General features: G+C 67.5%; 44 protein-coding genes and 2 pseudogenes (1 of these 46 running past the window's edge). 32 read left to right on the top strand and 14 right to left on the bottom strand.

Translation table 11 applies throughout. The annotated features are described in order from the left end of the window. The 10 genes from L6Q96_04160 to L6Q96_04115 all read left to right on the top strand — a co-directional run. Window positions 1–559: cytochrome c (locus L6Q96_04160; GenBank protein ID MCK6553767.1), on the top strand; the 559-nt coding region annotated here is incomplete at its 5' end. 124 nt (window positions 560–683) lie between these two features. After that, window positions 684–1,028, top strand: coding sequence for a cytochrome c (locus tag L6Q96_04155; protein MCK6553766.1), 345 nt, complete (start codon window positions 684–686; stop codon window positions 1,026–1,028). A 177-nt stretch (window positions 1,029–1,205) separates the two neighbouring features. After that, on the top strand, window positions 1,206–3,170 hold the full coding sequence (locus L6Q96_04150; GenBank protein MCK6553765.1) for a nitrous-oxide reductase: 1,965 nt from the start codon (window positions 1,206–1,208) through the stop codon (window positions 3,168–3,170). A gap of 74 nt (window positions 3,171–3,244) precedes the next feature. Then, a complete protein-coding gene (locus tag L6Q96_04145; protein ID MCK6553764.1) occupies window positions 3,245–5,482 on the top strand; it encodes a 4Fe-4S binding protein in 2,238 nt (745 codons plus the stop codon). Window positions 5,483–5,728: 246 nt separating this feature from the next. Further along, the gene (nosD, locus tag L6Q96_04140) at window positions 5,729–7,036 is read left to right on the top strand and encodes a nitrous oxide reductase family maturation protein NosD (GenBank protein MCK6553763.1); all 1,308 of its coding nucleotides are present in this window, start codon (window positions 5,729–5,731) and stop codon (window positions 7,034–7,036) included. Next, window positions 7,033–7,953, top strand: coding sequence for an ABC transporter ATP-binding protein (locus tag L6Q96_04135; protein MCK6553762.1), 921 nt, complete (start codon window positions 7,033–7,035; stop codon window positions 7,951–7,953). The genes nosD and L6Q96_04135 overlap by 4 nt, the downstream gene beginning before the upstream one ends. 1 nt (window position 7,954) lies before the next feature. Continuing rightward, complete coding sequence (locus tag L6Q96_04130; GenBank protein MCK6553761.1) at window positions 7,955–8,749, top strand: ABC transporter permease; 795 nt, start codon at window positions 7,955–7,957, stop codon at window positions 8,747–8,749. Continuing rightward, window positions 8,749–9,279, top strand: coding sequence for a nitrous oxide reductase accessory protein NosL (locus L6Q96_04125; GenBank protein ID MCK6553760.1), 531 nt, complete (start codon window positions 8,749–8,751; stop codon window positions 9,277–9,279). The genes L6Q96_04130 and L6Q96_04125 overlap by 1 nt, the downstream gene beginning before the upstream one ends. Before the next feature lie 111 nt (window positions 9,280–9,390). Continuing rightward, a complete protein-coding gene (locus tag L6Q96_04120; protein MCK6553759.1) occupies window positions 9,391–9,594 on the top strand; it encodes a type II toxin-antitoxin system VapB family antitoxin in 204 nt (67 codons plus the stop codon). Continuing rightward, window positions 9,591–9,947: a PIN domain-containing protein gene (locus tag L6Q96_04115; protein MCK6553758.1), complete on the top strand. Its 357-nt coding sequence runs from the start codon at window positions 9,591–9,593 to the stop codon at window positions 9,945–9,947. The genes L6Q96_04120 and L6Q96_04115 overlap by 4 nt, the downstream gene beginning before the upstream one ends. A gap of 265 nt (window positions 9,948–10,212) precedes the next feature. On the opposite strand, the gene L6Q96_04110 is transcribed toward L6Q96_04115, so the two are convergent. Beyond that, complete coding sequence (locus L6Q96_04110; protein MCK6553757.1) at window positions 10,213–10,365, bottom strand: hypothetical protein; 153 nt, start codon at window positions 10,363–10,365, stop codon at window positions 10,213–10,215. Next, entirely contained in the window at window positions 10,362–10,595 is a 234-nt protein-coding gene (locus L6Q96_04105; protein MCK6553756.1) for a ribbon-helix-helix protein, CopG family, read from the bottom strand. The genes L6Q96_04110 and L6Q96_04105 overlap by 4 nt, the downstream gene beginning before the upstream one ends. 338 nt (window positions 10,596–10,933) lie before the next feature. Between L6Q96_04105 and L6Q96_04100 the strand changes: the two genes are divergently transcribed. Next, window positions 10,934–11,383, top strand: a complete 450-nt coding sequence (locus tag L6Q96_04100) for a hypothetical protein (GenBank protein MCK6553755.1) — start codon at window positions 10,934–10,936, stop codon at window positions 11,381–11,383. Between the two features lie 111 nt (window positions 11,384–11,494). Here L6Q96_04100 and L6Q96_04095 read toward each other — a convergent pair whose 3' ends face one another. The 4 genes from L6Q96_04095 to lsrF all read right to left on the bottom strand — a co-directional run bounded on the left by L6Q96_04095 (window position 11,495) and on the right by lsrF (window position 17,396). Further along, entirely contained in the window at window positions 11,495–13,324 is a 1,830-nt protein-coding gene (locus L6Q96_04095; protein ID MCK6553754.1) for a glycoside hydrolase, read from the bottom strand. A 227-nt stretch (window positions 13,325–13,551) separates the two neighbouring features. Further along, window positions 13,552–15,657 carry a bifunctional aldolase/short-chain dehydrogenase gene (locus L6Q96_04090; protein MCK6553753.1) on the bottom strand — a complete coding sequence of 702 codons (2,106 nt, stop codon included), beginning with the start codon at window positions 15,655–15,657 and terminating at the stop codon, window positions 13,552–13,554. Between the two features lie 70 nt (window positions 15,658–15,727). Beyond that, window positions 15,728–16,447, bottom strand: coding sequence for a ribulose-phosphate 3-epimerase (locus tag L6Q96_04085; protein MCK6553752.1), 720 nt, complete (start codon window positions 16,445–16,447; stop codon window positions 15,728–15,730). Window positions 16,448–16,490: 43 nt separating this feature from the next. After that, complete coding sequence (lsrF, locus tag L6Q96_04080; protein ID MCK6553751.1) at window positions 16,491–17,396, bottom strand: 3-hydroxy-5-phosphonooxypentane-2,4-dione thiolase; 906 nt, start codon at window positions 17,394–17,396, stop codon at window positions 16,491–16,493. Between the two features lie 195 nt (window positions 17,397–17,591). Between lsrF and L6Q96_04075 the strand changes: the two genes are divergently transcribed. From L6Q96_04075 to L6Q96_04050, 6 genes are all read left to right on the top strand, one after another. Then, on the top strand, window positions 17,592–18,875 hold the full coding sequence (locus tag L6Q96_04075) for an ATP-binding protein (protein ID MCK6553750.1): 1,284 nt from the start codon (window positions 17,592–17,594) through the stop codon (window positions 18,873–18,875). 89 nt (window positions 18,876–18,964) lie between these two features. Next, window positions 18,965–19,600, top strand: coding sequence for a bifunctional 4-hydroxy-2-oxoglutarate aldolase/2-dehydro-3-deoxy-phosphogluconate aldolase (locus L6Q96_04070; protein MCK6553749.1), 636 nt, complete (start codon window positions 18,965–18,967; stop codon window positions 19,598–19,600). Between the two features lie 134 nt (window positions 19,601–19,734). Further along, on the top strand, window positions 19,735–20,730 hold the full coding sequence (locus L6Q96_04065) for an aldolase catalytic domain-containing protein (protein MCK6553748.1): 996 nt from the start codon (window positions 19,735–19,737) through the stop codon (window positions 20,728–20,730). A gap of 148 nt (window positions 20,731–20,878) precedes the next feature. Beyond that, a complete protein-coding gene (locus L6Q96_04060; GenBank protein MCK6553747.1) occupies window positions 20,879–22,264 on the top strand; it encodes an RtcB family protein in 1,386 nt (461 codons plus the stop codon). A 7-nt stretch (window positions 22,265–22,271) separates the two neighbouring features. Beyond that, window positions 22,272–22,706, top strand: a complete 435-nt coding sequence (locus L6Q96_04055; protein ID MCK6553746.1) for an archease — start codon at window positions 22,272–22,274, stop codon at window positions 22,704–22,706. 14 nt (window positions 22,707–22,720) lie between these two features. Continuing rightward, window positions 22,721–23,512 carry a c-type cytochrome gene (locus L6Q96_04050; GenBank protein ID MCK6553745.1) on the top strand — a complete coding sequence of 264 codons (792 nt, stop codon included), beginning with the start codon at window positions 22,721–22,723 and terminating at the stop codon, window positions 23,510–23,512. A gap of 9 nt (window positions 23,513–23,521) precedes the next feature. Here L6Q96_04050 and L6Q96_04045 read toward each other — a convergent pair whose 3' ends face one another. Further along, entirely contained in the window at window positions 23,522–23,713 is a 192-nt protein-coding gene (locus L6Q96_04045) for a twin-arginine translocase TatA/TatE family subunit (GenBank protein MCK6553744.1), read from the bottom strand. Window positions 23,714–23,782: 69 nt separating this feature from the next. Next, complete coding sequence (locus tag L6Q96_04040; protein MCK6553743.1) at window positions 23,783–24,334, bottom strand: hypothetical protein; 552 nt, start codon at window positions 24,332–24,334, stop codon at window positions 23,783–23,785. 192 nt (window positions 24,335–24,526) lie between these two features. Between L6Q96_04040 and uvrC the strand changes: the two genes are divergently transcribed. From uvrC to L6Q96_04020, 4 genes are all read left to right on the top strand, one after another. After that, window positions 24,527–26,479: an excinuclease ABC subunit UvrC gene (gene uvrC / locus L6Q96_04035; protein ID MCK6553742.1), complete on the top strand. Its 1,953-nt coding sequence runs from the start codon at window positions 24,527–24,529 to the stop codon at window positions 26,477–26,479. 61 nt (window positions 26,480–26,540) lie between these two features. After that, on the top strand, window positions 26,541–29,159 hold the full coding sequence (locus L6Q96_04030) for a DNA internalization-related competence protein ComEC/Rec2 (protein ID MCK6553741.1): 2,619 nt from the start codon (window positions 26,541–26,543) through the stop codon (window positions 29,157–29,159). Window positions 29,160–29,343: 184 nt separating this feature from the next. Continuing rightward, window positions 29,344–30,519 carry a Coenzyme F420 hydrogenase/dehydrogenase, beta subunit C-terminal domain gene (locus L6Q96_04025; GenBank protein ID MCK6553740.1) on the top strand — a complete coding sequence of 392 codons (1,176 nt, stop codon included), beginning with the start codon at window positions 29,344–29,346 and terminating at the stop codon, window positions 30,517–30,519. A 20-nt stretch (window positions 30,520–30,539) separates the two neighbouring features. Beyond that, window positions 30,540–31,661, top strand: coding sequence for a response regulator (locus L6Q96_04020; GenBank protein ID MCK6553739.1), 1,122 nt, complete (start codon window positions 30,540–30,542; stop codon window positions 31,659–31,661). Here L6Q96_04020 and L6Q96_04015 read toward each other — a convergent pair. After that, window positions 31,600–32,067: a hypothetical protein gene (locus tag L6Q96_04015; protein MCK6553738.1), complete on the bottom strand. Its 468-nt coding sequence runs from the start codon at window positions 32,065–32,067 to the stop codon at window positions 31,600–31,602. The genes L6Q96_04020 and L6Q96_04015 overlap by 62 nt on opposite strands. Before the next feature lie 84 nt (window positions 32,068–32,151). Between L6Q96_04015 and L6Q96_04010 the strand changes: the two genes are divergently transcribed. The 3 genes and pseudogenes from L6Q96_04010 (at window position 32,152) to L6Q96_04000 (ending at window position 33,646) form a co-directional block, all read left to right on the top strand. Continuing rightward, window positions 32,152–32,625, top strand: a complete 474-nt coding sequence (locus L6Q96_04010) for a VanZ family protein (GenBank protein ID MCK6553737.1) — start codon at window positions 32,152–32,154, stop codon at window positions 32,623–32,625. 92 nt (window positions 32,626–32,717) lie between these two features. Further along, window positions 32,718–33,374: a ribonuclease HII gene (locus tag L6Q96_04005; GenBank protein ID MCK6553736.1), complete on the top strand. Its 657-nt coding sequence runs from the start codon at window positions 32,718–32,720 to the stop codon at window positions 33,372–33,374. A 149-nt stretch (window positions 33,375–33,523) separates the two neighbouring features. After that, window positions 33,524–33,646, top strand: a pseudogene (locus L6Q96_04000) (lipoyl domain-containing protein). A 212-nt stretch (window positions 33,647–33,858) separates the two neighbouring features. On the opposite strand, the pseudogene L6Q96_03995 reads toward L6Q96_04000, so the two are convergent. Then, window positions 33,859–33,951, bottom strand: a pseudogene (locus tag L6Q96_03995) (collagen-like protein). 46 nt (window positions 33,952–33,997) lie between these two features. Between L6Q96_03995 and L6Q96_03990 the strand changes: the two are divergent. The 3 genes from L6Q96_03990 (at window position 33,998) to L6Q96_03980 (ending at window position 36,689) form a co-directional block, all read left to right on the top strand. Further along, window positions 33,998–34,639: a 2-oxo acid dehydrogenase subunit E2 gene (locus L6Q96_03990; protein MCK6553735.1), complete on the top strand. Its 642-nt coding sequence runs from the start codon at window positions 33,998–34,000 to the stop codon at window positions 34,637–34,639. Between the two features lie 89 nt (window positions 34,640–34,728). After that, the gene (locus L6Q96_03985; GenBank protein MCK6553734.1) at window positions 34,729–35,397 is read left to right on the top strand and encodes a DedA family protein; all 669 of its coding nucleotides are present in this window, start codon (window positions 34,729–34,731) and stop codon (window positions 35,395–35,397) included. Window positions 35,398–35,534: 137 nt separating this feature from the next. Then, window positions 35,535–36,689, top strand: coding sequence for an ATP-binding protein (locus L6Q96_03980; GenBank protein MCK6553733.1), 1,155 nt, complete (start codon window positions 35,535–35,537; stop codon window positions 36,687–36,689). 107 nt (window positions 36,690–36,796) lie between these two features. Here L6Q96_03980 and L6Q96_03975 read toward each other — a convergent pair whose 3' ends face one another. Next, on the bottom strand, window positions 36,797–38,047 hold the full coding sequence (locus tag L6Q96_03975) for an ammonium transporter (GenBank protein MCK6553732.1): 1,251 nt from the start codon (window positions 38,045–38,047) through the stop codon (window positions 36,797–36,799). A gap of 192 nt (window positions 38,048–38,239) precedes the next feature. On the opposite strand from L6Q96_03975, the gene L6Q96_03970 reads away from it, so the two are divergent. The 3 genes from L6Q96_03970 to L6Q96_03960 all read left to right on the top strand — a co-directional run bounded on the left by L6Q96_03970 (window position 38,240) and on the right by L6Q96_03960 (window position 40,361). Further along, a complete protein-coding gene (locus L6Q96_03970) occupies window positions 38,240–38,470 on the top strand; it encodes a hypothetical protein (protein MCK6553731.1) in 231 nt (76 codons plus the stop codon). A 1,202-nt stretch (window positions 38,471–39,672) separates the two neighbouring features. Further along, on the top strand, window positions 39,673–39,927 hold the full coding sequence (locus L6Q96_03965) for a type II toxin-antitoxin system prevent-host-death family antitoxin (protein MCK6553730.1): 255 nt from the start codon (window positions 39,673–39,675) through the stop codon (window positions 39,925–39,927). Window positions 39,928–39,929: 2 nt separating this feature from the next. Continuing rightward, on the top strand, window positions 39,930–40,361 hold the full coding sequence (locus L6Q96_03960; GenBank protein MCK6553729.1) for a type II toxin-antitoxin system VapC family toxin: 432 nt from the start codon (window positions 39,930–39,932) through the stop codon (window positions 40,359–40,361). Window positions 40,362–40,438: 77 nt separating this feature from the next. Here L6Q96_03960 and L6Q96_03955 read toward each other — a convergent pair whose 3' ends face one another. From L6Q96_03955 to L6Q96_03945, 3 genes are all read right to left on the bottom strand, one after another. Beyond that, window positions 40,439–40,681 carry a hypothetical protein gene (locus L6Q96_03955; GenBank protein ID MCK6553728.1) on the bottom strand — a complete coding sequence of 81 codons (243 nt, stop codon included), beginning with the start codon at window positions 40,679–40,681 and terminating at the stop codon, window positions 40,439–40,441. A gap of 28 nt (window positions 40,682–40,709) precedes the next feature. Next, window positions 40,710–41,177, bottom strand: coding sequence for a putative toxin-antitoxin system toxin component, PIN family (locus L6Q96_03950; protein ID MCK6553727.1), 468 nt, complete (start codon window positions 41,175–41,177; stop codon window positions 40,710–40,712). A gap of 973 nt (window positions 41,178–42,150) precedes the next feature. Further along, window positions 42,151–42,999 carry a hypothetical protein gene (locus L6Q96_03945; protein MCK6553726.1) on the bottom strand — a complete coding sequence of 283 codons (849 nt, stop codon included), beginning with the start codon at window positions 42,997–42,999 and terminating at the stop codon, window positions 42,151–42,153. 313 nt (window positions 43,000–43,312) lie between these two features. Between L6Q96_03945 and L6Q96_03940 the strand changes: the two genes are divergently transcribed. Both L6Q96_03940 and L6Q96_03935 read left to right on the top strand, forming a co-directional pair. Beyond that, window positions 43,313–44,578, top strand: a complete 1,266-nt coding sequence (locus L6Q96_03940; GenBank protein MCK6553725.1) for a DNA repair exonuclease — start codon at window positions 43,313–43,315, stop codon at window positions 44,576–44,578. Further along, on the top strand, window positions 44,575–47,700 hold the 5' portion of the coding sequence (locus L6Q96_03935; GenBank protein ID MCK6553724.1) for an AAA family ATPase. Its footprint extends 411 nt past the window's final position; 3,126 of the gene's 3,537 nt are visible here — the first part of the coding sequence; it begins with the start codon at window positions 44,575–44,577; the stop codon falls past the right edge of the window. Before L6Q96_03940 ends, L6Q96_03935 begins: the two co-directional genes overlap by 4 nt.

The following is a 47,700-nucleotide window of genomic DNA, read 5'->3' as shown; positions in this document are numbered from 1 at the left end:
GCCCTCCGCGCCGGCCGCGGCCGCGCCCGCAGCCGGCGCCGGCGACGCAGCGGCGGGCCTGCCTGCGGTCCATCCGGCGCAGGGCCCACCGGGCAGAGCCGCCACGATCGTCGGGAGTGCCGATCACGGCGCGACGCTTTTCGCGATCTACTGCGCCACGTGCCACGGTGACGAGGGCCGCGGCGGCGTTCCGGACCCCGGCTCGGCGTCCGGACAGGTTCCGGCCCTGAACCCGATCGCGGTGACCATCCGCAGCTCCAATCCCGGGGACTTCGCCGAGAACCTCGACCGCTTCCTGCAGCACGGTGCCGTTCCGGGGCAGGACGGCGGTGCCCTGAGAATGCCCGCCTTCGGCCAGACGGCGACCCTGACCCAGGCGGAGATCGCCGACATCGAAGCCTACGTCATGCAGCAGAACGGGGTGGACCGCGCCGCGATCTTGAGCCCCGGAATCGCGCCACGCCGATACTTCTGGCTGACCGCAGGTGCGAGTGCAGCCCTGGCGCTGCTCCTGGCCGCGGGTTGGGCGCTGGCGCGCGGCCGAGCGGCAACGCGATGAGATGCGGGAGGTGGCCGGGCACTACTGCAGGCAATCGTGTCGTAACGGAATGGCAACTCGCGAACGACAGCGGCGGCGACTCGGCTGCCGTGGCGCCCGCGACCGGGACGGAGGAGGAGAAAGAATGCTGAAGACAACGGGATCGATTGTGGCCGGGCTGGCCGTCGCTCTGGCAGTGCTGACGGCGGCGACCGCGATGGCCGACGGGGACGCGGCGAGAGGGAAGGCCATCTTTGCGGAGAAGTGCACGTCCTGTCACGGTACGGACGGCAAGGGAGACGGGCCCATGGCCGTCGCAATGAGCCCGCCGCCGGCCAACTTCACCGACCCGGCGTTCTGGAAGACCAGGACCGACGCCACGATAGCGAACGCGATCATGAAGGGTCACCTCGACATGCCCCCGATGGACAGCAAACCACAGGACGTGGCGGACCTGGTTGCGTACTTGACGCAGACCTTCAAGAAGTAGGGTCTCTTGCACCCGGGCACATGCGCGCGCTTTGCGACCCCCCCTCGCCCACATGCGCGGCGCCGCAAGGTCGCGAACCCGACCTGCCGCTTCGGTCCTCCTGAACTCCTGCGATAACCGCCCGCTTCGATTGCCAGTGAGCCAACTCGACCGGGCACAGACTGGAAGGAGAGAGAGATGGACGAGAACGAGAAGAAAGAAAAGAAGGAGAATAAAGAGGCAGAACAGGATACCGGCGTGGGCACCCGGCGCGATTTCCTCCTCGCGGGAGCGGCGATCGGCACGGGTCTGCTCGGTGCGGGCACGCTCGCCGGCTGTGAGAAGACGGGCGGCCTCGCGGCACCGGTCAGCGCGCAACAGATGCAGCCGCCGGCCGCGTTGCTGAAGGCCGACCCCTCGCTCAGGACCAATGTGCCGCCCGGGCAGCTCGACCCCTACTACGGAATCTGGAGCGGAGGGCAGAGCGGCGAGATGCGGGTGCTCGGCATTCCGTCCTGTCGCGAGCTCAAGCGCATTCCCGTGTTCAATCGCGACTCGGCGACAGGCTGGGGCATTACCGACTTCTCCAAACAGCTCCTCGGAGGCACGCAGGCCGGCGACACCCACCACGGCCACCTGTCCTACAAGAACGGGACCTACGACGGGCGTTACGCCTTCATCAACTGCAAGCTCTCGGGACGGCTGGCGCGAGTTCGCCTGGATACGTTCGAAACGGACAGGATCGTTCAGCTCCCCAACTCGCAAGGCACGCACGGCATCTTTCCCCAGCGCAAGGATTGCCGCCTCGTGCTCTGCAACTCCGAGTTCCGGACGCCCTTGCCCAACGATGGCCGCGACCTCGACGATCCAAAGAAGTATGCGGCCCTGCACACTGCGGTCGACGTCGAGACCATGGAGGTCAAGTGGCAGGTGATGATCGAGGGCAACCTGGACCTCTGCGCCACGGACTACGAGGACAAATGGTCCTTCGCCAATTGCTATAACCTCGAAGAGGCCACGGCGCTTCCCGGGTTCCTCGAGCTTCCGAAGGACTGCTGTTACGTCTTCAACCTGCGGGAGATCGAGAAGGCCGTCGCGGCGGGCCAGACGATCACCCTCGGCGACAGCAAGGTGCCGGTCATCGACGCCCGCGGGCCGAATGGCAAGTTCGTCCTGCGCATCCCGGTTCCGAAAAACCCGCACGGCGTCAACGTCGACCCCACGGGCAAGTATGCCGTGTGCTCGGGCAAGCTCGCCCCGGTCTGCACGGTAATCCAGATCGACAGGCTCCAGGACGCCTTCGACGGCAAGATCAAGCCGGAGGACTGCATCGTCGCCCAGCCCGAGGTCGGCCTCGGACCGCTGCACACGGCATTCGACAACCGGGGCAACGCCTACACCTCGATCTTCATCGATTCCGTCATCACGAAGTGGAACATCGCCGACGCGATCAAGGCCTACGCGATCGAAAACGCCAAGGAGAAGTCCTCGGAGACGCCGCCGAACCCGATTCGACAGAAGCTCGACGTCAACTTCCAGCCCGGCCATGTCAACGCCTCGCTCAGCGAGACTAACCAGGCGGACGGCAAGTGGCTGGTCTCGCTCAACAAGTTCTCCAAGGACCGCTTCCTCAAGGTTGGCCCGCTGCATCCGGACAACGATCAGCTCATCGACATCTCCGGCGAGCAGATGGTGCTCGTCCACGATGGCCCCCAGTACCCGGAACCTCATGATGCCATCATCCTTCCGGCGTACATGCTCAGGCCGACGGAGATCAGCCCGCGCACCGGCGGCAAGTACGACATGATCAACGCCTGGGCCAAGGAGGATGGCGTCAACCCGCTTCAGGACAACAAGGTCATTCGCAAGGGCAACTTCGTCCGGGTATGGATGACTTCGGTCGCGCCCGAGTACGGAATCAAGCAATTTACCGTGAAGACCGGCGACACCGTCCAGGTGATCCAGACGAACCTCGACAACGTCGAGGACCTCTGCCACGGTTTCTCCCTTTCGATGCACGACATCAACATGCTGGTGAACCCCCAGGGCTCGGAGAGCGTTACGTTCCAGGCCGGCAAGCCGGGAGTGTACTGGTACTACTGTCCCTGGTTCTGCCATGCGCTGCACCTGGAAATGCGCGGGCGGATGATCGTCGAGGCATGACCGGCGGCGCACCGGGCGCAGACGAGGGCAGGCGGCGCGCTGTGTCTCGCGGGCGGGTGACCGGGGGACACCGGATGACGAAGGGGTGGGGGCGAGGTGCGGGGCGTGTCGCCGCCGCTTTAGCTGTCATGCTCGGGCTCTGCGCCTCGGCCGGCGTCGCCCGCGCGGAAACCTCGGCCGACCCTTCCGGCGCGCCAGCGGGCGCGCCCTCGGCCGACTCCGCAGCCGATGAGATCCTGGAGAACCGTCAGGAATACATGGCGCTCGGCAAGAGCTACTACACGCTCGACTGCGCGAAGTTCGACTGCAAGGGCGTGCTGCCCGGCGCCGTCCGCTTCGCGCCCGTGACCAAGCCGTTCTCCTATGCCATCGGCTACGATTCGGCGAACCAGGTCGTCGGCTGGGTCGCGCTCTCGACCGACGTCGTCGACATCGATGGCTACTCGGGTAAGCCACTGGTTACCCTGGTCGGGCTCAACCCGAAGGGCGTGATCGTCGGGACCGACTTGATCCACTACGACGAGCCGATCCTGCTCGCTGGCATTCCTGCCGCCAGGCTCTTCGACCTCGTCGGTTGGTACGTGGGCAAGTCGGTGATGAGCCATTTCGTGGTCGGCGACGACCCCGCACCGGGTACCCTCGATGTTCATGTGATCTCGGGAGCGACGGTGACCACGATCTCCCAGAACGCGACGATCCTTGAGACCGCGCGTCGACTTGGCGAGACGGTCGGTATCATCGGGACCGCGGCCTCCGTCGCCGGCCACTTCGTCAACCTGCCGAATGTGGTTTGGGATTGGCCAGATCTCGTCTCGAAACAGGCGCTCGGCCACCTCGTTGTCACCAATCAGCAAATGGGGCAACCTGCCAGCGACCAGCCCTTCGTGGACCTCTACTTCGCGATTGCCGATCCTCCCCAGGTGGGCCGCAGCCTGCTCGGCGACGGTCAGTACAACGCCTACATGAGCCAGCTCCAGCCCGGAGAGCACATGCTGGTCGTGTTCAACAGCGGCAGTCAGTCGTTTACCGGCTCGGCGTTCGTCCGCGGCGGAACGCTCGACCGGGTTCACCTGGAGCAGAGCTTCAAGTCGATCACCTTCACGGATCAGGACTACGACAACCTCTCCGGAACGCAGCCGCTCGGCGGACCCTACTTCAACGAGGCCGGGTTGCTGATCGTGCGCAAGGGACTGCTCGATCTCGGCCTGCCTTTCGACTTCGTTTTCCTGGGCAGCGTGTTCACCAACGTCGGGTATCAGCGGGACTACAAGTCCTTTCGTACGACCTTCCGCCTGCCGCCGGCGGAATACGTGGTGGTTGGCGGCGGCAGAGACCGTGCCCCGGAGAGCGAGCCTCTCTGGAAGGTTGCCTGGGGTATTGCGCCGTACAAGACCGCGATCGCCGTGGCCTACCTCCTGCTCGTGATGAGTCTCTTTGCTGGGCGGCGCTGGTTGACGCGCAGCATGAAGTGGCTGCGGCGCATCCACACCGCATTCCTCGTCGCGAGCTTCGTTGGCCTCGGGCTCTGGCTCGAGGATCAGCCCAGTGTCACCCAGATCCTGACGCTGGTCGGAACGGTCCAGACCGGCTGGCGCGGGGAGCTTTTCCTCAGCGAGCCGTTGCTCTTCGTCACCTGGATCTTCATCGCGATCGTAATCGTCGTGTGGGGACGTGGGGTTTTCTGCGGTTGGGTCTGCCCCTATGGCGCGGCGACCGAGCTTCTGCACCGTGTCGGCAAACGGCTAAAGCTCAAGCAGGTCGAGCTTCCGGATCGAGTGCATCGTCGTGCGAGGTGGTTTCGCTACGGGGTGCTCGTCGTCCTGATTGCCGTCTATTTCGTCTCGCCAGTCGTCGCGGAATTGCTCACCGTTGTCGAGCCCTTCAAGATGACCTTCCTGGTGAATCCCTGGTCGCAGCCCGCGCCGAGCATCGCGTGGTGGCTCTTGCTCTTCGCCGCCGCGATGTTCGTCTTCAGACCGTTCTGCCGCTACCTCTGTCCCCTGGGCGCCGGCCTCGCCGTGCTGAGCCGTTTGCGGCTGGCCGGTCCGTACCGGCGGAATTTCTGTGCGCATTGCCAGATCTGTGCGCGTGGATGCGAGCCCCAGGCCATTCGCGAAAACGGTACCATCGACTCGATGGAGTGCCTCAACTGCATGGAGTGCGAGACGAACTACCAGGATCGCAAGGTCTGCCCACCCCTCGTTGGGCTCGATCGACTGGCAGGCCAGAATCTACCTCCGGCCGAGGCCGCGGAGCACCTGGAGAAGTTGCGCCGCGACCGCGAGCGCTGGCGCGCGGCGGAGCGCGCTTAGGGCGGATTATTCATGGTCCTGACGCGACCCCTCGATACGGGCCCTGAAATGATGGGCCCTACTCGGGGCGAACGGGAATGTTTCCGGACGAGATACCGTTTCCGTTCCTGCCGAGTAGCGCCATCGGAACAATCCGACCACCCTGAGCAGCCGATGTCTTCTCGATCGGCGTGTCGAATGATTCAGGCGCGTATCGAGGCACGGCGGAGTTGACGAACTATGAGCGCTCAGGGGAGGAGTGGCACCATGGCGAGGGGCGTGCGGCAGTCAGTCAGCCGCAAACCGCGCAAAGCCGTCGATGCCCATCGCTCCGGCGTGCGTCGGTGGCTCGCCGGCGCCGGAGCCCTGGCGCTGATGGTCGCCGCCGCGCTCGGCGCGAACGCGGCAACGCTTCGCCCCGCCGTTGATGGCCCCGCGCTCGCCGCGCTCGTTGCCGAGGCCAGGCCGGGAGATGTCGTCGAGGTGCCACCGGGCACCTGGAGCGGTCCGCTCGTCGTGGGCGAGGGAGTGACGCTTGCCGGCAGAGGCGGAGTGATCGACGGCGGCGGCAAAGGCCGGGCGGTCACGCTCGCCGGACCGCGGGCGGCTCTCGACGGCGTCGAGGTGACCAACAGCGGTAAGGAGACCGGGACCATGGACGCCTGTGTCTTCATCGAGCGAGGAGCCACGGGGGCCCGCGTCCGCGGAACGCGACTTTCGGAGTGCGGCTACGGCATCTGGGTTTCCCAGGCCAGCGGCGTGCAGATCGTCGACAACCGGATCTTCGGCTCGACGACGGGCAGCCGCGTCGAGCGCGGCAACGGGATCCATCTGTACGCGACCCGGGAAACGCTGGTCAGCGGGAACTTGGTCCGTAACGGCGCGGATGGCATCTACATCTTCATGAGCGGGGCCGTGCTCATCCGCGAGAATCGCCTGATCGATACGCGCTATGGCGTCCATTACATGTACGCTCACGACAACGCACTGATCGGCAACGTCGTCACCGGAGCGCTGACCGGCTACGCGCTCATGCAGAGCCGCGGGCTCACGGTGAAGCAGAACGTCGCGACTCGCAACAGCGAGAAGGGAATCCTCTTCCGCGACGTTCAGCACTGCGACATTTCGGCGAACCTGCTCGAAGACAACGCCGAGGGGATGTTCTTCTACTCGAGCACCTCGAACACGATCGCCGGCAACCGACTCGTGCGCAATCGCGTTGGGATGAAGATTTGGGCGGGAACCGTGGACAACCGGATCTCCGGCAACGCGTTCGTCGGGAACGCAACGCAGGTGCTCTACAGTGGAACTTCGGATCTCGCCATTGCCGCGGACGGGCGGGGCAACTACTGGAGCGACTATGTCGGTTGGGACCAGGATGGAGATGGAGTCGGAGATCGGCCCTATCGGGTCGACAGCTTCACGACACGGGTCATCCACCAGTACCCGGCTGCGGCGCTACTCTTGAGAAGCCCGGCACTCGAGCTCCTGAGTCACATGGAGGAGGCTCTGCCCATCTTCCGAACGCCCACGGTCATCGACCGGCACCCGGCCGTGAGACCGGACCAGACATGAGATCGCTTGCGCTGCGCGATGTTTCCGTGAGCTTTGGCGCCGTGAAAGCGCTCCGCGGCGCGAGCTTCGCGCTGCGCGGAGGCGAGGCGTTGATCCTCGCGGGGCCAAATGGCGCCGGCAAGAGCACGCTCATCGGCGTGCTTCTCGGGCTCGTGCGCGCCGATCGGGGAACGCTCTGCGTCGATGGGACGGATCAGCCCGGCGTGACTGCTGCCTTCAAAGAGCGGCTCGGCTACCTGCCGGAGGCTGTCGCCTTCGCCGAGGCGCTGACCGGGCGACAGGTGCTTCTCTTCTTCGCCCGGGCCCGCGGTGTGCCGCGAGCGCGGGTGGACGAGGTTCTCGCAAGGGTGGGACTGGGCGACGCTGCAAGGCGCGCCGTACGCGGTTACTCTCGGGGCATGCGGCAGAGGCTCGGGTTGGCCGTGGCGATTCTCTCGATTCCGGAGCTGCTGATCCTCGACGAGCCGACCGGCGGCCTCGATCAGGAGGGTCTCGCGGTGTTCGGGTCCATCCTCGACGAATGGCGCGAGGCGGGGCGGCTCGTTCTCATCGCCACGCACGATCTCGGACTCATGGAGCGGCGAGTCGACCGGATCGTCGTTCTCAAGTCGGGTAGAGTGATCGCCGACGCACCGCCCGCGGAACTGCGTCAGGCGGTCGCGCTCCCGATTCGAGTCACCTTCAAGTTCGCGCGGGACGGCGCCGATGCGGCGGCGTTCGCGGCCAGCATCGAGCCGGTGGCGGCGCCGGGTAGCATTGCGTACGCGGACGGCCTCCTCCGGGCGGAGGTGGAGCCGGCATTGCTGCTCGCGCTTCTCGACCGGCGCGACGCCGATCGAACGCTCATCGAGGGGCTGCGCGTCGAGGAGCCTGGCCTCGAGCAAGTCTACGAGCGCCTGCTCGAAGGGGGTGCGTAGCATGTATCGCGTCGGCCGGGCATTGGTCGTCCACGAGATCGTCGAGCGGACCCGCGATCGCTGGGTGCTCGTGATCAGCGTGCTCTTCGCGCTGCTCGCGTTCGGGGTGAGCCTTTACGCGCGGAGTGCGGAGACCACGGCGCAGGGGCTCGCCGGGCCGAGTCTGGTCACGCTCGCCAGCCTCCTGGTGCCGCTCGTTGCGCTGGTGCTCGGGCACGACGCGATCGTCGGGGAGCGGGAGCGCAACACCCTGGGGCTGCTGCTCTCGCTGCCGGTGAGCAAGGCCGAGGTCGTCGTGGCCAAGTACCTCGGCCGGCTTGGCGCACTCGCCGCCGCTGTTGTACTCGGAATCGGCGTTGCCGTGGCGTTCTCGCCGCCCGGCCAGGGCGAGGTGCTGGCCGGCCTGTTCGTGCCGACGCTCCTTCTCGGCGCCGCGTTTCTGTCGATCGGCGTGTTGCTGTCCGCGCTCACTTTCCGCCAGCTCACGGCGGCGAGCCTCGTCGTCGCCACCTGGTTTCTCCTCGTCTTTTTTTACGACCTCGGGATCCTGGGGCTCCTGGTCCTCACCGACGGCGCGATCCCGACCGCCACGGTCTCCTGGCTGGTGATCGCGAATCCGGCGGGGCTGTTCCGGCTGGAGATGATGGAGCGCTACGCCGGAGCGCAGGTGCTCGAGATGCTCGGCATCTCGCTCTCGCCCCCGGGTTTCCTGGGGTCCGCGCTGCTGTGGGGTGCATGGATCGTGGTTCCCGTGGCGCTCAGCGGAGTACGGCTCAGCTACCAGAGGACCGCCTGATGACCTTCTTACCCCACCGCACGATGCTCACTCGCCGCCATCTCTTCGTCCTCGTAGCCGGCCTCGTTTGTACAGGTATCCTCGGCGGCTGCTCGCGGAGCAATCCGGGGGGCGAGGAATCGGCGGCGGGGCCGCTCCCGATTGGCGATGCCGCCTGCGCAACCTGCGGGATGGTTGTGGTTCAGCAGCCCGCGCCGCGCGCGCAGCTCATTCATCGCGATGGCGCTCGCGCCTTTTTCTGCTCGCTGTCCGACGCCGTCGTTTACGCGTCGAACCCGAGCGGGCACGGCAAGCCTACGGCGATCTTCGTGGAAACGCTCGACCCGAGGGCCGATCCCGGGAAAACCGACGCGGCGGCGCGACCCTGGGCACCCGTGCAGAGCGTGAGCTTCGTCGCCGGCATCGAGCGAGCCGGGGTCATGGGCAAGCCTGCCCTTGCCTATGCGGCGCGCGACGAGGCGGAGCAGGTGGCGAAGCGGTTCGGCGGAACAGTGGTGAGCTGGGCCGAGCTTCAAGAGCGGCTGCCGTAAGGCAGGCCCCCGTGCCTGCCCGCCGGCGCGGCTGTCCTTCGGCCATCGCCATCGCCGCTGGCGCCGGCTCGATGCTTGAGGTGATGCCTCACCGGGTCTAATTTGATGCCCATGAGGACGACCATCACCGTTGACGATGATCTCTGGGAGGAGGCCGTTCGGGCCACTTCGGTCTCGAAGAAGAAGGAGCTGGTGGAGAAGGGACTGAGGGCACTCATCGAGCAGGCTGCCCGGCGGCGGGCGATCGCTCTCGCCGGAACGATGCCAGAGATCGAGGCTCCGCCCAGGCGAAAGCTGTCGTCGGCGGGCTCATGACGCTCGTCGACACGTCCGCGTGGGTCTCCCACCTGAAGCAGTCGGAAGGTCATCCGGGCGTGATCGCAGCGCTGGAAGCCGGTGTCGCCATTGGCCACCCGTTCGTCGAGGGCGAATTGCTGCTCTCAGGCGCCCCGGTTCGCGTATTGTTCGGCGGTGTCCCGATGCTGCCGATCGCACCTCACCACGAGATTGTCGCCTTCATCGACCGCTTGCCGAAGCCCTTGCGACGCATCGGTTGGGTCGACATACACCTCGTCTATGCTGCCCTGATCCACCAGTGCGATCTTCTGACCGCCGACGCCTCTCAGTCGCAGCTGTATCGCGAGCTCAGGAAGACGCACTCTCGGTAATCGGCGAGCGGGCCGTGGGCAAGCTCGACGAACGAGTCGATTGAATCAAAGGGGGCGATGCGTGACACCCAACTATCCGCCCCTCGCTTAGCGCCGCCGTGGTCGTAGGGGCCTGCCCGCCGGATGGTATCCGATCGGACAACCGCGAGACGAACCTGCGGAACGCGCGTTCGGCCCATTTGGCCTGATTGACCCGGCGACGGAGGCGGCACGACGCCAAAAAGGTGCGGCGGCCGCCACCGGCGTCCCCCCGCACCGGGCGCGTTCAGTACCCGAGCGCAAAGAGCAGCGCGGCCCGGATTTCGGACAGCCGGCGCGCATTCAAGGTCGTGACAAGCGCCCCCAGTCGCCCGCGCACGACCGGCCCGTGCTTGTCGGGCGCGGAGAACCGATACCACCGCACCTCGCCGCGCCTCATGGTTCGGGCCACGCCTGCTCTGCCTCCCAGACGTCGAACTCACCGCTACGCACCGGTCGCCTCGCGTACCCGCGCCGATGCTTCTCCTCCAATTGGAGCTGGTGCAGGCGCCGCAAGGCGTCCTGAAGGGCGCGGCGAGTAAACGCCGATCGCGACGTGCCGAGCGTCTTAGCCGCCCGATCGACCGCCTCGACCAGTTGCTCGTCCAGCGTCATCTGCACCGTTCTCATGGCCGCGAAGGTATCCCCATACTCATAGCTATTCAAGCCGCGGTTCACGGTGACGGAGCCCGGACCCCACCGAAGGATGCTCACTCGCCGGCAATTGCCGGCCGGACGTTCGACATGGGGGGGGGGATCGGACGGGACAACGACGGGGGCTTGCCCCTATCGGGCGTCGGGCATCGGACAGAAATCGGCGTTGCGTTGTCGTAGGGGCAGGCCCCGGTGCCTGCCCGCTATCGGGCATCGGGCTTTGATTCGAGGAGAGGATCGGGCCATAAGGGATCCGGTTGCCACCATGGAGTGCCCGCCTTGTACGTTCGTCGGACGAAAGGAGGACAGGGTTCATGAAGAGATGGCTTCCTGCGGTCGTTGTTCTGGCGCCTTCGTTGCTCGTAGCGGGTAGCGCGGGAGCACACATCGTCACGTTCTACGGTGCGGCGACCGCGGTGGCAGCGGGGACTGCGACATCGACTACGTTTTCTTCCGAGATCCCCGCAAGTGTAGATCCCGAGTGCGTCGGCGCAGGTGACTGCGATCGCAGCGGTTCAGTCACGATCGATGACTTGCTGACGATGGTTAACGTTGCGCTCGGAGATGCACCCACTACCTCGTGTGAGGCTGGTGAAGTCACCTGCGACGACCGGATCACGATCGACGAAATTGTGGTCGCGGTGAACAATGGGCTCACCGGTGGCGGAGACGTCGCTTGCTTCTGCTGTGGGTTGACGGATCCCGACGAACAGGTCCGTTGCGAGGCTCAGTGCCTCCTGTGTCAGGAGAGGCGGGCTCGTTAGCGTACCTCACGCAAGGATCGCAATCGTTTTCCGACGGGCGCGCCGGCCTGGGTGCGGCGAACCCCGCGGCGCGTCAGCGAGCGCGAGGGTTACCGAAACATGCATACGGAATCAGTCGCTCTTGTCCTTGAACATGGTCGCGTCGTTCTTGATGGACGGCGCGGTGTACGTGGAGCTGAAGCACAGGCCGCGGTTGCGGAGCTGCGCCGTTACCGGCGGCACCATCGGCAGCCCGATTGTAGGTACGCCGATCCCCTTCGACTTGAAGAGCGCTTTGGCCTTGCCCTGAATTCCCGATTTGAGAACCGCGGTCATCGCACCTTCCTGAGAACGGTCGCGATCTCTGAAGTTGCGGCCCGACGCCGTGGCCCTCCAGCAGGGCTTATCGTGACAGGTGCCGCCCGCGAAGAGCCCGGTACTCAGGAGCAGCGTTGGCGATCCGAGGCGCTGGTCGTAAAGGCACATCACGTATGGATCGGACGACACCGGATCGAGGAGATCGCCGACCGTCGTGGCGTCGCCTTTGAGCCAACTCCAGGCCACCATGTCGCGGTCGTCGTTGTCGTTGTCCTTGACCAGCAGGACCCCCTTATCCGGTGTCGCTTCCCGGCAGCCGCTCAGGGGTGTCGTGGGACAACCGATCCCAACGGCGACCAGTACGTCCATGTCGGTACCTATGGTCCCACCGAGAGTGTCGTCCGACACCCAGGCGAGCACGAAGTTGCCCTTCCCGTCGGTGCCTGCGGCGTTCTCGAACTCGAAGCCGCTGTCGTCAACCGTCGATGCGCTGACCGGAGCCGGAGCGCTCCAGGTGGCGCCGTCGTCGTTCGACTGCGCAATCATTAACCCGGGAGGTCCATTGGCGTTCCAGATAGCGAACCAGCCGCCTTTGGCGTCGGTGAGGACGCTTGCCGTCGTATCGCCTCGGGTGTCGCCGGCGGCGTCGGTGTTCAGCGGCGCCGCCGCAGTCCAGGTCGCGCCATTGTCCGTGGAACGGGCCACCAGTATATCCGGGTCGCTGCCGATGGTGCCGCCGAGCGTCGACTCCGAATGCCACGCGGCAACCCAGTGCCCGAGCTTGTCCGTCGCGATCGACACTCCCGTATCTTGTTCGTAGGTCGTATCGGTCGGCGCATTGCTGTTGAGGTAGGTTGGAGCACTCCAGGTGACGCCGTCATCGGCGGAACGCGAGACGAAGATGTTCCCGCTGTTCGGAATGGACCCCCCGAGGTTGTCGGAGGAGTACCATGCCACAACCCAGTTTCCATTCCCGTCGCCGGCGGCGCGCGGGCTATCGTCCAACCCGGTGTCGGTGAGGAAGTTCCCGTGCAGCGGCGCCGGCACGCTCCAGGTGGTGCCGTTGTCGGTGGAGCGGGAGAAATAGATGTCGGCCTCGCCGCCGCCGTGGCGCCAGAAGGACAACCAGGTTCCGGAACCGTCCGTGGTCACGTGGGGGTAGTAGTCGTCCACGGTGTCGCTGCCCGGAGCCCCGGGGTCGACGTACGCCTGGGCGGTCCAGGACGCACCGTTATCCGTGGACCGGGCGACCATGATCTCGGAGTCGTCGGGCCAGGGCGGGTAGAACCCCCACACCACGACCCAATTGCCCAGACCGTCCGTGGCAACGTCGGGGTGCGAGTCGCCCTCGGTGTCGACGGCGGCGTTGCTATTGAGCGCGACGGTCGGGCTCCAGGTGGCGCCGTTGTCGCTCGACCGAGCGACCAGGACGTCAAAATCGCCGTCATTGGCGATGTACCAGGTGGCGACCCAGTTGCCGTTCGTATCGGTAGCCAGTGCCGGAGATATATCCCACCCCACGTCCGCCGGCGCCGTGCTGTTCAGCGCCGCGGGTTCGCCGAAGACCGGCGGACCCGCCCAGCTCGTCGATACTACGGACGCGACCAGAACGACCAGGACACCTGCAGCCTTCAGAAGGTACATGACTTCTCCCTTCCTGCCGGTCACCTCGACCCGTTGTCGAACGCGCTTGCACGATTCGCCCCACCCTTGGCCCAACTCACCGCCGCGAGTCAAGGAGATTCAGTAGCGCTATACCTACGGCGCGTCTGCTTCGGGGGTATCGTGGGACGGTCGCTCGTACCTGGCGCCCGCCGGGAGAGTCGCGGTGTCACGGGTGCCCACCCCCGCGTGGCTTTTCGGCCCCAACGCTACCGCGGCGTGGCGTCCGGCAGGCCGCCGTCGACCGGGAGAGTGGCGCCGGTGGTCGGCGTCTGACGGGTCGCAAAGTACAGCACCGCGCGGCCCACGTGCTCGGCGGTCACCCGCGCCTTCAGGAGGTTGCGCGTGCGGTAGTACTCCTCTAGGCCGGCCTCGTCGAGGCCGCGGGCGCGCATCCGCTCCGGCCCGACGGCCGCCCACAACCCCGAGCGCCGGGCGCCGTGGGCAAACACGGCGTCGGGCGCCACCATGTTTACCCGGACGTCGTACTCGGCGAGCTCGAGGCTGGCAATGCGCGCCAATTGGTGCGCGGCGGCCTTGGTCGCGCTGTACGCGCCGAACCTCGCCCCCGGCGCGAACACGTTCTTTGTGGAAACCAGAACGATGTCGCCCCCGGTGCCCTGCCGGCGGAAATGCCGCGCCGCTTCCGCGATCGCCAGCACGGTGCCCTCCACGTTCACACGCTCGAGACGGCGAAATGCCTCGATATCCAACTCCGTGAGCGCGGCGACGTGGGCCAGTCCGGCGTTGACCACCAAGAGGTCGACGCCGCCCCAGGCGCGCGACACGGCCGCGAACGCGCCGGCCACCGATGCGCCATCGGTTACATCGAGCGGTACCCCCAACACCCACTCGCCGAATGCCGCGCGGAAGTCGGCGACCGCCTCGTCGAGCGCCGGGCCGGGCAGGTCGGTCACGGCCACGTGCGCGCCCTGCTCGAGCAGCGTCTGCACGATGCCCGACCCGATCGCGCCGGCGGCCCCCGTGACCATGGCGACGTGGCCGCGGAGGGGCGCCTCGCTGCGGGCGAGCTTGGCGTGCTGAAACGCGTGGTACTCCATGTCGAATAGCTCGGCCTCGGGCAGCCCTTCGTAAGCCCCGATCGCGCCGATGCGCGACTTTACGGCCAGCGTGTGCGCGGTTACTTCGAGGGCGATCGTCGCGGCATCGACGTCGTTGCCGGCGCACAGTGCGCCCAATCCCGGGACGAGGACGACGCGCGGAAGGGCGTCGAAGCGAGCGATTCCAGGTGGCAGCCGGGCCGCATGGCGGTCGACGTAGGCGCGATACTCGCCGGCGTAGCGGCGCACGGCCGCGCGCAGGGTCGCCGCAAGCGCGTCCAGGTCGTCGAAGCGCGGCGCATCGATCCACAGGGGGAACGCCTTGGTGCGGATCAGGTGATCGGAGGTCAGTGGAGGCGTCAACGCGAGGCCGCGCCCCTGCGGCGAGTCGACGAAGGCCAGTACTTCGGGCGTTATCAGCGGCCGGACGATGACCCGGCGGTACGGCCGGTCGGGATCGCCGCTGGGTTTCGCGAGCGCACCCCGCAACACCGGCGCCACGGCGGCCAGCCGTTCGTGCGCCGCGGCCACGGCCGCCGTGGACGCGACCGCAGGCCGGGCCGCACCTTGACGTCCCAGCCACTCCTCGGCGCGCGTCACCATCTCGATCATCGTCTCGTACGATATCCGCGCCGTCGGCCCCCAGGTCATGATTCCGTGGTGCATCCACACCATGGCGCGCCAGCCCGGGTGGGCCTCGTAGGCGTCGGCCACGGCGCGAGCGAGCTGGAAGCCCGGCCGTACGTAGCTCAGGACGACGGTCTCATCGCCGAGCGCCGCGCGTACCGCGCGCTCCCCATTGCGCACGTTGGTGAGCGCAAGGATGGCATCGGCGTGGCTATGGTCGACGAACTTCTCGGGCACGAAGGCGTGGACCAGGGTCTCGACCGACGGCGTCGGGCTGCGCGCGTCGAGCAGATGGGTGCGGAGCTGATTGGCCATGGCGTCGTCGTCGAGCTCCGGCAAGGCGCGCAGGCGGCGCAGATAGCCGAGATCGAGACCGCAATGCCCCTCGGGCTCGATGGTTGCCAGGTCGCGACCCGATGCCTTGACGAAAATCGCCGCCACGGTTTCACCGAGGACGTCGGTCCGGCTGGTCTTCACCGAGGTGTTGCCGCCGCCATGGAGCACGAGGTCGTCGTGCGCGCCGAGCAGCCGACTCGCATAGGTGCGCAACGCCAGGTCGTCGCCGTAGCGCGGCGACCAGCGCTCGCTGCAGCGAGCGGCATCCGCCTCAGACCATTGCGACTGCATCTAGGTCCAGCCTTCCTTCCGGCCCGCCGCGCTTCCGGTCGACACGATTCTCCCACTGCCGCGAGCAACGTCAGCGACGTGCCAGCGCATCGAGCATAAAGCGGGCGTTTTCCGCCGGCGCCCGTCCGTCAAACACGGCGCTGCCCGCGACCACAATGTCGACGCCGGCGGTGGCGAACGCGCCGATGTTGTCCCGCGTGACGCCGCCGTCGATGCCGAGCAGCACCCGGTGTCCCGCACCCGCGAGGCGCCGGCGCGCCGCGATGATCCGGTCCATCGAGCGCGCGATGAAGCGCTGCCCGCCCCAGCCCGGATTCACGGCCAGCAGCAGTACCAGGTCGATCTCGTCGAGCAACGGATCGATGACCTCGAGCGGCGTGCCCGGGTTCAGCGCAATCCCGCGCACGATCCCGCGAGCCGGGTCGTTGGCGTTCTGCATCGTACCGAGTTGCTGCAGTACGCGATGCACGTGCGTGCACGACTCGGCGTGTATGGTTATCAGGTCCGCCCCCGCCGCCACCCAGTCGGCCAACTTGTCGAGCGGGTCGCGGATCATCAGATGGACGTCCTTGAGCAGCGACGTGCGCATGGCGCGAACCAGCGGCGGGCCGAAAGTCATCATCGGCGCGAAGCAGCCGTCCATGGCGTCGATGTGTACGAGCTGCACGCCGGTGCCTTCGAGCCGGGAGATCTCGGCACCCAGCGCCATCAGGTCGGCGGTGAGCATGCCGACGCTGAGCGTCGGCGCCAGACTTTCGAGCAGGGCGACGGTGCCGGGGGTTCCACCCAAGAGCGGTTCTCCGTTGCGGCGGAAGTCGGCGCGCCGGCGTTCTTCAGCCGACCGCCCGGGCGTCGCGCTTCTTCTCGTGGCGCAGCGTCTGGTACAGGTCGAAGGCGTCCCTGGGCTTCATGCCGTGGTGGACGACGGCGCCGACCGCCTGGATCATCGCCGTGGGGGCCTCGGACTGGAAGATGTTGCGTCCCATGTCCACACCCGCCGCGCCTTCGGAAACCGCCCGATGCGCCATGGTCAGGGCGTCCATCTCGGGCAGTTTCTTGCCGCCGGCCATGACGATCGGCACGGGGCAGGAGGCCGTGACCGTCTCGAACCCCTGCTCGACGTAGTAGGTCTTCACGAACTGGGCGCCGAGTTCCGCGCAGATGCGGCATGCCAGACGAAAGTAGCGCGCGTCGCGGGTCATGCTCTTACCGACCGCGGTGACGCCCAGAGTGGGGATGCCGTAGCGCATGCCGGCGTCGACCAGCCGGGTCAGGTTGTGAATCGACTGGGTTTCGAACTCGCCGCCGATGAACACCTGCACCGCCATCGCCGCGACGCCGAGTCGAGCGGCGTCCTCGACATCTACCGCGAGCTGCTCGTTGGACAATTCTTTCAGGATGCTCGGGCCGCCGCTCGCGCGCAAGACAACGCCGCGGGTGAACGACGCGGGAATAGTGCTGCGCAGCACGCCGCGAGTGAGCATCAGCGCGCTGGCGTAGGGCAGAAGAGGGACGATGTTGACGTCGACCCGCTCGAGACCCGACGTCGGTCCCTGGAAGTAGCCATGGTCGATGGCGAGCATCACGGTGCGCCCCGAGGCCGGCTCGAAGATGCGCGCCAGGCGGTTCTGCATCCCCCAGTCAAGTGCGGTCGAGCCCTTGAGGAAGAAGGCTTCCCGGGGCTGGGGCACGTCCAGGTGGAAGTCCCTGGTATCCTTCACGTCGTCGAGGTCAGCCACGCCTTCGCCTCCTGATGGAACGTTGCCGAGAAATGCCGGGCCTTCGGGACGATTGCTCAACCGGACCGCCTGAGTCAAGGCGGCGGTTTCGTGGGCGGGGCCGGGAGGCTGCATACCCCGCGAATTCCCTCGGACCGTTCGGAGCGAACACCCGTTTCCTTGCATCCGAGGAAAGGATGCCGTAGTTGTTTCCCCATGGACAAGGAAAGGCTGAAGTACGTGCTTCGGGAGGCTGAGGAACTGCTGTTGCCGTCCATGCGGCCGCGAGCCGTCGATGTACCGCTGAACTCGGGTAAGGTGATCGTACTCGTCGGCATCCGCCGCAGCGGCAAGACGTTCCTGCTGCTGGACGTCATTCGGCGCCTGCAGGCGACGGGGGTCGATCGTCGCCAGATCGTCGCGTTGAACTTCGAAGACGACCGCCTCCAGCCGCTGCGCGCCAGAGACCTCGACGCCGTCCTACACGCGCACGCGGAGTTGCATCCCGCCCACGCGGCCAGCCCTCGGTACTTCCTTTTTGACGAAGTGCAGAACGCGCCCGGTTGGGAGCGTTTCGTACGCCGCCTGCACGACACGCGGGCGGGAGCGGTGTTTGTGACCGGTTCTTCGTCGAAGCTGCTCAGCCGCGAAATCGCCACTGGTTTGCGTGGGCGCTGCCTGAGCTACGAGGTGTTTCCGCTCTCGTTCGCCGAATACCTTACGTTTCGCGGTCTCTCCCACGAGCCCTATTCGGCGCTCTCCGAAGCAAGGATGGCGGCGGCGCTCGACGACTACCTGCAGACCGGTGGGTTGCCCGAGGTTGTCCTGGCCGAGGAGGCGCTGCGTCCGCGCATCTTGCGAGAGTACGTCGACCTGGTCTTCTATCGCGATCTGGTCGAGCGGCACGGCCTGTCCAATCCCTTGATCTTGCGCGAGATGCTGCGGCATTGCCTGGCATCCCCTGCGACGCTGTTGAGTCCGCACCGGCTGTATCTCGACCTGCGGTCGCGGGGCTTGGCCGTTGGCAAGGACACCCTCTACCGCTACCTGCGCCACCTGGAGGAGGCATATCTCGTCTATCTGTTGCCGGTGGCGGATCGCTCGCTGCGCAAACAGGCCATGCAGCCGAAGAAGCTTCACGTCGTGGATTGGTCGCTCGGCTACCCTTACCGACCCGGGCCGCTCATTGACCGGGGCCGGCGCCTCGAGAACGCTGTGTTTCTCCACCATCGCCGCCAGCGCGAAGACCTTGCGTATTTGGGAGGGCCGCAAGAGATCGATCTGGCCGTTGGAGGCGCGGACGCGGAAGCCTGGGTTAACACTGCCTGGTCGCTGTCCGAGGACGAGACCTGGCGCCGGGAGTGCGCGGCGATTCAGCGTCCGGGCGGGCCGCAAACCCGCTGGCTGATCGCGCGCGAGACCGCTGGCCGTGCTGCCCCGGCTGGCGTCCGTGTGGCCGACGCCTGGCGCTATCTGGCCGGCCTTCAGGACTCCACATGACGGGTCCCTGCTGAACTGGCAGATCGCTGGCGAGCGTGAACCCGCGGCGACTGGAAGGGTATGCACGGCGCTGCTAGCAGCGATGGGCAATGGACCTTGACCGCTTCCGCCGCCTGCCATTGGTGGGCATTTGGCGCGGCATCGCCGCCGAGGACGTCGAGCCGTTGACCGAAGCGGTGATCGGCGCCGGGCTGACGACCGTCGAAATCACCATGAACACCGCCGGCGCGCCGGCGTTGATCGCACGCCTGCGCGCCGTCGCCGGCGAGCGGCTGATGGTCGGGGCCGGCACCGTCCTCGATCTCGACGCGCTCGCCGCCGCGCTCGCCGCCGGCGCCTCGTTCGTCGTCATGCCGACTCTCGTGCCGGCGGTGGTGGAGCGCTGTGCCGCCGAGGGCGTGCCGGTCTTCCCCGGTGCCCTGACGCCGCAGGAGATCTACGCCGCGTGGGCCGCGGGGGCGACGATGGTGAAGGTCTTTCCCGCCGGCGTGTTCGGGCCGACTTACCTGCGCGAGATCAAGGGACCCTTCGACCGCATCGAGCTTATGGCCGTCGGCGGGGTCAATGCCGAAAATCTGACGACGTATTTCGCCTGCGGCGCCGCGGCCGTGGCCTTCGGCGCCAGCGTCTTCCGCCGGGACTGGCTCGCTGACCGGGCCTACGATCGTATCGCTGCCGAGGTGCGCCGCCTGGTTACGGCCTGTGCCGCCGCTCGCCCCGCGTAAGCGCAGATCCCCGGCGTTCGCCTGCTGACATCGCCGCCACACTCAAGCCGACTGCCGGTTGCGACCGGGGTTTGTACCGGCTATCGGTGCTGGTTGTCACATCGTCCAACCCCAGCTCCAGCGAGGCAGCGACCATGACCAAGGTAGAGAACGCCAAGACCTTCGCGCACAAGTGGGTCTCGTATCGCCCCGAGATCAAAATCGTCGACGTTACCATCCGCGACGGCGGCCTGATGAACGATCACCGCTTCAGCGATGACGTCGTGCGCGCCGTCTACCGTGCCTGCGTCGAGGGCGGCATCGACTACATGGAGATCGGCTACAAGACCTCCAGGCGTATCGCCAGGCGAGAGAACTTCGGGCCGTGGAAGTTCTGTGACGAGGAGGACGTGCGCCGCATCGTCGGCGACAACCAGACCGACCTCAAGTTGTGCGTGATGGCCGACGCCGAGCGCTGCGACTACGGCGAGGACATCCTCCCCAGGAAGGACAGCGTCGTCGATATGGTGCGGGTGGCCACGTACATCCATCAGATCCCGGTGGCGCTCGACATGATCGCCGACGCTCACGCCAAGGGCTACGAAACGACGGTAAACCTGATGGCGGCCTCGACCGTGCCGGAGCGCGAGATCGAAAGTGCGCTCGAGTTGCTGTGCGACTCGGTCGTCGGCGCCGTGTATCTGGTCGATAGCTTCGGCTCGTTCTACAGCGAGCAGGTGCACTACCTGATCGACAAGTACCTCGCCATCGCCAAACCGCGCGGCAAGACCGTCGGCATGCACGCCCACAACAACCAGCAGCTCGCCTACGCCAACACCATCGAGGCCGCCATCAAGGGCGCCGACCTGCTCGACAGCAGCCTGGCCGGACTCGGCCGCGGTGCCGGCAACTGCCAGACCGAGCTGCTCATCGGCTTCCTCCACAACCCACGCTACCGCCTGCGCCCGGTGCTGCAGTGCATCCAGGATCACATCGAACCGCTGCGCAAGGACCTGCGCTGGGGCTTCGACATTCCCTACATGATCACCGGTCTGATGAATCAGCACCCGCGCGCCGCCATGGCCTTCAACGGCGGCGCCGAGCGCGGCGATCTGGTCAAGTTCTTCGATTCGATCGTCGGTCCTGAGTGAACCGCGCGCGCCTTGCGGCGGGTAATCGCCGCGCGTACGCTCCGCATAGATGGGTGACGCGAACAAGGCGCGCGGCAGCGCGTTGCGCCGGCACCTGCAGCAGGTCGACGAGGCCGTCTGGGACATCCCGCGTTCGGCCAAGCCTGGCATGCGCGTGCCCGCGCGCATCTTCGCCACGCCGGAGATCCTCGCCGGCATGGACGACCAGGTCTTCGAGCAGATCACCAACGTGGCGCTGCTGCCCGGCATCGTCGACCGCGCCTTCTGCATGCCCGACGGCCACTGGGGCTACGGGTTCCCGATCGGCGGTCTGGCCGCGATGGACCCCGACACCGGCGTCATTTCTCCCGGGGGCATCGGCTTCGATATCAACTGCGGTATGCGTCTGGTGCGTACCAATCTGGTGCACGACGATATCCGCGAGCACGTCCACCGCCTGGTCGACGCACTGTACACACGGGTGCCCGCCGGGGTCGGCGGCCACGGCTTCCTGAAGCTCGGCGACGCCGAGTTCCGCGACGTCGGCCGTCACGGCGCGCGCTGGTGCATTGACCACGGCTACGGCTGGCCCGAGGATCTCGACCGCACCGAGGAACGCGGTGCGATCGCCGGTGCCGACCCCGACTGCGTCAGCAAGCGGGCCCTCGATCGCGGCCGCGCCCAGGTCGGTACGCTCGGTTCGGGTAATCACTACCTCGAGATCCAGATCGTCAAACCCGAGCACGTCTTCGATGCCGAAGCCGCCGCGGTCATGGGCATCGACCGGCCGTACCAGGTCGTCGTCATGTTCCACTGCGGCAGCCGCGGCTTCGGTCATCAGATCGCCAGCGACTATGTGCAGGCGTTCCTGCCGCTGATGGACAAGAAGTTCGGCATCAAGTTGCCCGACCGCGACCTCGCCTGCGCGCCGTTCCGGTCCGCGGAAGGTCAGGCGTACTTCGCGGCGATGAAGTGCGGCATGAACATGTCCTTCGCCAACCGGCAGATGATCCTGCACCGCATCCGCGAGGTGTTCAGCGACGTCCTCGGTCGCGACGCGCGCGATCTTGGCCTCGATATGGTGTACGACGTTTCGCACAACACCGCGAAGCTGGAGGAGCACGAGGTCGGCGGCCGGCGACGCCAGTTGCTGGTGCACCGCAAGGGGGCGACGCGGGCCTTTGCACCGGGCATGGCGGACGTGCCGGCGGCGTTTCGGTTTATCGGCCAGCCGGTGATTATCGGCGGCAGCATGGAGACCGGTTCGTATCTGCTGTGCGGAGTAGAGAGCGGTCGGGCGGCGTTCTTCACCACCGCGCACGGCAGCGGCCGCACCATGAGCCGCGCGGCGGCGAAGAAGCAGTTCCGCGGCCAGCAGCTCGAACGCGACCTCGCTCATCGCGGTATCTATGTCCGTACCGTCTCTTATGCCGGCCTCGCCGAGGAGGCGGGCGCTGCGTACAAGGACATCGACGCGGTCGTGGCCGCGACCGCGGCTGCGGGGCTGAGCCGGCCGGTCGTGCGCCTGACGCCGATCGGTAACGTCAAGGGGTGATGCGGCGGTGGGCCCATATCGGTTCGTCGAGGATGCCCCCACCGCCGACGTCGGCTTCGTCGCCGTGGGGGAGACGCTCGCCGAGTGCTTTTGCGCTGCCGCCGAAGCGACGCTGGCGGCGATGCTCGGCAATCCGGAGGCGCTGCGCCACGACGTTGTGCGCACGGCGCGGGTCGAGGCGGCGAGTCGCGATCTGGCGCTGCTGCGGTTTCTCGAAGAATTGATTTACTACAAGGACGCAGAGGGCCTGTTCTTGCGTCCGACCGAGGTCGCGGTCGACGACACGGCCGAGGGTGTTCGCGTCGCCGCCACACTGGCCGGTGAGTCGATCGACCCGGCCCGCCACCAGCTCGCCGGCGATGTCAAGGCGGTGACCCTGCACCGGCTCCGGGTCGCACAGACGGCTGCCGGCTGGGAAGCGACCGTGGTGCTCGACCTGTGAGGTCCACGGTGCGGATGCCGGTCTGGTTCTTCGCTTTCCTGATCGCCGTCGCCGTACTCGCGTATCCCGCGGCGCGCCGGCTGGTGCTGCGGGTCGAAATCACGGCGCCGCAGCGCGGCTACGCCGTGGCCGTGCGGGCCGGTTGCTTCGATTGCCACGGCCCCGACGGTGCCGGGGGCGTCGCCAACCCGGGCAGTAAGGACGGCGAGGTGCCCGGCTTCACCGGTGGTACATTGATGATGTTCGTCAAGAGCGATGCCGAGCTGCGCGAGTACATCGTCGACGGCGCTCCGGCGCGTAAGCGCAATGACCCGCGGTATCGCCAGGCCATGGCCAGACAGCTACTCGCCATGCCCGCCTATCGCGGCTATCTCGGCAGTGCCGAGATCGACGACCTCTTGGCTTACTTACGCGTGGTTTCCGGTCTGATCGTTCCGGCCGACGCGGTCGTGGCGCGGGGGCAGGAACTGGCCTTGGCGCTCAACTGTTTTCACTGCCACGGTCCGATGGGCGCAGGCGGCGGGGCCAACCCCGGCTCGTTCAAGGGGTACGTTCCCGGCTGGTGGGGGGACGATTTCCGAGATCTGGTGCGCGACGACGACGAACTGCGCGCCTGGATTCGCGACGGCACCCTGCCGCGCCTGCGCGAGCACCCCATCGCGCGCTACTTCATCGAGGGCCAACGCGTCTACATGCCCGCCTACAAAGACTTCATCGGCGACACCGACCTCGATGCTCTGGTTCGCTACGTCAACTGGGTCCACGCCGGCGACTGGCGCGATCAGCCGCTGGACCTCGGACACTAGCGTCCCGGTTCACCCTGGTGGCGGCGCGTCGGGGTTGCTGTCCACCTTCTTCGGCTCCTCGTCCTTGCTCTCGAACGCTTTACGGAAATCGCGAATCCCGCGGCCGATAGCTCCGCCGATTTCCGGCAGGCGGCCCGGCCCGAAGATGAGCAGCGCGACGACAAGGATGATGACGAGCTCGGGAACGCCAAGGCCGAACATTAGAAGACCCTCCTGGTAGATACCGTAGCACGCCGGTCGGCGTCAGGCACCCGCTTGCGGCGGCGGCGGTCAGGCCTCGCCGTCGGTCGGCTGCAACGCGATTTCGACGTGCAACTGCGCGGCGATGGCATCGAGCCCCGCCCGCAGGGCCGACTCGTCGACGTCGGCCGGCGCGTCCATGCGGATTTGCATGCTGTACATCGAGGTGCCGCTCAACGGCTCCGGCCGTGACTGCGTCGCCATGTGGGTGATGTTGATGCCCTGGTCCGCCAGGCAGCGAGCCACCCGGGCAACGATGCCGGCCTTGTCGATGCCGGTTGCCTGCAACTCGTAGCGGCGCCGCGGCGGCGTGGCGCCGTACCCGGGCGGCGCCGCATCCAGCGGCCGGAAGAACACGGTGAGCCGCTTCTCCCACTCGACGCGTTTGCACGCCGCCGACAACCGCGCTCCCACGTCCGCGCCCTCGCCGGTCAGCAGTAGCAGTACGGCAAACTCGCTTCCGAGGATGGTCATGCTCGAATCCTCGAGGTTGCAGTCGCACTCGTAGATGAGCTCGGCGAGATCGGCGACAATTCCCGGCCGATCTCGCCCGATCGCCGACATGGCAAACCAGCGCTTCATGGCTGTGCAGGATGCTACGGCCGGTGCCGGGGAGAAATCAACGGGGAATTAGGGCGTGGGGGCCCGGGGGCGTGAGGGCGTGAGCGCGTGATGGCGTGAGAGGGTGAGGGATCGGGAAAGACGCTCCATAAAAGCCCCCGAGCCCCCAGGCGGCCCTCAAGTCCCCCAACTCCTCGCGCTATAATCCGCCGCGTGTCCGACCCTATCGACGACGCTTCCGGGAAGGCGCCGGCGGGTACCGTTGCCCTCGCGGCCCGGCTTGCCGCCGTGCAGCCGCGGCCCGGCGTTTATCTATTGAAGGACCGCCACGGCAAGATCATCTATGTCGGCAAGGCGAAGAACCTGCGCGCTCGCTTGCGAACGTACTTCCGGGGCGGCGACGAGCGCAGCCAGATCCGCTTTCTCATGCCGCGCGTCGCCGACCTCGAAACCCTGGTCACGACCAACGACAAGGAGGCGTTGATACTTGAAAATAATCTTATCAAGCGATATAAACCACGCTACAACATCCGACTGAAGGACGACAAGTCGTACGTCAGCGTGAAGGTGACCGTGCAGGACCCGTGGCCGCGAGTGCTGGTAACCCGCAAGATCGTCAAGGACGGCAGCCGGTACTTCGGCCCTTACGCTTCGGCGCAGAGCGTGCGGGACACGATCGACACCATTCGCAAGGTCATTCCGCTGCGGACTTGCAGCGATGGCGTTTTCCGTAACCGCAGTCGCCCGTGTCTTGAGTACCAGATCAAGCGCTGCCTCGGTCCGTGCTGCTTGCCCGTCGACCCGGTCGTGTATGCGCAACACCTGCGCGCCGCCGTGCTCCTGCTCGAAGGTCGCAGCTCCCAACTCGTGCGCCAGCTCCGCGACGAGATGATCGCGGCGGCCGAAGCGGAACGCTTCGAAGACGCGGCCCGCCTGCGCGACCGCATTCGCGCTATCGAACAGACGCAGGAGAAGCAGCAGGTGGTGGCCCACTGGGGCGTCGACCAGGACGTCTTTGGCATCTATCGCGAAGGTGGCTTCATCGAGGCGCAGGTGCTGTTCATACGCCAGGGCAAGCTCACGTCGAATCAGACGTACAGCTTCGAGGACTTCGAGTTTCCCGATACGGAAGTGGTCGAGGCGTTGCTGACCCAGTTCTATCAGGGTGACCGTTACGTGCCGGACGAGGTTCTGGTGCCGGTGGAACTCGACGACGCCGAGGTGCGAACCGACTATCTGTCGGAACGCAAAGGCCGTCGGGTGTCCGTGCTGCGCCCGCAACGCGGCGACAAGGCGCGCCTGGTCGAGATGGCCGGCGAGAACGCGGCGCAGAGCTTCCGCGAGCGTCGCGACGTCGACCGCCAGCGCGAGCGCATGAGCGAGGAGCTGCAGCGCCGGCTCGGCCTGCGCAACGCCCCGAAGCGCATCGAATGCTTCGACATCTCCAACATCCAGGGTCAGCTCGCGGTCGGGTCGATGGTCACCTTCGACGAGGGCGAGCCCGACAAGAACCGCTATCGCCGCTTTCGCATCAAGACGGTGCCCGGGGCCGACGATTTCCGCATGATGTACGAGGTGCTCGTGCGGCGCTTCCGCCGTGGGCTGGAACGGCGGGACTTTCCCGATCTGCTCGTGGTCGACGGCGGCAAGGGTCAGCTCAACGTGGCCGTGTCGGTGCTGGCCGAACTCGGCATCGCCGAAGTCGACGTGGTCGGCCTCGCCAAGACGCGGGTGGAAAGGGCGGCGCAAGCGACCGCGGTTAATCGCAGCGACGAACGGGTCTTCGTCCCCGGGCGCAAGAACCCGATCGTTCTCGCGCGCAATTCGACGGCGCTCTTTCTCTTGCAGCGACTTCGCGACGAAGCGCACCGGTTCGCCATTACCTACCACCGGAGCCTGCGCGGCAAGGAGCGGCTGCGTTCGGTGCTGGACGGCATTGCCGGTGTGGGGCCGGCGCGACGCAAAGCTCTGCTGCGGCACTTCGGCAGCGCTCTACGAGTACGGGCGGCAAGCATCGACGAGCTGGCGCGCGTTCCCGGCATTTCGACTGCTCTGGCGACCCAGATCCACGCCGCCCTCGCCGCCGCGCCGGCAGATCGGCGCGAGCCGTCGGCCGCCACCGGAGAAACCGGGGATGCCGGCTTTTCTCGGGGCGACGACGAATGATCGCGCCCGGTTAGCGGTCGGGCGGCGTGTGGGCCCTCCCGGTCGGTTCGCTCGTGCCGCGATGGAGCGATTCGCCGCGGCACCGCTGCTGCTCGTCGTAGCGCCGGCGTGGATTGCCGGCGACCTGCTTGCAGCCGGCACGGCGGCACCGCCGTCGACGGTCGGATCGGCAGTCGCCGCGGTCGCCTTGATCGCACTTCCGCATCGGGCCGGCCGCCGGGCCGGGATGTTGCTCCTCAGCTTCTTGATCGCGTGGCTGGCCGCCGATCGCGTCTACCGCCCCCACCTGCCCGCAGACCATATCGCGCAATGGGCCCCGCGTCGTTATGCGGCGCTCGAGGCGACTTTGACGACCGATGGCGAGAAGCGTGGGCGGGGAGGCCGGTTGTGGATTGCGGGCGAGCGTATCGGCACGGCCGAGGGCGAACGCACCGTGCAGGGTGCCGTCCTGGTCAACGTGCGCGAGATGGGTCGTCGGTGGCGGGTGGGTGATCGGGTGCGTCTGCGGGTGTCGATCCGGGCGCCGCGCAACTTCGGCAACCCGGGCGAACTCGATTACCGCGCCTATCTGGCGCGGCGCGGCGTTTACGTCACGGGGTTCCTCGCCGCCGACCGCGACATCGAGTTGCTGGACCGGCCGGACAGCGGCGTCGGACCGGCCTTCGCGCGCTGGCGGCGGGGTGTCGGGGGGTTGTTCGGGAGCGTATTGCCGCCGGCGCCGGCCGCCTTGCTCGGGGCGTTGATTGTCGGCACGGCCAACGAACTGCCGGCGGATGTGCGTGCTGCGTTTACAGCTACCGGTGTTGCCCATGTGCTGTCGATTTCCGGATTGCACGTCGGGCTGGTTGCCGCGGCCGGCTACGCCGCCTTCCGCTGGCTGCTGGCTCGCAGCCGATCGATCCTGCTCACCGGAGCGGTACCCAGGCTCGCCGTCGGTGCCGCCGTGGCCGGTGTGCTGATGTACGCCGGCATTGCCGGGACAAGCGTTGCCACGCTGCGGGCGGTCATAATGGTTGTCGTCGTGCTTGGCGCCGTCGTCTGCGATCGCCAGCGCCACCTGCTGGTCAGCCTTGCCGCAGCCGCGCTGGGCCTGCTGATCTGGTCGCCCGGCGCGTCGATGGACATCTCCTTTCAGCTCTCGTTCGTGGCGGTTCTGGTCCTGGTCGTCGGCATGGAGAGGTTCGGCGATCGATGGCGGGCGCACGAGGAAACCACCATGGCCTCGCTGCGCGGCTGGCGGGTGCGACTCGAACGGGCGACCGCCATGTACCTCGCGGTCTCGGTTCTGGCCTTTCTGGCGACGGCGCCGCTGACCGCCTTGCACTTCAATCAGGTTACGCCGGTGAGCCTCGTTGCCAATGCCGTCGTCGTCCCGTTGCTCGGCGGTGCCACGGTAATCCTCGGTTTGTTGGGCGCCGTGGCGTACCTGGTGTGGGAACCGCTGGCCAGGTTCTTCGTGCTGCTGGCCTGGCCCGGACTCGCGCTGGGCCTGGGGATCGTCGATGCGCTGGCGCGGATTCCGTATGCGGTCTGGCGCGTGGTGACGCCTACCGGGATCGAGCTGGCAATCCTGTACGGGGCGCTGGGGAGCGCGGTGCTATTGCGCGGCCGCCGGCGGAGCGGCGCGCTGATTCTGCTGGCGCTTGCCATGGCCATCGATGCTGGTTGGTGGTACGGCGAGCGCTACCTGCACGACGACCTGCGGGTGACGTTCCTGAGCGTCGGTCAGGCCGACTGTGCGGTGGTCGAGTTGCCTGGCGGGGATGTGCTGGTCATCGACGCCGGGGGGCTGGGCGACACGTTCGATACCGGCGAACGCCTCGTCGCTCCGTTCCTGTGGCAGCGGAAAATCGGCCGCATCGACTACCTGGTCTTGAGCCACGCGCAGTGGGACCATTACGGCGGCCTCGCTTTTCTGGCCCAGCAGTTCGCGCCGCGCGAGCTGTGGTGGAACGGGCAGGCGGCATCCGGCGCCCGCTTCGCGGCGCTGCGGCGAGTAGTTGGCGAGCAAGGCGCCGTCGAGCGCGTGCTGGCGCGAGGTGCAACGCGGCAACTGGGGGCCGTCGTGGCCACGGTCGTCTCGCCAGAGGGCGGTGCCCTGTCCGGCCAGCCCAACGACGATTCCCTGGTGCTGCGCCTTTCGTTCGGAACTCGACATGTCCTGTTTCCGGGAGACATCGAGGCCGGAGGCGAACGCGCGCTGCTGCAGCGTCCGGCAACGGAGCTGGGGAGCACCGTGGTCAAGGTTCCGCATCACGGCAGTCGGACCTCGAGCACCGCCGGGTTCGTCGACGCCACGGCCCCCGCCCTGGCCGTCGTGTCGGCCGGTTTCGGTAACCCCTTTGGCTTCCCGCACCGCGACGTGGTGCGGCGCTACGGAAGCCGCGGCGCGACGATCCTGCGGACCGACACGGACGGGGCCGTCGCTGTGCGGATCGACCCTGCGGGTACGGTGGTGGTGCGCTCCCACCGTTACGGGCACATCCGCACGTTCGGGGCCCCGCCGGCGGACCTTTCGTTGACTGCCGACGCTCGGAAGAAGGGAGCGTGGCGAGGGGGATTCGGCCTTAATTCCGAACGGTTCGCCGTTAAGGTGTCGCGGGCCGACGCTCCCGGTGCGCGGCGATCGCTTGCGGGGCGGTCGGCGTTCACACCGCAGACGCGGAGTCGCTTTCGCTAGCAGCCTGTCGGAGAAAGGCCCGCTGGTGCTTCGACAAGCTCAGCACGAGCGGGCTCTGCCTTGATTTCACAGCATTTTCCGCTCGCCCTGAGCCCGTCGAAGGGCGAGGGCCCGCTTTCTCCGACAGGCTCCTAGGACGTTGACTCTCCGGGTTGGCGGGGATAGCGTCAATTAGATATCCCGCATGCACGCGACCTTCAGGGAAATGATGAACGAGGTGGTGGCGTATGGGAGCTGCTGCGAGTGCGGCAGTTGCGTCCTCGTGTGCCCGCACAACGTCATCGACTACGTCGACGGCAAGCCCAAGCAGGTCGCCAAGGCCTCCAACCCGTTCGATCACTGCGGCATCAGTTTAGGGATTGGGTGCGACGTGTGTGCCCAGGTGTGCCCCCGTCTCGGCGACCGCGAGCACCATCTCGGCGATCGGGTGTTCGGCGACGACCATGTGTACCGTGGCGGATTCGGCGCTTATCGACGCATCGTTGCCGCGCGAGCCAAGGACCCTGCTGTCCTGGCGCGCTGCGAGGACGGTGGGGTCGTGACCTCGATTCTGGTCTGGGGGCTCCGCAACGGCACCTTCGACGGCGCGGTCGTATCGACCGTCGAGGACAGTGCTCCGTGTGCGCCGCGGCCACGGGTGGTCACCACCGTCGACGAGGCGATTGCGAGCGCCAGCTCGTGGTACACCTACTGCCCGAACGACCTTGCCCTCGCCGATGCCGAACGCGGGGGCCTGTCGCGCGTGGCGTTCGTCGGGGTGCCCTGCCAGATAACCCCGGTGCGCAAGATGCAGCTTGCCGATCCGGCGTTTCTCGACAACGGTCGCAAGAAGGAGAAACACCTGGAGCGGCAGCGGTACTTTCTCAAGAACTTCGGCGACCGGGTCGTGCTAACCGTCGGGCTCCTCTGTAGCGAGGTGTTCACCTTCGACGAGCTGATGGTGGACACGATCGAGGGGCGGATGGGCATCCCGTTGCGGGACATCCGCAAGTTCAACGTGAAGGGGAAGATCCTGATCGACAAGAACAACGGCGAGCGGGTGGAGATCCCGCTGCGCGACGCGCAGGAATACGCTCGCCCCGAATGTCACCACTGCGGCGACTTTTCCGCCGAGCTGGCGGACATCTCCTGCGGCGGGGTGGGCGCCAACGGTTGGACGATCACCGTGCTCCGGACGCAACGCGGCGCCGACACCTTCAACGCGATGGTCGGGGAGGGGCTGTTGGAGGTGCGACCGATCGAGGAGTTCGAGACGTCGATGAAGGTCTTTCTGCGGCTTGCGCGCAAGCAACGGGTGCGCGTGCCGCTGCCGCCGGGCCGTCTGGAATCGTGGGCTCGGCCGCCGGGTTTTACCGGCTGATTACCGGAGGCGTTGTCGTCATGACCTCGGAAGCGGCGCGTGCATTTCAAGACGCGCTCGGAAGGTTCCCACCCAACTACCTCGAGCAGCTCATCGAGAGCTCGCCCGACATCGTCGTCGCCGTCGACCGCAACGGCACCGTGGTCTTTTACAACGACGGCGCCGAGAAGAACCTCGGATATACGGCCGCCGAGATCCTCGGACAGCACGTCCTCACGCTGTATCCGTCGATGGCCGAAGCGCGCCGGGTGATGGACGCCATGCGCAACGAGGACACGGCCGGGCCGGGCAAGATCAAGAACTTCGAAACCACTTTTCTCGACCGCTGGGGCCAGGAGATCCCCGTCGCCATTTCCGGATCCATTCTCTACGACGCCGACGGTTTCGAAATCGGTTCGCTCGGATTCGCCAAGGACCTGCGAGAAATCCGCCGCCGGGATCGTCTGGCGACGCTCGGCGAAGTCGCGGTTGCGGTCTGCCACGAGATCAACAACCCGCTGGAAGTGATCCTCAACCAGACGGATATGCTGGCGCGCTTCGTCCACGACACCGCGTCGGACGACCGGGCCATCGTCGAGGAGGAGCGGATCGAGTCGGTGCGGCGCGAACTGAACAAGATCCAGCGCATCGTCAACCGACTGGTCGAGATGGCCAGAGGGGCCGAGTACACGACGCGCGAGTACCACGACGGCACGCAGATGGCCGACCTGGCCATGGCGCCGTGCGCGAGCGCTACCCCGAGCTTGAAAGGACTGCGTGTGCTGGTCGTCGACGACGATCTGGGGGTCTGCCAGTCGCTGCGCGACGTGCTGCGCCAGGAAGGCTGCGAGGTTCTGACCGCCGGGGGTGGTATCGAGGCGCTGCGCATCCTCGACCATACGGATGTCGACATCGTGGTCAGCGACGTCGTGATGCCCGACCTCGACGGCTACGATCTATTCATGGAGATCAAACAGCGCGGCACGACGCCGGTGCTGCTGATGACCGGGTACTATTACGATCGCGATCACGTCATCAAGCGCAGCCGGCTCGAGGGATTGGAGGGTGTGCTCTTCAAGAAGCCGGTCGACCCGGTACGCCTCAAGGCGTTGATCCGGGAGTCCTGCGATCGAGTCGCGGCCGCCCGCCGCGCTCCGGCGTGAGCGCACGGCTCGCCGGGATGCGGCCCGGCGTCGGCGATGGCGCCGGGGCGATCCAGAGTTCGAACTGGTCCGTATCGGTGGCCGCCAGCACGACGCGCTCCGGCTCGATCCTCACGAGGCGGCCCAAACCGGGAACCGTGGCGTTCAATCGGTACAGCACGCTGCTCCCGGTGGGGGCTTCGATGACGGCGTATGACTCGGCGTCGCCCACGGCGACGCCGGCCAGTCGGTACCCTTTCGGGGCCTGCAACGGGGTTACGGTCGGCGTCGGGGTGCCCGCCGGCGGGCTCGGTGTCGGGGTCGCCGCCGGCGCCGCCGGGCCGACACCGGCGATGCGCCAGAGCACGAAGGCGACGCTTGCCGCGGCAAGGAAGAGGAGGATCGACGACCCAAGACGGGCAATCATGCGACTCGGTTCAGAGCGGCGCCGCGCGTGCCGCCGTTCGCGGCGTACCGCCGGCCGGGATCGTTGTCGGATTGGGGTGAAGCGATGACCTCTGCGGGCCGCGCTCCGGCTGGAGAGTTGTTGCGGTACTGGGCGCCGGTTGTGCTCTGGCTGCTCGTCATCTCGACGCTCTCGGGCGACCCGTTCTCGGCCAGCAATACGCACCGGTACCTTGACCCGGTTCTGCGCTTCCTGTTCCCCGACATCACCCCGGCCGGGTTCGTTCTGGCGCACACTGTCGTGCGCAAAGCCGCCCACTTCGTCGAGTTCTTCATTCTCGGCAGCCTACTCTACTGGGCGCTGCGGCGCGGGCGGCCGCCCGCCTGGCGGACGCGTACGGCGCTGTTGGCGCTGTTCATGGCCGCACTTTACGCGCTGGCCGACGAGGCGCGTCAGGCTTTCGTTCCGAGCCGGACATCGTCGCTCCTCGACAGTGGCACCGACACCCTTGGCGCCGCCGTCAGTCAGATGGTGATCTATCTGCGTCACCGGCTCGGTCGCCACGTTGCCGCCGAGTAGAGCACAGCGACCGGAAGGCGCACAATACAACGCGCGGTTGAACGTCCCGGCCCCGCTCGGGCATCATGCCCGCGGCCGGGAAGGAAGGGACGATGGCGACCAGCACACGCGCGAGGCGACAGGCGGCGCGTTTTGGCGCGCTGCTTCAGGTGGAACGGGAACTCTGGGCTCGGGGGTTGAGTCGTGTCGCCGGGGTCGACGAGGTCGGCGTCGGACCGCTGGCCGGTCCGGTGGTCGCCGCGGCGGTCGTGTTGCCGCCGGACGGCCGGCCCCACGGGGTCGACGATTCGAAGCGCCTCACGGCGGCCGCGCGCGCAACGGCCGAGGCGGCGATCCGTGCCTGCGCGCTCGGGGTGGGAGTGGGCATCGTCGAGGTTGCCGACATCGACCGGCTCAATATCTACCACGCCGCCCTCGAGGCGATGCGGCGCGCCTTGCTGGCGCTGCCGGAACCGCCCGACCACGTCGTTGTCGACGCGCGCCGCGTACCGGGCATCTCGGTTCCGCAGACCGCGCTGATTGGCGGCGATGCCCGCTGCTACGCCGTTGCCGCGGCATCGATCGTCGCCAAGGTTGCCCGCGACCGTCTCATGCAGACACTCGAGACCGCCTATCCCGGCTACGGCCTTGGCCGCAACATGGGATACGGCACGCCGGAACACCTCGCTGCCATCGAGCGCCACGGGCCCTCGCCCGTCCATCGCCGCTCGTTTGCGCCGGTCCGCACGATGCGGCTGCCCGGTATGTGAGGGCGGGTCGTTGGGTGTTAGGGTGGGGTGGAATTAGAGGGTAGGCGGTTGAGATGATAGGCGGTGACGCGGTCAGGGAGACGGCTTCGATCGGGGAGTGACGGGCGACGATGGCAACCGAAATAACCATGCCGAAGCTCAGCGACACCATGGAGCAGGGTACGGTCCTGCGCTGGTTCAAGCGCGCCGGCGACCGCCTCGAGGCCGGAGAGGCGATCGCCGAGGTCGAGACCGACAAGGCGGACATGGAGATCGAGGCGGAAGTCTCCGGTGTGTTGACGGAGATCCGGGTCAAGGAAGGCGAGGCGGCGCCGGTCGGCGCCGTGCTGGCGCTGGTCGATAGCGGCGCTGCCGTATCCCGCACGGAAACCGTGACGGAGCCCGAAGGCGAGCAGAGCGACCGGAGCGGACCCGCCGCTCCGGTCGCGGCGGCAACAGAATCGGGAGCCAGGCCGACCGGTGCGGCGTCGGCGCCGCCCCCGCCTCCGCGGGCACCGGTTGCTCCGCCGCGGGCGGAGGCGCCTCGGGCTCCCGCCCCGCCGGTTGCGGTCGGGGCGGCTCCGGCGAGCCCGGCGGCCCGGCGCCATGACGTCTCGAGACTGCGTGCGACGGTGGCCAGACAGATGAGCGCGGCGAAACGGGAGATCCCGCATTTCTACGTCACCGCGGAGATCGACATGGAGGCCGCGGCGCAACTGCGGGCCGCGCTCGCCGACTCCGGCCGGGTGCCGGAACGGATCACGTACACCCACCTGCTGGTGAGAGCGCTCGCTCTCACGCTGCCGAAGCACCCGCGCGTCAACGCCTCGTGGGTGGAGGATCGCATCGTCTATCACGACCATGTGAACATCGGCATCGCGGTCGCGGTGGAAGACGGTCTGGTGGCGCCGGTGGTTCGCGGCTGCGAGAGACTCTCGCTGAGGGCGATTGCCCGCGCCGTGCAAGACCTCGTCGCCAAAGCTCCCGCCGGGCGGTTTGCAGGCGATGAATTGTCGGGCGCGACCTTCTCGCTCTCCAACATGGGTATGCTCGACGTCGAGGAGTTCAGCGCGGTGATTACGCCGCCGCAGGCCGCCGTGCTGGCTGTGGGTGCGGTGAAGCCACGGCCGGTGATATGTGATGGGCGGCTTGCCGTCGGGCGCACCGTGCGCGTGACGCTGTCGGTCGACCATCGCGTGTTGAACGGCGTGGAAGCCGGGCGTTTCCTCGAGGACCTCAAGCGAGTGATCGAAAATCCCGTCTTGCTCGTGATGGGCGAAGAGTAGACGCCGTTGCCAGTGCTGGAGCGGCCGTGTTAGAGGCGTCGGAGTCCTCGGTGTTCGGCGGCTGACTTCCTCGGAGATCCCCTGCGATGATGGAATTGCTCAAACAGGCAATCGATATTTTCCTGCACCTCGACGCGCACCTCAACGAGTGGGCGGCGCTTATCGGACCGTGGCTCTACGTGCTGCTGTTCGCGATCATCTTCTGCGAGACGGGATTGGTCGTCACGCCGTTTCTGCCCGGCGATTCGCTGTTGTTCGCGGTCGGAGCGCTGGCGTCGATCGAGGGCTCGCCGATCGACCTGCCGATCATGGGGGTGCTGCTGTGTATTGCGGCGGTGCTTGGGGATGCCGTGAACTACTCGATCGGCGCCCGGGTTGGTCCCAGAGTGTTCACCAGCGAGACCTCGTGGCTGCTGAACAAGGACCATCTGCGGCAGACCCACGAGTTCTACGAGCGTCACGGGGGAAAGACGATCATTCTGGCGCGATTCATCCCGATCATCCGCACCTTTGCCCCGTTTATCGCCGGCATCGGCAAGATGGGCTACACCCACTTCGCGGCTTACAACGTGACCGGCGGCATCGTGTGGGTGATGTCGTTCCTGCTCGCCGGTTACTACTTCGGCAACATGCCGGTAGTGAAGCGCAACTTCCACGTCGTGATCGTGGCGATCATCGTCATTTCCGTCATGCCTCCGGTCATCGAGTATCTGCGCAATCGGCGTAAGGGCGCGGCGCCGATGGGCGCGGCGGAGTGAGGCGGATGGCGGGCCGTGTGCCCGACGGCTGCGAGAAACCCGTTCGATCTCGCCGCCAATCGACATGCCCCTGGCGCCCGACCGACCTGTGTGAAAATTCGGATTGATACTCCGGATTTTCACGTCACAATGCGGGCATGGTGGAACGTCGCGGGTTTCTGGACCGGCTCGCCGCGGCGGTTCGGCGGGCACCGGTCACCGCGCTGCTAGGTCCGCGCCAGTGCGGAAAGACGACCCTCGCAAGCGCCTTCTGCGAGGGTCGGACGGCGACGCGGTTCGATCTCGAATCGGAGCCGGACCTGCGGCGGCTGCAGAACCCCGAGATGGTTCTGGGCGCCCTCGAAGGCCTCGTCGTGCTCGACGAGATCCAGGTTCGTCCGGAACTGTTCGGCGTCTTGCGAGTGCTCGTCGATCGGCCGAAGAGCCGCAGCCGATTCCTCATCCTCGGTAGCGCCGCGCCGACCATCGTGCGGCGCGCATCGGAGTCGCTGGCGGGTCGCGTCGAGCTCGTCGAGCTCGGTGGGTTCGATCTGGGTGAGACGGGCGCGGCCGCGCTCGACACGCTCTGGCTGCGCGGCGGATTTCCGCGTGCCTTTCTCGCCTCCAGCGACGACGATAGCCTCGCCTGGAGGGACGGGTTCATTCGCACCTTCCTGGAACGCGACATCCCGCAACTGGGCATCACCATCGCGGCGGCCGCGATGCGGCGGTTTTGGACGATGCTCGCGCACTATCACGGACAGACGTTGAACGCCTCCGAGTTAGCCCGGTCGATGAGCCTCTCGGACAAGACAATCCGCGCGTATCTCGACATCCTCACCGGGACGTTCATGGTACGCCAGCTCCAACCCTGGTTCGAGAACGTCGGCAAGCGGCAGGTCAAAGCCCCGAAGGTCTACCTGCGCGACAGTGGCCTGTTGCATGCTTTGCTCGGGCTGGGCGACCGAGATGCCCTGCTCGCGCACCCGCGGGTCGGTGCGTCGTGGGAGGGATTCGCGGTGGAGCAGGTGGTGCGAGCGATCGAGCCGCCAGAAGCGTACTTCTGGGCGACCCACGGCGGTGCCGAGCTCGATCTGCTCTTCGTCCACAGGGGGTGCCGTTACGGCGTCGAAGTAAAGTTCAGCGAGGCGCCGGTGCTGACCGCATCGATGCGGATAGCGTTACACGACCTGCGGCTCGAACACCTGTGGGTCGTGTACCCCGGGACCAGCCGGCATACCATCGACGCTCGCGTCACCGCCTGGCCCCTGCGCGAAGTGACCGCGCTCCCGAGCCAACTGCCGCGGCGATGACCGTGACGCCGGATCCGCCGGCGCATCGCGTATCCTCCCGTTTCCTCCCTTTCCGCCACTTACCGCGGTGCGTTGTCGATTTGGGCTCGGCCGTTGGCGGCCCGCGGTCAATAGTTGTACCCGGACTCGTTGTGCAACGAGAGGTCCAGTCCGGAGCGTTCCGCGGCGTCGTCGACCCGGAGGCCCACCAGCGCGCCGGCGACCTTGAGCGCCGCGAAGGCCACCACCGCCGACCAGGCGGCGGCGGCCAGCGCGCACCCGATCTGGACGACGAACTGCCTGCCGACGTGCAGGTCGGCGACCGATCCGCCGAGTTCGCTCGCGGCAAAGATACCCGCCAGCACGGTGCCGACGAATCCGCCGACGCCGTGCACGCCGAAGGCGTCGAGCGAATCGTCGTACCCTCCCCAGCGCTTGATTGACGTTGCACCCAGGAAGCACGCGGCGCCGGAGGCGAGGCCGATACACACGGCACCGGCGGGCCCCGCGGTACCGGCGGCCGGCGTGATCGCCGCGAGGCCGGCGATTGCGCCCGTGGCGAAGCCGAGCATGCTGGCGGTGCGGAACTTGATCAGTTCGATCGCCATCCAGGTGAGCGCGGCGACGCAGGGCGAGATGTGGGTCACCAGCGCCGCCATGCCCGCCGTGCCGTTGGCCGCCAGCGCGCTGCCGGCGTTGAAGCCGAACCAACCCACCCAGAGCATGCCGGTGCCGGCGGCCGTCATGGTGAGATTATGGGGCATCATCTGGGTGTGCGGATATCCCTGCCGCGCCCCGATGACCAGCGCCGCGACCAGCGCCGCTACGCCCGCGGTGATGTGAACCACAATTCCGCCGGCGAAGTCGATAACACCAAAGTGCGCCATCAGGGCGCCCGACCCGCCCCACACCATGTGGCAAACGGGCGTATAGGCGAACGTGAACCAGATTGCCGAGAACACCAGCATTGCCGAGAACCGCATGCGCTCGGCGAATGCCCCGACGATCAAGCCCGGGGTGATGAGGGCGAACATCGCCTGATACGCGACAAATACGGTTTCGGGGATCGTTCCCTGCATGGAATTGACGTCGATGCCGCGGAGGAAAACCTTGGCCAGTCCGCCAATCACCGCCGCCCGGCCGCCGCCATCGGGGTTCATGCCGGTGGCATCGAAGGCGAGGCTGTACCCGTACAGCACCCACAGCACCGTGACGAGTGCCGTCAGGGCGAAGCACTGCATGAGCACCGACAGCACGTTCTTGGTGCGCACGAGTCCGCCGTAGAAAAGCGCCAGGCCGGGGACCATCATGAAGAGCACGAGGGCCGTCGATACGAGCATCCACGCGGTGTCGCCGGAATTGAGAGTCTGAGTGTCCATGAGGCGCTACCCCCTCCGTCCAAGAAGTTTTGGGGTGCCTCTATCGCGCGTGCGCGGCGGAAGCGCAAGCGCTCGATCGGCTCGTCGGTCCGGGGCGGCGTGAGCGGCGTCGGGGGCGGGTGTTCGGAGTGGAACTGTCGGGCGGGAAGAACCACATAGACTTGTGGATTTTCCTGTAGTATCCGCAAGTCGATGTTTTTCGGCCGCTACCTGGAGACGGCGTTTTCTACGCCGATCTCGCGCCACAAGATTCGGCTGCTGTTTGGCGCCCGCCAGACCGGGAAGACGGCGCTTTTGCGTAATGTGGAGATCTTCCTCGATCGGTATTCCGACCGTGCCCGCCGCGGCCTGATCGTCTGCCGCTGTCCGCGCCCCGAGCAACTGACGGATCGCGTCCGCGCGATCCCGTGGGACCAGCTCTAGAAGCCGCCCCACGCCGCGCCCGTGAAGGTCAGGGTCCCGTTCGTGCGGCAGGACCGCCGGCGGGTACCCGAGTAGACTGGCCAGCCCTCGTGGAGACCGTCGATACGTGGTGGCGCGCGCCTTTCGCCAGGGCTCGGGGCAGGCCCTTCGAGACGGAGACAAACCCGGGTGGCCGACGTCAATTACTCTTCCCCATGGGGAGATGTAATTGTCGCTCAGTACCCAGGATGCTCCACAACGCGGGCGCCCGCGACAGCGCGACGCGGGGTGGTTCCCCCGGCGCGGCCTGTGCTTGCCGGGTTCGCGCTCAGGGCGAGGACGCGATAGCCCGCGCCATCCGTTCGTGGGCGGGGGAGTCAGTGGTCGGTCGGACCGCGATCTCGTTGATTTCGTGGTGCTCCGTCCGGCATGCGTCGGGCGGGCACCTGTGTGTGTCTCGCGTCCTCCGTTTCACGATTTCCGCGTTTGCGCGCACGGTGCGACGATTTCTGTGATCCGGATACATGTCGGCCGCTCGGACATATGGGACGGTAGGGGCAACCCTCGTGGTTGCCCCGTCAGCCCCCACGGGGGCAGACACAAGGCCTGCGCCACGGGGGGCGTCCTTCTGACGTGGAGGTCGTGTCGACGGAGTGATCGGCCGGCGGACAGGACCTGGTCGCGCGGAATATGAGGGTGGCGGTGCTCTGTGGGGCGACACGACCGCTTCGCGCCCGGTGGTCAATCCGCCACGTTGCTGGCAGGGCCAGAACGTGCCCATCGCTGAGCGCTACCAGGCCACCATTCCGGTGCCGCGGGCCATCCGCTTTCCGGTCGAGCTCGTGCCGCCGGACGGGTTCGACCCGGCGCGGATTGCGACGGTGCAGAACGCGGCGAGCTGAGGGGTGCTTCTCCCGTCGCGCCTCACCGCTCCGCGCGATCGGCAGCAAGCGAATCCGTACTGCGACTTTTTCGATCGTGACGATGGCGCCGTCTCGGAGCGGCGCATCAATGTCGGTGTCCTTTCGGCAGCGGTGCGTAAGGCAATCTTCTTGAGCCGGGCGGCGGCAGCCCGGCGAAGGCTGAGGGTTCAGCGCGGCGGGCCGGCACCGGCAGCGAGGGTGGCGTGGTAATTCCTGATATCACGGCACGGCGACACGTCCTTCGCAGGGACGCGTGGTGAGACACTTGCGTCCCGGATCAGCAAGTGACACAGTGACACTATGGCGAAGAAGGGATCGATCACGATCAAGCAACTGCACGCCCGGACCGGAGAATACGTGCGGCGGGCGGGACGCGGACGGACGCCGTTGACGGTGACCGACCGCGGCAAGGTGGTCGCGGCGCTGGTTGCGCCGCGGATGGTGCCGCCGGGACGTCGGCGGCGGACGGTGTTGCCGGAGTATGCCGCCTTCCTCACTCGACGGCAGTCGAACGATATCCTGTGCGATCTCGATGCCGTGCGTGGCGACCGCTGACGATGCTGTTCTGTGACACGTCCACACTCGCCAAGTACTACGTTCCCGAGACGGAATCCGCGGCCGTCCGCGTGCGCCTCGACGCCGAGGATCAGGTGGTGCTTTCCGAGTTGGCGCGCGCCGAACTGATGGGTGTCTTTCACCGGCGCCTGCGCGAGCGCAAGTGGAGCCGGGAGGTGTTTCTTACCGTGGTCCGGCAATTCTCGACGGACGAGGCGGGGGGATACTGGACGTGGGTCCCCCTCGATGGCGCGATCGTCGAGCAGGTGGTGCGGACCTACGGCTCCTTACCGGAGGACGTCTTTTTGCGCACGGCCGACTGCCTGCACCTCGTCACGGCCTTGCGCCATGGTTTCAGCGAGATTCACACGCACGACGCACACCAGAGAAACGGGGCTGGCGCACTGGGATTGACGGCCGTTGCGATCGAGTGACGTTGAAAGGCCGTGCCGGCCGCAGCGATTTCCTGTGTCAACGGCATCTCCTCTCCCGACCCTCGACGCGATCCCGCTCAACCCGGCGCCGGTGGACCGCCCCGCAGGAATTCCGCCCGCGGCATGGCGTCGATGCCGATACGGGCGGCGGCGGCGGTCTTTTCCGGATCGCAGAGCAGCAGCGGGCGGTACGCCGGGAACCGTCGCACGAACTCCAGCAGGAGGGTGGTCTTCGCTACCTGCCGCGGACCGGCGAGGAGCCGGATCCGCCCCGGCGGCGGCAATGAGCGTACCTTCTCGGCCGCGCAGTCAATGCTCATTGCATCACTTCGGGGCGTGTGCCTACCGTCACGACGCGCAGGGTGTCGTACGCATCACCGGTCGAATTTGACGAGGAACTGGGAAACGCTCGCAACCTGGACGCCCCGGGGCCTTCATGTGCCGGATCAGATCGAGGTCTCGCTTCACATCGTCGTCGCGCGTGACGAGATACTCGGCGTTGCCCACACTGGCCGTTTCGAGAATGGGGTCGTCGTCCGGGTCGCGGCAGAGCGTCAGCGCACCAGTAACCGGGACGATGCTCGTTCGCGCAGCGATCAATTGCAGATAGGCGTCAACCCTGGCAGCGCCGATCTTGTACTTCTGGCGGATTCTCGGTCGGCAGAGGACGTCGCGGATTTCCTCGAGAATCGGCAGTGCTGCCACCACGTCGATCGCACCGTCTCGCCACAGGTTCACCACCCTGGCGGGTGCCCCCGCCGGGTTGAGGAGAGCCGAAACCCAGACATTCGTGTCAAGCAGGACGACGGGCTTCATGCCGTTTCGCTTTCACCTCGGCACGAGCCTTTGTAATGTCCGCTTCGATCGTAGCAGGCGAAAACCGCCGCGTGTGCCGCCGCACGTTGCGGAGGAGTAGGTCGAGGTCCTTTTGCCACTCCTCTTCGGGGTACACGGAAACGAAGCAGATCTTCCGATTCCCCAGCCGCACGGGCTGCAGTGGCCTCAAGACCCCATCCTCATACACTACTCGGATCACCCGTTGCATGACCCACAGCTACCGCCTCTTCCGCAGAACACCAAGGCCGCCCTGCCGCATCCTGAGCGGCCGGTCGAGCGCGGGAGGTCCTCGGCCCGGCTGCCCCTGCCGCTTAGATGAGGTCCTCGGCACGGGAGAACTTTTCGCAATTCCGAACCTTCCGTGGAGGTGACGATTCAGAGTTGCAGGACGGCCACCCACGCTCCGGCGCCACCTCGATCATCTCGGCGAATTACGCCCGCGGGTCACGTGGCAGGCTCTGCTCGACGATCTGTCGCTGCACAACGACGTTCTCTACTCGCTGCTTACCGTGTGTCAGTTGGTGATCGACATTGCCGGCGAGCTGTCGGCGCGCAGGGGAGAGGCTTTCGAGGATTACACGGAGGCGGTTCGCAACCTGGAAGGCGATCCCGCGAAAGACGGGGCCGAGTGTCGGATGCGGGGCTGGAGGCCGGCTTTCGCCGGGACAAGCTTCGCCGGCATGACGGACGGAATCGTCGCGCCATGCGAGGAAATCCGAGAACCGTAAAACAGCGCGGGCTGGCGCCCGCAACCCAAAGCGAACAACCAGCCCGTTCGCCCCGAGTAGGAGCCCTTCCCCTGGGCTCCGTATCGAGGGGCGCGCCCCCGCCGAGTCTGTCCCTCGATACGCCGCCTGAGAAGACGGCTGCTACTCGGGACGAACGGCGGGGCACAGCCGCTCCATGGCCCGAATTTATTCGCGCCGTGGGCGCAAACTCGGAAATCGTAAAATCAGTGCAGCACCAGGTCGGGCAACTCCACGGGGGTGACGCTGGCGAACTTCTGCATCCGCCGCATTACCTGACTCGCCTCGCCGAGCAACGCCCGGCGCAAACCCGGCCGCGTCGTCCGCGCACACCAGTCGCGCAAGGCCTGCAGGTCGCGCCCGAGCTCGGCCATCTTTACCACGTACTGCCGCAGCCGCCGCTCCTTGCGCGCCCGCTCGATCGCCGCGTTCCAGCGCACGAGCTGGCTGTCGATGACGTTGATGCCCAGCTCCAGCACCGCGTCGTCCCGCTTCGTCAACGCCGGTAGCGGCCCGCGTGCAGCAACGCCCGCTGCCGCCCTCCGCGAGCGCCGCGGCACCGGAGCCGGCGGTCGTGGCGCCGATCCCTGCTTCGCGCCCTGGAACCCGAACTTGCGCAGCACCCCGCTCACCACGCCGACGATCCGCACCTCCTCGCCCCGAATGATCAACGGCAGCATCTCCGGATTCGCCGGCTGCAAACGCACCGATCCGTCGGCTTCGCGGAAGTACTTCTTCACCGTTACGCAGCCGTCGACCTCGGCCACCACCGTCTGCCCGTTGTCCGCCGTCGGACGCGGCTCGACGATCAGGAAGTCGCCGTCGTGAATCCCCTCGTCGATCATCGAATCGCCGCGCACCCGCAACGCGAATACCTGCTTCCCGCCCCACAGCGTCGTCGGTACCGCCAGCGTGTCCGCCACCGGAAACGCCCGATACGGCCGCCCCGCCGCCACCGCGCCCAGCAGGGGAATGTCCATGACGTCCACCAGTTCCATCAGCTCATCCGCCGCGGCGAACACCGCGCCGCACCGCAAACGCGACTCATCCCGCATCCACTCCTCCTCATCCCGCCGGCGACCATAGGCAAAGAAAAGGCGAAGGTCAATTGGATTGTGAAAAAGAGAGTGCGGGACGCCGGTGCGTCGGGGGGCCATGGGGGGGCTTGAGGGCGTGGGGGCGTGAGGGCACGGGGGACGGGTTCGGCAGGGGCGCCGGAAGCGGCCTCGGCATCGCTGCCGAATTTACCGCCGCGCCAGCCGTTGGCCGGGGCGGCGGCGTTCTCTCTGACGCGGCTTGCGGCGCTGCGCACTCGGGGTTACCGTGCTGCGCGCTACGGGTCGTATCCGACACCGAGGAGTTCCGTCGATGAAGTTCATCCACTGCGCCGACCTCCACCTCGGCAGTCCCCTGCGCGGCCTCGCCCGGGCGGAAGACGCTCCGGTCGACGAAATCCGTGCGGCGCCGGAACGGGCCCTCGACAACCTCGTCGATTACGCGCTCGCCGAGGCCGTCGCCTTCGTCGTGATCGCCGGGGATCTCTACGATGGCGATTGGAGCGACTACCGCATCGGCCTGCGCTTCGCCCGCGCCATGAGCCGGCTGCGCGAGGCCGACGTTGCCGTCTACCTTCTTTACGGCAACCACGACGCCGATAGCCGCCTCACCAGGGGCGTGCCCCTGCCGGAAAACGTGCACGTCTTCGGCAACACCCGCCCTCGAACCTTCGTCAACGACGACCTCGGCGTCGCCCTGCACGGGCAGAGCTTCAAGACCGCCACGACGACCGACAACCTCGCACTCGCCTATCCGCCGCCGCGCCGCGGCCTGTTCAACATCGGCGTTCTGCACACCGCCCTCGACGGCCGCGACGGGCATGCCCCCTACGCTCCGTGCTCCGCGCGCCAGCTCGCCGGCCACGGCTACGACTACTGGGCCCTCGGCCATGTCCACCGCCGCGACGTCGTGCACACGGATCCCCACATCGTCTTCCCCGGCACCCTGCAGGGCCGGCACGTCAACGAAGGAGGGGACAAGGGCTTCACCGTCGTTACGGTCGACGGCGACCGCCGGAGCGTGACGGCGCTCGAGCACGTTGCCGCCGACGTCGCGCGCTGGGCGACGGTCGCCGTGCCCGCCGGCGCGGCCGCGACCATCGAGGACGTTGCTCGCCGTTTCGGGGCGGAGGTGGAACGTAGCCTGGGCGCGGCCGACGGCCGGCTCCTCTGTTGCCGCGTCGTCGTCGAGGGCCGCAGCCGGGCCCATCCTGCACTTGTGCAGCGTCCCGACGCGCTCGCGGCGGCCCTGCGCGCCGTCGCGCTCGACGTGGGACGCGACCGTGTCTGGCTCGAGCAGGTGGCGGTGTGCACCTCGCCGTGGCAGGACCTCGCCGCCCTGCGCATCCGGCCGGATGCGCTCGGCGCCCTGCTGCGCGACATCGACGCCCTGCCGGCCGGCGACGACGACCGCGAGGCGCTGCGCCGCGAGCTGGCCCGCCTGCGTCCGCTGCTGACCGACAGCGTCATCGACGGTCCCGTGCTCGAAGCCGTGCGCGACGAGGCGCTCGATCCGATCCTCGAAGCCGCGCGTCGTTACCTCGAAGCCGCGCTGCTCGACCTGGAGTGCGGAGAGTGAAAGTCACCCGCCTCGATCTCGTTCGTTACGGTCACTTCACCGGCGGCGTCGTCGCATTCGCCGCCGATCCCGGCGTGATCACGGTTGTGCTCGCCAACAACGCCGCCGGGAAGACGACCGCCCTTAATGCCCTGCGCGATCTCCTGTTCGGCATACCGCGCCACTCGCCGTACCGATTCCTGCACGACGACGACCCCCGCGTCGGCGGCGAGGTGGTTACCGCCGCCGGCGCCGTCGTGCGCTTCGAGCGCAAGAAGGGCGACAAACGCAGCCTGCTCGACGAACACGGCCGCCCGCTCGATGCCGGCGTCCTGCAGCGCTGCCTCGGCCCGGTCGACCGCGAGTTGTTCGAGAAGCTGTTCGGGCTCGACCACGCCCGGCTCCGCAGTGCCGGCGAAGAGCTCGCCCGCGGCGAGGGCCGCCTCGCGGAAGCTCTGCTGGTCGCCGCCAGCGGCCTGCGCGGCCTGCGCGACTTCGGTACCCGGCTCGCGAAAGAAGCCGAGGAAATCCTCAGCCCGAGCGGCCGTGCCGGCGCTCTGGCCCACAGGCTGCGGGAGCTGCGCGATGGCGAGGCGGCGCTGCGATCGACGTTGCGCACGGTGAGTGCCGACGGCTTCCAGCGCCTCGAGCGCGCACTCGCCGAGGCGCAGCGCAATCTGGCCGCGCAGCGCGAGCGGCTTGCCGAAGAGGTGCGGCGGAAGTCGGCCCTCGACCGGCTCCAGCGCACGATTCCCCTGCTCGCCCGGCTGCACGAGACCCGCTCGGCCCTGGCCGCGCTGGGCGCCATGCGCACTACCGACCCCGACCTGCAGCGCCAGTGGGAGGCGGCCGAACGCCGGCGCGTGGATGCCGCCGCCGCCCGCCAGGAACTCCTCGACCGTATCGCCGCCCACGAGGCCGAACGGGCGGCGCTGCAGATCGACGAGGGGCCGATTGCGGCGGCGGCGGACATCGTCCGCCTGCAGGAGGAACTCGGTGCGGCGCGCAAGGCCAGAACCGACCTGCCGAAACGCGAGGGCGAGCAGCGCCAGCAGAGCGCGGCCATCGAGACGCTCTGCCGCCAGGTCGGGCTCGCGTGCGCACCCGACGAGGCTTTGGGGCGCGTGCCGCCGCGTCCGGCGCGCGACGAAGTACGAGCCGCGGCGCGCGAGCTGCGCGACCTGGCCGCCCGCCTGCCGCATGCGGAACGCCGCCGCGCGGAAACGCAAGTGGATCTCGCCACGCAGACCGAACGACTCGCCGGCCTCGGCGCTCCGGTTGACGTTGCGCCCCTGCGCGCCCGCCTCGATGCCCTCGACAAGGAAGGACTGGTGGCTCTGCTGACCGACGTCGAAGGGCGCATGCAGTCCGCGCTCCGGCGCGCCGACCAGCACGCGGCGGGCTCGCGCCATTGGCGCGGCAGCGCCGAAGAGCTGGCCGCTTTGCCGCTCCCCGAGCGAGTCGTGGTTGAAAGATACCGGCAGACCTTCGATGAAACGGCGATGGCGCTCAAGGACGCCGCCCAACGACTCAAGGCCGTGGAGGAGGAGGAGCGGAGGATTGGTGCGGCCGTCGCGGCGCTGGCGGAGACGCCGTTGCCCACCCCGGAACGCATCGCCGCCGCCCGCGAGCTGCGCGACGCCACGTGGGCGGCAATCGAACGGCGCCACGTGCACGGTTTCCCGCTGGCCGGCGACCTGGCGGCGAAATGGAACGACCTCCTCGGGGACGAGGCGCCCGCGGCGGTGTTTACCGGCCGTGTGCGCGAGGCGGATCGGCTCGCCGACGAGCGCGCCGAACAGGCCGAACGCGTCGAGCGTTACCGCGAGTATCGCCGCCAGCAGCAGGCTTGCACCGAACGCCGCGCGGCACTGGCGGCTGAATGGGAGGCCTTGCGCGAGCGCGACGCGGCGCGGCGCAAGGCGTGGGACGATCTCTGGACACCAACGGCCATCGCGCCGGGCGAACCCGCGGAAATGCTGGAGTGGCTGGTGCGCTGCGAAGAGGTCCGCAAGCGCTACGAGGAAGGCAGCGGCGCCGCGGTCACCGCCCGGCGTTTGCGCGAGCGGCTGGCCGGCGAAACCGCCGCGCTGACGGAGCAACTCGGGGCCGCCGGCGGCGAGACACCGGCGCCCGGGGGCGACGTCGTGCGGGCGTTTCAGAGCGCGGTCGCGGCGGCCCGTGCCTGGGTCGAACGCTGCGCGGCAGGCGCGGCCCAGCGCACCGAGGTAGAGGAGCGGGTCGAGTCGCTGCGCCAGGAAGCGGGACGGGCCGCGCGCGACCACGAACGACTGGACGCGCAGCGCCGGGAGCTGACGGTACGGTGGGAGCGCGCCATGCAGGGGATCGGCTGGCCGTCGACGGCCAGCGTGGATGAAGCCGAGGCCGTCGTCGGCGTCTACGATGCGATCGAGCAGCAGGTGCCGATCTGGCGCGAGACCCGCCACCGCATCGACCGCATGCGCCATGACGCCGCGGACCTTGCGGCGGCGAGCGAGCGGCTGGTCGCCGCCGCCGCACCGGATCTCGTTGGGCGCGACGTCTTCTTCGCTGCCGGGGAAATGCGGAGCCGTCTCGACGCGGCCCGCAGCGCTTGCGCGGCCCGCGACGCTCTCGATCGCGCCCTGACGGAGGCGCGGCGCGCTCTCGATCGGATCGAACGTAAGCTCCGCGACGCCGAAGCGGTGCGGAGCGACCTGCTGGAGCGGCTCGGCGTTGCCGACGACGAGAGTGCGCGCGCCGAGCTGGTCCGCATCTCCACCTGGCAAAGCCTGCGGGCCCGTGAGACCGAATTGCTCGGAACCTTGCAGGCGGCCGGCGACGGCGAGTCGCTGGCGGCGCTCGAACAAGCGGCGGCCACCCGCTCCATCGATGAAGTGCGCGCGGAGCTGGAAGGCATGGCCGAGGCGCATGCCGAGGCGGGGGCGGCAATGGAGGCGGCGGTGGCCGCCGTGCGCGACCTCGAAGCGCAACGCCGGCAGCGACTGGAAGCGGCGGACACCGCGGCGCTGGCCGTGCAGCAGGAAGAATTGCGGCGCGCCTGCGCCGACGCCGCGAGCCGCTACGCGGTGATCAAGACGGCGGAGACGTTACTGCGGCAGGCGATCGATCGCTTTCGCCAGGAATCGGCCGGACCGCAACTG

The sequence above is a fragment of the Candidatus Binatia bacterium genome (assembly GCA_023150935.1).
In the GTDB taxonomy this organism is placed as follows: Bacteria; Desulfobacterota; Binatia; order HRBIN30; family HRBIN30; genus JAKLJW01.
The sequence above is the reverse complement of the archived record's forward strand: the minus strand, read 5'-3'. Positions and strand labels throughout refer to the sequence as shown.

What these genes read in the sequence shown, in the direction of transcription:
- L6Q96_04155 (MCK6553766.1), top strand. Translation starts at nt 684, where the DNA reads ATGCTGAAGACAACGGGATCGATTGTGGCCGGGCTGGCCGTCGCTCTG.
- L6Q96_04150 (MCK6553765.1), top strand. Translation starts at nt 1,206, where the DNA reads ATGGACGAGAACGAGAAGAAAGAAAAGAAGGAGAATAAAGAGGCAGAA.
- L6Q96_04145 (MCK6553764.1), top strand. Translation starts at nt 3,245, where the DNA reads ATGACGAAGGGGTGGGGGCGAGGTGCGGGGCGTGTCGCCGCCGCTTTA.
- nosD (MCK6553763.1), top strand. Translation starts at nt 5,729, where the DNA reads ATGGCGAGGGGCGTGCGGCAGTCAGTCAGCCGCAAACCGCGCAAAGCC.
- L6Q96_04135 (MCK6553762.1), top strand. Translation starts at nt 7,033, where the DNA reads ATGAGATCGCTTGCGCTGCGCGATGTTTCCGTGAGCTTTGGCGCCGTG.
- L6Q96_04130 (MCK6553761.1), top strand. Translation starts at nt 7,955, where the DNA reads ATGTATCGCGTCGGCCGGGCATTGGTCGTCCACGAGATCGTCGAGCGG.
- L6Q96_04125 (MCK6553760.1), top strand. Translation starts at nt 8,749, where the DNA reads ATGACCTTCTTACCCCACCGCACGATGCTCACTCGCCGCCATCTCTTC.
- L6Q96_04120 (MCK6553759.1), top strand. Translation starts at nt 9,391, where the DNA reads ATGAGGACGACCATCACCGTTGACGATGATCTCTGGGAGGAGGCCGTT.
- L6Q96_04115 (MCK6553758.1), top strand. Translation starts at nt 9,591, where the DNA reads ATGACGCTCGTCGACACGTCCGCGTGGGTCTCCCACCTGAAGCAGTCG.
- L6Q96_04110 (MCK6553757.1), bottom strand. Translation starts at nt 10,365, where the DNA reads ATGAGGCGCGGCGAGGTGCGGTGGTATCGGTTCTCCGCGCCCGACAAG.
- L6Q96_04105 (MCK6553756.1), bottom strand. Translation starts at nt 10,595, where the DNA reads ATGAGAACGGTGCAGATGACGCTGGACGAGCAACTGGTCGAGGCGGTC.
- L6Q96_04100 (MCK6553755.1), top strand. Translation starts at nt 10,934, where the DNA reads ATGAAGAGATGGCTTCCTGCGGTCGTTGTTCTGGCGCCTTCGTTGCTC.
- L6Q96_04095 (MCK6553754.1), bottom strand. Translation starts at nt 13,324, where the DNA reads ATGTACCTTCTGAAGGCTGCAGGTGTCCTGGTCGTTCTGGTCGCGTCC.
- L6Q96_04090 (MCK6553753.1), bottom strand. Translation starts at nt 15,657, where the DNA reads ATGCAGTCGCAATGGTCTGAGGCGGATGCCGCTCGCTGCAGCGAGCGC.
- L6Q96_04075 (MCK6553750.1), top strand. Translation starts at nt 17,592, where the DNA reads ATGGACAAGGAAAGGCTGAAGTACGTGCTTCGGGAGGCTGAGGAACTG.
- L6Q96_04070 (MCK6553749.1), top strand. Translation starts at nt 18,965, where the DNA reads ATGGACCTTGACCGCTTCCGCCGCCTGCCATTGGTGGGCATTTGGCGC.
- L6Q96_04065 (MCK6553748.1), top strand. Translation starts at nt 19,735, where the DNA reads ATGACCAAGGTAGAGAACGCCAAGACCTTCGCGCACAAGTGGGTCTCG.
- L6Q96_04060 (MCK6553747.1), top strand. Translation starts at nt 20,879, where the DNA reads ATGCGCGTGCCCGCGCGCATCTTCGCCACGCCGGAGATCCTCGCCGGC.
- L6Q96_04050 (MCK6553745.1), top strand. Translation starts at nt 22,721, where the DNA reads ATGCCGGTCTGGTTCTTCGCTTTCCTGATCGCCGTCGCCGTACTCGCG.
- L6Q96_04045 (MCK6553744.1), bottom strand. Translation starts at nt 23,713, where the DNA reads ATGTTCGGCCTTGGCGTTCCCGAGCTCGTCATCATCCTTGTCGTCGCG.
- L6Q96_04040 (MCK6553743.1), bottom strand. Translation starts at nt 24,334, where the DNA reads ATGAAGCGCTGGTTTGCCATGTCGGCGATCGGGCGAGATCGGCCGGGA.
- L6Q96_04030 (MCK6553741.1), top strand. Translation starts at nt 26,541, where the DNA reads ATGGAGCGATTCGCCGCGGCACCGCTGCTGCTCGTCGTAGCGCCGGCG.
- L6Q96_04025 (MCK6553740.1), top strand. Translation starts at nt 29,344, where the DNA reads ATGCACGCGACCTTCAGGGAAATGATGAACGAGGTGGTGGCGTATGGG.
- L6Q96_04020 (MCK6553739.1), top strand. Translation starts at nt 30,540, where the DNA reads ATGACCTCGGAAGCGGCGCGTGCATTTCAAGACGCGCTCGGAAGGTTC.
- L6Q96_04015 (MCK6553738.1), bottom strand. Translation starts at nt 32,067, where the DNA reads ATGATTGCCCGTCTTGGGTCGTCGATCCTCCTCTTCCTTGCCGCGGCA.
- L6Q96_04010 (MCK6553737.1), top strand. Translation starts at nt 32,152, where the DNA reads ATGACCTCTGCGGGCCGCGCTCCGGCTGGAGAGTTGTTGCGGTACTGG.
- L6Q96_04005 (MCK6553736.1), top strand. Translation starts at nt 32,718, where the DNA reads ATGGCGACCAGCACACGCGCGAGGCGACAGGCGGCGCGTTTTGGCGCG.
- L6Q96_03990 (MCK6553735.1), top strand. Translation starts at nt 33,998, where the DNA reads ATGAGCGCGGCGAAACGGGAGATCCCGCATTTCTACGTCACCGCGGAG.
- L6Q96_03985 (MCK6553734.1), top strand. Translation starts at nt 34,729, where the DNA reads ATGGAATTGCTCAAACAGGCAATCGATATTTTCCTGCACCTCGACGCG.
- L6Q96_03980 (MCK6553733.1), top strand. Translation starts at nt 35,535, where the DNA reads ATGGTGGAACGTCGCGGGTTTCTGGACCGGCTCGCCGCGGCGGTTCGG.
- L6Q96_03975 (MCK6553732.1), bottom strand. Translation starts at nt 38,047, where the DNA reads ATGGACACTCAGACTCTCAATTCCGGCGACACCGCGTGGATGCTCGTA.
- L6Q96_03970 (MCK6553731.1), top strand. Translation starts at nt 38,240, where the DNA reads ATGTTTTTCGGCCGCTACCTGGAGACGGCGTTTTCTACGCCGATCTCG.
- L6Q96_03965 (MCK6553730.1), top strand. Translation starts at nt 39,673, where the DNA reads ATGGCGAAGAAGGGATCGATCACGATCAAGCAACTGCACGCCCGGACC.
- L6Q96_03960 (MCK6553729.1), top strand. Translation starts at nt 39,930, where the DNA reads ATGCTGTTCTGTGACACGTCCACACTCGCCAAGTACTACGTTCCCGAG.
- L6Q96_03955 (MCK6553728.1), bottom strand. Translation starts at nt 40,681, where the DNA reads ATGAGCATTGACTGCGCGGCCGAGAAGGTACGCTCATTGCCGCCGCCG.
- L6Q96_03950 (MCK6553727.1), bottom strand. Translation starts at nt 41,177, where the DNA reads ATGAAGCCCGTCGTCCTGCTTGACACGAATGTCTGGGTTTCGGCTCTC.
- L6Q96_03945 (MCK6553726.1), bottom strand. Translation starts at nt 42,999, where the DNA reads ATGCGGGATGAGTCGCGTTTGCGGTGCGGCGCGGTGTTCGCCGCGGCG.
- L6Q96_03940 (MCK6553725.1), top strand. Translation starts at nt 43,313, where the DNA reads ATGAAGTTCATCCACTGCGCCGACCTCCACCTCGGCAGTCCCCTGCGC.